61 protein-coding genes and 1 pseudogene (1 of these 62 only partly in view) are annotated in these 54,617 nt (G+C 63.5%); 32 read left to right on the top strand and 30 right to left on the bottom strand.

Translation table 11 applies throughout. The annotated features are described in order from the left end of the window. Nucleotides 1-1,561 carry the 3' portion of a TonB-dependent receptor gene (locus Q9K02_RS00570; RefSeq protein WP_305931125.1) on the top strand. 821 nt of this gene lie to the left of the window's left edge, so only the last 1,561 of its 2,382 coding nucleotides appear in the window; its start codon lies off the left edge, out of view; it ends in the stop codon at nt 1,559-1,561. A 54-nt stretch (nt 1,562-1,615) separates the two neighbouring features. Here Q9K02_RS00570 and Q9K02_RS00565 read toward each other — a convergent pair whose 3' ends face one another. The 3 genes from Q9K02_RS00565 to Q9K02_RS00555 are packed head-to-tail and all read right to left on the bottom strand — an operon-like array spanning nt 1,616 to nt 4,575. Then, complete coding sequence (locus Q9K02_RS00565) at nt 1,616-3,202, bottom strand: GMC family oxidoreductase (protein WP_305931124.1); 1,587 nt, start codon at nt 3,200-3,202, stop codon at nt 1,616-1,618. A gap of 24 nt (nt 3,203-3,226) precedes the next feature. After that, nucleotides 3,227-4,165 (bottom strand): sterol desaturase family protein, encoded by a 939-nt coding sequence (locus Q9K02_RS00560; RefSeq protein WP_305931123.1) that lies wholly within the window; start codon nt 4,163-4,165, stop codon nt 3,227-3,229. A 2-nt stretch (nt 4,166-4,167) separates the two neighbouring features. Next, nucleotides 4,168-4,575, bottom strand: coding sequence for a hypothetical protein (locus Q9K02_RS00555; RefSeq protein ID WP_305931122.1), 408 nt, complete (start codon nt 4,573-4,575; stop codon nt 4,168-4,170). 66 nt (nt 4,576-4,641) lie between these two features. Here Q9K02_RS00555 and Q9K02_RS00550 point away from each other — a divergent pair, with 66 nt between their 5' ends. After that, complete coding sequence (locus Q9K02_RS00550; protein ID WP_305931121.1) at nt 4,642-6,063, top strand: amidohydrolase; 1,422 nt, start codon at nt 4,642-4,644, stop codon at nt 6,061-6,063. Here the strand turns inward: Q9K02_RS00550 and Q9K02_RS00545 are convergent, their stop codons facing one another. Together Q9K02_RS00545 and Q9K02_RS00540 are read right to left on the bottom strand one after the other, a co-directional pair. Continuing rightward, complete coding sequence (locus Q9K02_RS00545; protein WP_305931120.1) at nt 6,064-6,504, bottom strand: protein tyrosine phosphatase family protein; 441 nt, start codon at nt 6,502-6,504, stop codon at nt 6,064-6,066. Continuing rightward, complete coding sequence (locus Q9K02_RS00540; protein ID WP_305931119.1) at nt 6,501-7,319, bottom strand: TerC family protein; 819 nt, start codon at nt 7,317-7,319, stop codon at nt 6,501-6,503. Before Q9K02_RS00540 ends, Q9K02_RS00545 begins: the two co-directional genes overlap by 4 nt. Nucleotides 7,320-7,573: 254 nt before the next feature. Between Q9K02_RS00540 and Q9K02_RS00535 the strand changes: the two genes are divergently transcribed. From Q9K02_RS00535 to Q9K02_RS00505, 7 genes are all read left to right on the top strand, one after another. Further along, nucleotides 7,574-8,329 carry a cold-shock protein gene (locus tag Q9K02_RS00535; RefSeq protein ID WP_305931118.1) on the top strand — a complete coding sequence of 252 codons (756 nt, stop codon included), beginning with the start codon at nt 7,574-7,576 and terminating at the stop codon, nt 8,327-8,329. Nucleotides 8,330-8,469: 140 nt separating this feature from the next. Further along, nucleotides 8,470-9,663: an aspartate aminotransferase family protein gene (locus Q9K02_RS00530; RefSeq protein WP_305931117.1), complete on the top strand. Its 1,194-nt coding sequence runs from the start codon at nt 8,470-8,472 to the stop codon at nt 9,661-9,663. After that, nucleotides 9,663-10,607, top strand: coding sequence for an ornithine carbamoyltransferase (gene argF / locus Q9K02_RS00525; RefSeq protein WP_305931116.1), 945 nt, complete (start codon nt 9,663-9,665; stop codon nt 10,605-10,607). Before Q9K02_RS00530 ends, argF begins: the two co-directional genes overlap by 1 nt. 42 nt (nt 10,608-10,649) lie before the next feature. Further along, nucleotides 10,650-11,555 carry an Hsp33 family molecular chaperone HslO gene (gene hslO, locus Q9K02_RS00520; RefSeq protein WP_305931115.1) on the top strand — a complete coding sequence of 302 codons (906 nt, stop codon included), beginning with the start codon at nt 10,650-10,652 and terminating at the stop codon, nt 11,553-11,555. A gap of 94 nt (nt 11,556-11,649) precedes the next feature. Then, nucleotides 11,650-12,048 carry a hypothetical protein gene (locus Q9K02_RS00515; RefSeq protein WP_305931114.1) on the top strand — a complete coding sequence of 133 codons (399 nt, stop codon included), beginning with the start codon at nt 11,650-11,652 and terminating at the stop codon, nt 12,046-12,048. Nucleotides 12,049-12,088: 40 nt separating this feature from the next. Then, a complete protein-coding gene (queC, locus tag Q9K02_RS00510) occupies nt 12,089-12,808 on the top strand; it encodes a 7-cyano-7-deazaguanine synthase QueC (protein WP_305931113.1) in 720 nt (239 codons plus the stop codon). Between the two features lie 4 nt (nt 12,809-12,812). Beyond that, entirely contained in the window at nt 12,813-14,399 is a 1,587-nt protein-coding gene (locus Q9K02_RS00505) for a spinster family MFS transporter (RefSeq protein WP_305931112.1), read from the top strand. 102 nt (nt 14,400-14,501) lie between these two features. Here Q9K02_RS00505 and Q9K02_RS00500 read toward each other — a convergent pair whose 3' ends face one another. From Q9K02_RS00500 to Q9K02_RS00480, 5 genes and pseudogenes are all read right to left on the bottom strand, one after another. Next, nucleotides 14,502-15,032: a superoxide dismutase family protein gene (locus tag Q9K02_RS00500; RefSeq protein ID WP_305931111.1), complete on the bottom strand. Its 531-nt coding sequence runs from the start codon at nt 15,030-15,032 to the stop codon at nt 14,502-14,504. Nucleotides 15,033-15,125: 93 nt separating this feature from the next. Next, on the bottom strand, nt 15,126-16,238 hold the full coding sequence (locus Q9K02_RS00495) for an OmpA family protein (RefSeq protein WP_305931110.1): 1,113 nt from the start codon (nt 16,236-16,238) through the stop codon (nt 15,126-15,128). A gap of 197 nt (nt 16,239-16,435) precedes the next feature. After that, the gene (locus Q9K02_RS00490) at nt 16,436-16,801 is read right to left on the bottom strand and encodes a DUF2793 domain-containing protein (protein WP_305931109.1); all 366 of its coding nucleotides are present in this window, start codon (nt 16,799-16,801) and stop codon (nt 16,436-16,438) included. Between the two features lie 43 nt (nt 16,802-16,844). Then, nucleotides 16,845-17,120, bottom strand: a pseudogene (locus tag Q9K02_RS14535) (terminase large subunit domain-containing protein); the annotation flags it as partial. A 170-nt stretch (nt 17,121-17,290) separates the two neighbouring features. Then, nucleotides 17,291-17,908, bottom strand: coding sequence for a hypothetical protein (locus Q9K02_RS00480; protein WP_305931108.1), 618 nt, complete (start codon nt 17,906-17,908; stop codon nt 17,291-17,293). Between the two features lie 255 nt (nt 17,909-18,163). Here Q9K02_RS00480 and Q9K02_RS00475 point away from each other — a divergent pair, with 255 nt between their 5' ends. Together Q9K02_RS00475 and Q9K02_RS00470 are read left to right on the top strand one after the other, a co-directional pair. Beyond that, the gene (locus Q9K02_RS00475; protein ID WP_305931107.1) at nt 18,164-18,817 is read left to right on the top strand and encodes a YqaA family protein; all 654 of its coding nucleotides are present in this window, start codon (nt 18,164-18,166) and stop codon (nt 18,815-18,817) included. A gap of 91 nt (nt 18,818-18,908) precedes the next feature. Beyond that, nucleotides 18,909-19,208: a hypothetical protein gene (locus tag Q9K02_RS00470; RefSeq protein ID WP_305931106.1), complete on the top strand. Its 300-nt coding sequence runs from the start codon at nt 18,909-18,911 to the stop codon at nt 19,206-19,208. A gap of 131 nt (nt 19,209-19,339) precedes the next feature. On the opposite strand, the gene Q9K02_RS00465 is transcribed toward Q9K02_RS00470, so the two are convergent. From Q9K02_RS00465 to Q9K02_RS00455, 3 genes are all read right to left on the bottom strand, one after another. Continuing rightward, complete coding sequence (locus Q9K02_RS00465) at nt 19,340-19,642, bottom strand: hypothetical protein (protein WP_305931105.1); 303 nt, start codon at nt 19,640-19,642, stop codon at nt 19,340-19,342. A gap of 185 nt (nt 19,643-19,827) precedes the next feature. Next, complete coding sequence (locus tag Q9K02_RS00460) at nt 19,828-20,847, bottom strand: amidohydrolase family protein (protein WP_305931104.1); 1,020 nt, start codon at nt 20,845-20,847, stop codon at nt 19,828-19,830. A 93-nt stretch (nt 20,848-20,940) separates the two neighbouring features. Further along, nucleotides 20,941-21,576, bottom strand: a complete 636-nt coding sequence (locus Q9K02_RS00455; protein ID WP_305931103.1) for a Crp/Fnr family transcriptional regulator — start codon at nt 21,574-21,576, stop codon at nt 20,941-20,943. Nucleotides 21,577-21,693: 117 nt separating this feature from the next. Between Q9K02_RS00455 and Q9K02_RS00450 the strand changes: the two genes are divergently transcribed. Continuing rightward, entirely contained in the window at nt 21,694-22,542 is an 849-nt protein-coding gene (locus tag Q9K02_RS00450; protein WP_305931102.1) for a sterol desaturase family protein, read from the top strand. A 45-nt stretch (nt 22,543-22,587) separates the two neighbouring features. On the opposite strand, the gene Q9K02_RS00445 is transcribed toward Q9K02_RS00450, so the two are convergent. From Q9K02_RS00445 to Q9K02_RS00425, 5 genes are all read right to left on the bottom strand, one after another. Beyond that, the gene (locus Q9K02_RS00445; RefSeq protein WP_305931101.1) at nt 22,588-23,019 is read right to left on the bottom strand and encodes an OsmC family protein; all 432 of its coding nucleotides are present in this window, start codon (nt 23,017-23,019) and stop codon (nt 22,588-22,590) included. 290 nt (nt 23,020-23,309) lie between these two features. Further along, a complete protein-coding gene (locus Q9K02_RS00440) occupies nt 23,310-24,005 on the bottom strand; it encodes a hypothetical protein (RefSeq protein ID WP_305931100.1) in 696 nt (231 codons plus the stop codon). Between the two features lie 97 nt (nt 24,006-24,102). After that, nucleotides 24,103-25,353, bottom strand: coding sequence for a serine palmitoyltransferase (gene spt / locus Q9K02_RS00435; RefSeq protein WP_305931099.1), 1,251 nt, complete (start codon nt 25,351-25,353; stop codon nt 24,103-24,105). Then, nucleotides 25,353-25,595 (bottom strand): acyl carrier protein, encoded by a 243-nt coding sequence (locus Q9K02_RS00430; RefSeq protein WP_305931098.1) that lies wholly within the window; start codon nt 25,593-25,595, stop codon nt 25,353-25,355. Before Q9K02_RS00430 ends, spt begins: the two co-directional genes overlap by 1 nt. Nucleotides 25,596-25,706: 111 nt before the next feature. After that, on the bottom strand, nt 25,707-26,075 hold the full coding sequence (locus Q9K02_RS00425) for a response regulator (protein WP_305931097.1): 369 nt from the start codon (nt 26,073-26,075) through the stop codon (nt 25,707-25,709). Between the two features lie 51 nt (nt 26,076-26,126). Between Q9K02_RS00425 and Q9K02_RS00420 the strand changes: the two genes are divergently transcribed. From Q9K02_RS00420 to Q9K02_RS00400, 5 genes are read left to right on the top strand one after another with little or no spacing between them, the layout of a single operon-like run. Continuing rightward, nucleotides 26,127-26,417 carry a DUF3572 domain-containing protein gene (locus Q9K02_RS00420; protein WP_305931096.1) on the top strand — a complete coding sequence of 97 codons (291 nt, stop codon included), beginning with the start codon at nt 26,127-26,129 and terminating at the stop codon, nt 26,415-26,417. Continuing rightward, a complete protein-coding gene (locus Q9K02_RS00415; protein ID WP_305931095.1) occupies nt 26,414-27,043 on the top strand; it encodes an HAD family hydrolase in 630 nt (209 codons plus the stop codon). Before Q9K02_RS00420 ends, Q9K02_RS00415 begins: the two co-directional genes overlap by 4 nt. After that, nucleotides 27,040-27,495 (top strand): RidA family protein, encoded by a 456-nt coding sequence (locus tag Q9K02_RS00410; protein WP_305931094.1) that lies wholly within the window; start codon nt 27,040-27,042, stop codon nt 27,493-27,495. The genes Q9K02_RS00415 and Q9K02_RS00410 overlap by 4 nt, the downstream gene beginning before the upstream one ends. After that, complete coding sequence (locus tag Q9K02_RS00405) at nt 27,479-28,240, top strand: glycerophosphodiester phosphodiesterase family protein (RefSeq protein WP_305931093.1); 762 nt, start codon at nt 27,479-27,481, stop codon at nt 28,238-28,240. The genes Q9K02_RS00410 and Q9K02_RS00405 overlap by 17 nt, the downstream gene beginning before the upstream one ends. Next, nucleotides 28,237-29,376, top strand: a complete 1,140-nt coding sequence (locus Q9K02_RS00400; RefSeq protein ID WP_305931092.1) for a GNAT family N-acetyltransferase — start codon at nt 28,237-28,239, stop codon at nt 29,374-29,376. The genes Q9K02_RS00405 and Q9K02_RS00400 overlap by 4 nt, the downstream gene beginning before the upstream one ends. Before the next feature lie 3 nt (nt 29,377-29,379). On the opposite strand, the gene Q9K02_RS00395 is transcribed toward Q9K02_RS00400, so the two are convergent. Beyond that, nucleotides 29,380-29,709 carry a hypothetical protein gene (locus Q9K02_RS00395; protein WP_305931091.1) on the bottom strand — a complete coding sequence of 110 codons (330 nt, stop codon included), beginning with the start codon at nt 29,707-29,709 and terminating at the stop codon, nt 29,380-29,382. A gap of 281 nt (nt 29,710-29,990) precedes the next feature. On the opposite strand from Q9K02_RS00395, the gene dksA reads away from it, so the two are divergent. From dksA to Q9K02_RS00355, 8 genes are all read left to right on the top strand, one after another. After that, nucleotides 29,991-30,452 carry an RNA polymerase-binding protein DksA gene (gene dksA / locus Q9K02_RS00390; protein ID WP_278329593.1) on the top strand — a complete coding sequence of 154 codons (462 nt, stop codon included), beginning with the start codon at nt 29,991-29,993 and terminating at the stop codon, nt 30,450-30,452. A gap of 108 nt (nt 30,453-30,560) precedes the next feature. Continuing rightward, nucleotides 30,561-30,932 carry a PilZ domain-containing protein gene (locus Q9K02_RS00385; protein WP_305931090.1) on the top strand — a complete coding sequence of 124 codons (372 nt, stop codon included), beginning with the start codon at nt 30,561-30,563 and terminating at the stop codon, nt 30,930-30,932. Nucleotides 30,933-31,008: 76 nt separating this feature from the next. Next, nucleotides 31,009-32,469, top strand: coding sequence for an ABC transporter substrate-binding protein (locus tag Q9K02_RS00380; RefSeq protein WP_305931089.1), 1,461 nt, complete (start codon nt 31,009-31,011; stop codon nt 32,467-32,469). Between the two features lie 5 nt (nt 32,470-32,474). Continuing rightward, nucleotides 32,475-32,894, top strand: coding sequence for a DUF4112 domain-containing protein (locus Q9K02_RS00375; RefSeq protein WP_278329596.1), 420 nt, complete (start codon nt 32,475-32,477; stop codon nt 32,892-32,894). Between the two features lie 63 nt (nt 32,895-32,957). Beyond that, nucleotides 32,958-33,749 (top strand): tryptophan 2,3-dioxygenase, encoded by a 792-nt coding sequence (locus Q9K02_RS00370; RefSeq protein ID WP_305931088.1) that lies wholly within the window; start codon nt 32,958-32,960, stop codon nt 33,747-33,749. Beyond that, nucleotides 33,746-34,393: an arylformamidase gene (gene kynB / locus Q9K02_RS00365; protein WP_305931087.1), complete on the top strand. Its 648-nt coding sequence runs from the start codon at nt 33,746-33,748 to the stop codon at nt 34,391-34,393. The genes Q9K02_RS00370 and kynB overlap by 4 nt, the downstream gene beginning before the upstream one ends. Beyond that, complete coding sequence (gene kynU, locus Q9K02_RS00360) at nt 34,390-35,607, top strand: kynureninase (RefSeq protein WP_305931086.1); 1,218 nt, start codon at nt 34,390-34,392, stop codon at nt 35,605-35,607. The genes kynB and kynU overlap by 4 nt, the downstream gene beginning before the upstream one ends. Nucleotides 35,608-35,716: 109 nt before the next feature. Beyond that, nucleotides 35,717-35,992 carry a hypothetical protein gene (locus Q9K02_RS00355; RefSeq protein WP_305931085.1) on the top strand — a complete coding sequence of 92 codons (276 nt, stop codon included), beginning with the start codon at nt 35,717-35,719 and terminating at the stop codon, nt 35,990-35,992. Between the two features lie 99 nt (nt 35,993-36,091). Here the strand turns inward: Q9K02_RS00355 and Q9K02_RS00350 are convergent, their stop codons facing one another. Both Q9K02_RS00350 and Q9K02_RS00345 read right to left on the bottom strand, forming a co-directional pair. Next, on the bottom strand, nt 36,092-36,367 hold the full coding sequence (locus Q9K02_RS00350) for a hypothetical protein (RefSeq protein WP_278329601.1): 276 nt from the start codon (nt 36,365-36,367) through the stop codon (nt 36,092-36,094). Nucleotides 36,368-36,483: 116 nt separating this feature from the next. Further along, nucleotides 36,484-37,092 carry an HNH endonuclease gene (locus Q9K02_RS00345; RefSeq protein WP_305931084.1) on the bottom strand — a complete coding sequence of 203 codons (609 nt, stop codon included), beginning with the start codon at nt 37,090-37,092 and terminating at the stop codon, nt 36,484-36,486. Between the two features lie 102 nt (nt 37,093-37,194). On the opposite strand from Q9K02_RS00345, the gene gluQRS reads away from it, so the two are divergent. The 5 genes from gluQRS to Q9K02_RS00320 all read left to right on the top strand — a co-directional run bounded on the left by gluQRS (nt 37,195) and on the right by Q9K02_RS00320 (nt 40,389). Then, complete coding sequence (gene gluQRS, locus Q9K02_RS00340; RefSeq protein ID WP_305931083.1) at nt 37,195-38,025, top strand: tRNA glutamyl-Q(34) synthetase GluQRS; 831 nt, start codon at nt 37,195-37,197, stop codon at nt 38,023-38,025. Between the two features lie 12 nt (nt 38,026-38,037). Beyond that, entirely contained in the window at nt 38,038-38,268 is a 231-nt protein-coding gene (locus Q9K02_RS00335; RefSeq protein WP_278329604.1) for a hypothetical protein, read from the top strand. Nucleotides 38,269-38,289: 21 nt separating this feature from the next. Next, complete coding sequence (locus tag Q9K02_RS00330; RefSeq protein ID WP_305931082.1) at nt 38,290-38,868, top strand: cob(I)yrinic acid a,c-diamide adenosyltransferase; 579 nt, start codon at nt 38,290-38,292, stop codon at nt 38,866-38,868. 70 nt (nt 38,869-38,938) lie between these two features. After that, nucleotides 38,939-39,811, top strand: coding sequence for a 3-hydroxyacyl-CoA dehydrogenase NAD-binding domain-containing protein (locus tag Q9K02_RS00325; protein WP_305931081.1), 873 nt, complete (start codon nt 38,939-38,941; stop codon nt 39,809-39,811). 215 nt (nt 39,812-40,026) lie between these two features. Continuing rightward, a complete protein-coding gene (locus Q9K02_RS00320; protein WP_305931080.1) occupies nt 40,027-40,389 on the top strand; it encodes a hypothetical protein in 363 nt (120 codons plus the stop codon). Here the strand turns inward: Q9K02_RS00320 and Q9K02_RS00315 are convergent. The 3 genes from Q9K02_RS00315 to mutS are packed head-to-tail and all read right to left on the bottom strand — an operon-like array spanning nt 40,386 to nt 43,869. Beyond that, nucleotides 40,386-40,787, bottom strand: a complete 402-nt coding sequence (locus tag Q9K02_RS00315; protein WP_305931079.1) for a YidH family protein — start codon at nt 40,785-40,787, stop codon at nt 40,386-40,388. The genes Q9K02_RS00320 and Q9K02_RS00315 overlap by 4 nt on opposite strands. A gap of 35 nt (nt 40,788-40,822) precedes the next feature. Next, nucleotides 40,823-41,218: a hypothetical protein gene (locus Q9K02_RS00310; protein ID WP_305931078.1), complete on the bottom strand. Its 396-nt coding sequence runs from the start codon at nt 41,216-41,218 to the stop codon at nt 40,823-40,825. A 26-nt stretch (nt 41,219-41,244) separates the two neighbouring features. Next, nucleotides 41,245-43,869, bottom strand: coding sequence for a DNA mismatch repair protein MutS (gene mutS / locus Q9K02_RS00305; RefSeq protein ID WP_305931077.1), 2,625 nt, complete (start codon nt 43,867-43,869; stop codon nt 41,245-41,247). A gap of 114 nt (nt 43,870-43,983) precedes the next feature. Here mutS and Q9K02_RS00300 point away from each other — a divergent pair, with 114 nt between their 5' ends. Both Q9K02_RS00300 and Q9K02_RS00295 read left to right on the top strand, forming a co-directional pair. Then, nucleotides 43,984-46,245, top strand: a complete 2,262-nt coding sequence (locus Q9K02_RS00300) for an NADP-dependent malic enzyme (protein ID WP_305931076.1) — start codon at nt 43,984-43,986, stop codon at nt 46,243-46,245. Between the two features lie 4 nt (nt 46,246-46,249). Further along, nucleotides 46,250-47,386 carry an aminotransferase class V-fold PLP-dependent enzyme gene (locus tag Q9K02_RS00295; RefSeq protein WP_305931075.1) on the top strand — a complete coding sequence of 379 codons (1,137 nt, stop codon included), beginning with the start codon at nt 46,250-46,252 and terminating at the stop codon, nt 47,384-47,386. Here the strand turns inward: Q9K02_RS00295 and Q9K02_RS00290 are convergent. The 6 genes from Q9K02_RS00290 to rpoN all read right to left on the bottom strand — a co-directional run bounded on the left by Q9K02_RS00290 (nt 47,383) and on the right by rpoN (nt 54,456). Further along, on the bottom strand, nt 47,383-48,036 hold the full coding sequence (locus tag Q9K02_RS00290; RefSeq protein WP_305931074.1) for an SDR family NAD(P)-dependent oxidoreductase: 654 nt from the start codon (nt 48,034-48,036) through the stop codon (nt 47,383-47,385). The genes Q9K02_RS00295 and Q9K02_RS00290 overlap by 4 nt on opposite strands. 10 nt (nt 48,037-48,046) lie before the next feature. After that, nucleotides 48,047-49,414, bottom strand: coding sequence for an NAD-dependent succinate-semialdehyde dehydrogenase (locus Q9K02_RS00285; RefSeq protein ID WP_305931073.1), 1,368 nt, complete (start codon nt 49,412-49,414; stop codon nt 48,047-48,049). 59 nt (nt 49,415-49,473) lie between these two features. Next, nucleotides 49,474-50,175, bottom strand: a complete 702-nt coding sequence (trmB, locus tag Q9K02_RS00280; protein WP_305931072.1) for a tRNA (guanine(46)-N(7))-methyltransferase TrmB — start codon at nt 50,173-50,175, stop codon at nt 49,474-49,476. Between the two features lie 44 nt (nt 50,176-50,219). Then, entirely contained in the window at nt 50,220-52,016 is a 1,797-nt protein-coding gene (locus tag Q9K02_RS00275) for an SLC13 family permease (protein ID WP_305931071.1), read from the bottom strand. Nucleotides 52,017-52,169: 153 nt separating this feature from the next. Continuing rightward, complete coding sequence (gene ctrA / locus Q9K02_RS00270) at nt 52,170-52,865, bottom strand: response regulator transcription factor CtrA (protein WP_050601718.1); 696 nt, start codon at nt 52,863-52,865, stop codon at nt 52,170-52,172. Nucleotides 52,866-53,004: 139 nt separating this feature from the next. Beyond that, entirely contained in the window at nt 53,005-54,456 is a 1,452-nt protein-coding gene (rpoN, locus tag Q9K02_RS00265) for an RNA polymerase factor sigma-54 (protein WP_305931070.1), read from the bottom strand. Nucleotides 54,457-54,617 lie beyond the last annotated feature (161 nt).

Raw genomic sequence — 54,617 nt, 5'->3', positions numbered from 1 at the left:
GCAGGAAATCTGGAACCTCTACGCCAATCCCGATCAGGCCGATCCGACCGTCTTCGACGAGCGCGAGCAGTATCTGAAACTGCGCGAGGCGTTCGAGGACGAGACACTGATCGCCGACCTCGTGGTCGAAGCTGAGCTCGGCGCAGTCACGCTGACCTCGGTCAGCTCCTACACCAACCGCGACATTTTGGTGAGTCGCGATGCCAGCGCGCTGAGCGGATCGGTTTCGGTCGATCTCGGCTATCCCACCGCCGCAATCAATTTGCCTTCGAACCTGCGCGATACGACCGACGTCAACGCGATCACGCAGGAATTACGGCTGTCGTCCAATGGCAGCGGCCCGTTACAGTGGGTCGTCGGCGGGTTCTATTCGAGCACCGATCGCTTCTACCGCCAGCGCCTGCCGACACCGGGCTACGCGGCGGCGACCGATGCGACGCTGGGCGCGGGAACTTCCGCGGCGGTCGCCAATGGTTTTCCCAACCTCGATTCGCCCTACAATGCGGATATCCCCTACGAGCTGGAGCAGATCGCCATTTTCGGCGAGGCAACTTACGCTATCACCGATGCTTTCGATGCGACGGTCGGTGCGCGGTATTACGATTTCGAGGAAAGCCGCCGCTTCGTCTCGGGCGGCCTGTTCGCCAATGGCGACAACGCGGCGGATACCACGAAGTCCGACGGCGTCAGCCCGCGCGTGCTGCTCAGCTACGATGTCAACGACACGCTGACATTGAACGCACAGGCATCGAAAGGCTTCCGCCTCGGCGGCGTCAACGATCCGCTCAACGTGACGCTCTGCTCGCCGGACGACGAAGCGCTGTTCGGCTCCTTCCAGAGCTATGACGACGAAAGCCTGTGGAACTACGAAGTAGGTGCGAAGGCGCAGGGGCGCGGCTTCTACGCCAATGTCGCAGGCTTCTATAACGACATCAGCGACCTCCAGGTCACGCTCGATGCGGGCAGCTGCTCGTCGCGCGTGGTGTTCAACGTGCCGGACGCCCATTCGATGGGTGTGGAGGCGGAAGTCGGCTTCTCGCCCACTCCGGGGCTGGACTTCGTCTTCTCAGGCAGCCTGATCGAAGCGGAATTCGATTCGACCCTGCCCGAGCCGCTGGCCACCGCCACCGGCATTCGGGAGGGCAATCGCCTGCCGTCGGTGCCGGAATTCCAGCTTTCGGTCTCGGGCAGCTACGAATTCCCGGTTTCGGCCACGGCGGACGCCTATGTGGCGGCGTCGTACAGCCATGTCGGCAATCGCTATACGCAGCCGGCGGACCAGGAGAACAATCCGCGCACCTTCGTGCATGGCTTGCCGTTCCGCGGGGCGCCGGCCGATGCGTCGACCACGGTCGACCTGCTGCTGCCCTCCTATGATCTGGTGAATCTCAACGCAGGCGTCGATTTCGACTCCGGCTTCTCGCTGGTTGTTTATGTGAACAACCTGCTCGACGAAAATGCGCTGCTCAGCTTCGACCGCGAGCGCGGCGGCCGGGCACGTCTCGGCTATCGGGTGAGCACGCCGCGGACATTTGGAATAACGGCGCGTCAGTCGTTTTAAGGGGCGCGAGAAAACTTGAAAGGGGCGGGCTTCGGTCCCGCCCCTTGTCCTTTGCTATGCAGCCAACGCGTCCTTCACGAAGTCGGCGCAGCGTTCGCCGATCATGATGCTCGGCGCATTGGTGTTGCCGCTGACGAGGCGCGGCATGATGCTGGCATCGGCGATGTACAGCCCATCGACCCCGCGCGCTTTCAGCGTCGGATCGACTACCGCATCCGCATCTGCGCCCATGCGGCAGGTGCCGACCGGGTGGTAGACGGTGTCGGCGCGGCTTCTGATCAACTCGTCGAGCTGCGCATCGTCGTCCAGGTCGATGGCGTAGCGGTCCTTCGGCTCGTAGCGCGAGAGGCTCGGCGAGGAAGCGATCCGGTGCGACAGCCGCACGCCTTCGCGCAAGGTGGCGATGTCGCGGTCGTCGTCGAGGAAGTTCGGATCGATGCGCGGAGCGTGGCTCGCCTCGCGGCTGTCGAGCCGCACGGTGCCCCGGCTCTCGGGCCGCAAGACGCAGGCGTGCAATGAGAAGCCGTGGCCCTTGACCTTCTCGCGCCCGTGATCCTCCAGCATGGCGGGTACGAAGTGCCACTGGATATCGGGCGCAGGTGCATCGGGCATGACCTTCCAGAACCCGCCGGCTTCGGCATAGGGCGTGGTCATGATGCCGGTCCGCTTGCGCCGGTGCTCGACGATGGCCTTGGCCATGCGCACGGTGCCCGCCAGGCTGTCGCCGATGAAGTCCTTGCTCTGCGTTTCCCAGCTGGAGACGTAGTCGATGTGGTCCTGCAGGTCCGATCCGACGGCGGGCTTGTCCAGCTTCACCTCGATCCCGTGCTCGCGCAGGTGCGCCGCCGGGCCGATACCGGACAGCATCAGGATTTGCGGCGAGTTGAACGCTCCCGCCGAGAGCACCACGGCTCCGCGCGCCGAGACGGTGCGCTCCTTCCCGCCTACCGAATAGGTGACGCCGGTGACGCGCCCGTCTGTGATCACCAGCCGCTGGACGGTAACGCCGATGCGGATGTCGAGGTTTTTCGATTTGCGCTTCGGCTCGACATAGGCGCGCGCAGCGGACCAGCGTTCGCCATCCTTTTGCGTTACCTGGTAGAGGCCGAAACCTGCCTGGGTGGCTCCGTTGAAGTCATTGTTGCGCGGCAATTGCAGCTGCGCTGCGGCCTCGACAAATGCGAGGCTGCCCGGGTTGGGCCATTTCTGGTCGCTGACCCACAGCGGGCCATCGTCGCCGTGAAATTCATCCTCGCCCCGCACATTGTGTTCGGCGCGTTTGAAATAGGGGAGCACGTCGTCATGGCTCCAGCCGGAGCAGCCGAGCGCCTCCCAATTGTCGTAATCCCAGCTGTTGCCGCGGATATAGACCATGGCGTTGATCGCCGAGGATCCGCCGAGCCCGCGTCCGCGTGGCTGGTAACCGGTGCGCCCGTTCAGCCCTTTCTGCGGCACCGTCTCGTAGCGATAATTCGACTTGTCATTGAGAAAGGGCATGAAGCCCGGCGTCTTGATCAGGGCGGTGTTGTTACGCCCCCCGGCCTCCAGCAGGCACACGCGCTTGCCGCCCTCTGCCAGCCGGCCCGCGACCGCGCTGCCTCCGCTACCGCCGCCGACGACGACTACGTCGAATTCATCCATGATATCTCCTCTCGATTCGAGAGGTTAGGCAGCCTCGGCCTCGCCCGCAATCGGGTTTTCGGATGAAACGGGTTTAGGGTCCGACGCCTGTCGTGCCAGCCATGCAGCGCGGATCTGGTCGCTGGTCTCGCGGGTGCCGTCATGCGTCCAGCCGGGTTCGCGCAGAAGATAGCCGAGCTTGCTGCCCCGCGGCGCGCGCCACATGTCCTGCGCGATGCCGATCCATTCGTGGAACACCGCCCATAGCAAATTGAAGCTGCCGAGCTGCTTGACGATACCGTAGCGGATCTTCTCGTCTTTCACTTCGGGCTCGAACGTGCCGAACAGCTTGTCCCAGACGATGAAGACTCCCGCGTAGTTGCGGTCGAGATAGCGCGGATTGGTTGCATGATGCACCCGGTGGTGGCTCGGCGTGTTCATAACCGCCTCGAACCAGCGCGGCATCTTGTCGATCGCCTCGGTGTGGATCCAGAACTGGTAGATCAGGTTGAACCCGCCTGCGAGCGCGATCATGCCCGGATGGAAGCCGAGCAGCACCAGCGGCAGGGCGAAGGCGAAGCCCAGCGTCATGAAGCCGGTCCAGGTCTGGCGGAGTGCGGTGCTGAGATTGTAATGCTGGCTGGAATGGTGGTTCACATGGCTCGCCCAGAACCAGCGCACGCGGTGGCCGAAGCGGTGGACCCAGTAGTATTTGAGATCGTCGAGCACGAAGCAGAGCGCGAAAGCCCACCAGCTCCAGCCGATGTCGAACAGGCGGAACTGCCACACCCACAGGAACAGCGCGAAGAACAACCCGCCGAAGATCAGTCCGCTGACCGTGCTGCCGAGGCCGAACGCCAAACTGGTCAACGTATCGCGCGGCTCATAGGCCTCGCGCCGCTTACGCCAAGCCCAGATCATTTCGATCAGGACCAGCGCGACGAAGCCGGGCACGGCGAGTTCGGTGGGCGAGAAATCGGGCATGATTAGCGGCTCTTTATCGCCTTGATCGCCTGCATCCAAGCTGAAGCGTCGGCAAGCGCGAGTCGGGCGGAGCCATAACGCTTCTCCGCCGTCTCGACAAAAAGCTCGCCATCCTCGATCCGCGCATCTGCCCGATCGCTCAGCAGGCGACCGGCGAAGTGGGAGCCATGTGGTCGCAACAGGAGGACTCGACCTCCGCTATCGCGCAACAGGGCGCCGCGACCCTCCCTGTCCAGCCCGATTGCGACGGGTTCGAAGCCGCTGACGGCTTCGTCGGCAGCCCTACGCGCGGCATTCTCATCGTCCAGCCGTGGCTCGGGGCCGAGCTTCAATCGCCAAGCAATCGCGGCCAACACGAGGATTGCGGCGAGCGAACCGAGAAACTGAAGGAGGGCAGGTGGCAGGGTCATGCAAATGCCGATTTGGCATGACGCGTATTTTGCGGCAAGCATGCGCCGACCAGGGAGATATTCTGCATGAAAGTCGCCGTCCTACTCGCCGCCACTGCCATGACGCTCGCGCTGCCCGCAGCCGCGCAAGAGGCCGATCCTATCGCCGCAGTCGAGGCCGAGAGCGAACGCACCAGCCGTGTCGCGCGCGAAATCTGGGAACTGGCGGAACTCGGCTACCTCGAAACCCAATCGAGCGGATTGCTGGTGGACGAATTGCAACGGGAAGGGTTCTCCATCCAGCCGGGCGTTGCCGGTATTCCGACGGCCTTCGTGGCCGAATGGGGCAGTGGCGGTCCGGTCATCGGACTGCTGGCGGAATTCGACGCGCTGCCGGGGATCAACCAGTCGACCTCGCCCAATCGCGATCCGGTCGAAGGCAAGCATGCGGGTCACGCCTGCGGGCATAATTTGTTCGGTGCAGGCTCGCTCACCGCGGCGATTGCGATCAGGAACTGGCTGGAGGCGACCGGCACGCCGGGCCGCGTCAGGCTCTACGGTACTCCGGCGGAAGAAGGCGGATCGGGCAAGGTCTATATGACCCGCGCCGGCCTGTTCGACGATGCCGATTTCGTGATCGACTGGCACCCGGCGGACCGCAATTCCGCCGCCTCGCGCATGAGCCTCGCCAACCGTTCGGGCAAGTTCCGTTTCCGCGGCGTGTCGGCCCACGCGGCGGGAGCGCCGGAGCGCGGACGCAGCGCGCTCGACGGTGTCGAGGCGATGAACATGATGGTCAACATGATGCGTGAGCACACTAGCATGGATACGCGCATCCATTACGTCATCACCGAAGGCGGGGCGGCCCCGAACGTGGTCCCCGATTTCGCCGAAGTGTTCTATTACGTGCGCCACTCCGACGCCGACGAGGTCCGCGCGCTGTGGCCCCGGCTCGAGGCTGCGGCGAAGGGCGCGGCGATGGGCACCGGTACGGATGTCGACTGGGAGATCATCCACGGCAACAATCCCACCCTGCCACTAGAGTCTCTCCAGCGCATGATGACCGAGAAGCTCAACCAGCTCGAACCGATCGAATACACCGCCGAGGAACTCGCCTGGGCGCGTGAAATCCGCGAATCCTTCGGCGAGGATGCCCCCGATCTGTCGCAGGCGCGCGAGGTGGAGGAATTCGAGGTGAAGACCGGTTATGGTTCCACCGACGTCGGCGACGTGTCGCGCGCCGTGCCGACGGTCAGCGTCCGCACTGCCACGTGGGTGCCTGGCACGGCGGCGCATAGCTGGCAGGCGGTTGCTGCCAGCGGGCATAGCTACGGTGCGAAAGGCACGCAGCAGGCGGCCAAGGCCATGATCCTTGCGGCGGTCGAGCTCTACACCAATCCGCAGCTGCGCGAGCAGGCGAAAGCGGAGTTCATCGCGGAGCGGGGCGAAGGGTATGAGTACCAGTCGCTGCTGGGCGATCGCGACCCGCCGCTCGATTATCGTCGCTGATCAGTCGCTGGATTTGCCCGCAAGCATGTCGACCGTCGGGCGGACGGGATCGATCGAATAGCCACCGGCTTCCGCCGCTGCGGCGATCTCGTCCGGATCTCGGCCTTGCTTTGCCTGGGCGAGCGACCAGAGCAGAGTCGAGCGCGTGCCCGAGCGGCAGAAGCCGAGCACGGGACGGTCGGCCTTGGCGAGAACTTCCGACATCGCGTCGACCTGCGGCATGCTGAAACCCGAGTGGCCGATCGGGATCGCGACATAGTTCAAGCCGGCTGCTTTCGTGGCTGATTCGATGTCGCTGCCTGCAGGCTGGTCGTCCGCCTCGCCTTCCGGACGGTTGTTCACGATCGTGCCGATCCCCATGGCCGCCGCTTGCGACACATCGGCCACGGAAATTTGCGGGCTGGCGAAGAAGCCATCGTCGATCTTACGGAAATCGGTCATGCGGCTTCTCCCTTGGCTGCGGCACGCTGCCCCGCACGGCGGCGGCGCTGGACGATATTGAGAATCTCGACGCCGACCGAGAAGCCCATGGCGGCGTAGATATAGCCCTTGGGCACATGGAAGCCGAAGCCGTCGGCGATCAGGACGAGGCCGATCATCACGAGGAAGGCCAAGGCCAGCATGACCAGCGTCGGATTGCTCTCGATGAATTTCGCCAGCGGATCGGCGGCAACCATCATGATACCGACCGTGATGACCACGGCAGCGACCATGATCGGAATGTCGTCGGTCATGCCGACCGCGGTCAGGATCGAATCGACCGAGAAGACCATGTCGATCGCGATGATTTGGACGATCACAGAGCCGAAAGTCGCCGTGGCGGCCGCCGCGACCCCCGGTGTCTTGTCCAGCAGATCGCCCGAGTCGTCCTCCGGCTCCATCGAATGATGGATTTCCTTGGTCGCCTTCCACAGGAGGAATAGGCCGCCTGCGAGGAGGATGAGATCGCGCCCGGAGAACGCCGTTTCGAAGCTGGCCTTGTTCGTGCCCTCGACCGGCGGCCCGACGATGCCGAGATCGAAGATAGGCGTCTGCAGCGTGACCAGCCAACCGATCAGCATCAGCATGCCGATCCGCAGGATCAGCGCGAGAGCGAGGCCGATGCGGCGTGCCTTCTGCTGCTGGTGCTCGGGCAGCTTGTTCGAGAGGATCGCGATGAAAATGAGATTGTCGATGCCCAGCACGACTTCCAGCGCAATCAGCGTCAGGAGCGCGAGCCATGCTGCGGGGTCGGACAAGAGGGCCATGATTTCCATGGCGTCGCAATGCCAAGCCGGCCGGGGACGCGCAAGCGAAACGACGTGGCGGAACCTCATGCGAAAATGTCACAATTTTGCGCGAGACGGCATCCGAACGCTAAATCATTCGCAACACGCGCGGATTCGCGCTATGCGTGTCGAAATGTGCGGTGGGCTGCCCTGCGGGCGCACCCTCCGCGGTCCGGCGTGGCAAGGCAGCCGACGCGCCGGGGATTGAGGAACACTGGCTGTACGAAGGTACTGTTCGGATTATGGGTTACGATAAAGGGCGCCGTCGCGGACGGGATAAGCGCGATGGTTTTGGGGAGGATAGCTTCGATCCGTTCGGCGGCCCGCCGGCGGACTTTGCTCCACACGATTCTTTCCGCGACAATCGCGGCGGTGGCGATCGCTTCGGCGGCGGCGGAGGCGGCGGTGACCGCTTCGGTGGCGGCAATCGCGGCGGCGGTGGCGGCGGCTTCGGCGGCGGCAACCGTGGCGGCGGCGGTGGTGGTGGCGGCGGTTTCAACCGCATGCCCGCCCAGGTCGTCGGCACCGGCAAAGGCACGGTGAAGTTCTTCAACAGCCAGAAGGGCTTCGGCTTCATCCAGCAGGAAACCGGCGGCGAAGACGTCTTCGTCCACATCAGCGCCGTCGAACGTGCCGGCCTCGAAGGCCTTGCCGAGGGGCAGGAGCTGGAATTCAACCTCGTCGATCGCGGCGGCAAGGTTTCGGCGCAAGACCTCCAGGTCGTCGGCGATGTGATCGCGGTCGAGCAGAAGAGCGCTGCTCCGCGGCGCGAGCTGACCGGCGAAAAGGCGACGGGCACGGTCAAGTTCTTCAACTCGATGAAGGGCTTCGGCTTCCTGACCCGCGACGATGGCCAGCCGGATGCCTTCGTGCATATCAGCGCTGTCGAGCGTTCGGGCCTGTCGGGTATCGACGAGGGCGAGCGCTACGAGTTCGACCTCGAAGTCGACCGACGCGGCAAATATTCGGCGGTCAATCTCGTCCCCGTCCAAGAGTAAGGGCAGGAGTGCGAAGGCTTGCCGCGATCCGGTTTGACCCGGACCGCGCGAGGCAATAGATCGCTGGCAAACACGCAGATGGCGGTTCCGCAAGGGCCGCCATTTGTCTTTCGATTTTAGCCATGCCCGCTGGAGGCCCCATGTCGATTACCCCGCTGATGCCCGTCTATCCCCGCTGCGGCGTTCGCCCCGTTCGCGGCGAGCATTGCCATTTGATCGACGAGGACGGCACGCGCTATCTCGACTTCGCGAGCGGGATTGCGGTCAATTTGCTGGGCCACAGCCACGAAGGGCTGATCGGCGCGATCCAGCAGCAGGCAGCTACGCTGATGCACGTCTCCAACCTCTACGGCAGCCCGCAAGGCGAAGCGCTGGCGCAGCGGCTCGTCGACAAGACCTTCGCCGATACGGTGTTCTTCACCAACTCGGGCGCCGAGGCTGTCGAGGCCGCGATCAAGACAGCGCGTGCCTATCACCAGCACGAGGATGGCGATGCTAACCGGACCGAGCTGATTACCTTCACCAACGCCTTCCATGGGCGCACGATGGCAACGATCAGCGCCTCCAACCAGGCGAAGATGCACAAAGGCTTCATGCCGCTCCTCGCCGGTTTCCAATATGCGGAATTCGACGATCTGGAGAGCGCGAAGGCGCTGGTTAGCGACAAGACGGCCGGCTTCCTAGTCGAACCGATTCAGGGCGAGGGCGGCATCCGTCCTGCCTCGCAGGAATTCATCAACGGCCTGCGCGCCCTGTGCGACGAGCACGATCTCATGCTGGTCTTCGACGAGGTGCAGTGCGGCGTCGCGCGCACCGGCAAGCTCTATGCCTACGAGCATTACGGCATCGAGCCCGACATCATGGCGACTGCCAAGGGCATCGGCGGCGGCTTCCCGCTCGGCGCCTGTCTGGCGACCGAGAAGGCCGCGCGCGGCATGGGCTTCGGCACTCACGGTTCGACCTATGGCGGCAATCCGCTCGCCATGGCGGCGGGCACGGCGGTGATGGACGCCGTCGCGAACGACGAATTTCTCGCCGAGGTAACCGAGAAGGGCGAGCGCCTGCGCGCGCGCCTCGAGCAGTTCATCGGCAATTATCCCGACCTGTTCGAACTGGTGCGCGGCAAGGGCCTGATGCTTGGCATCAAGATGAAGGTCGAGAGCCGGCCGTTCTTCGTCCACCTGCGCGATCATCACCAGCTGCTGACGGTGGCCGCGGGCGACAACACCCTGCGCGTGCTGCCGCCGCTGGTGGCGGGCGAAGCGGAATTCGATGAATTCCTCGACAAGCTCTCGGCCGGTGCGGCGAGCTATCAGGTGCCAGAGGCCGCCTGATGGCCGAGCCGACTGCAGCCCCGCGCAACTTTCTTGACCTGTCCGATGCAGGCGGTGATGCGATCGCCGCGATGCTGGCCGACGCCCAGGACCGCAAGGCTGCCCGGCGCGATTGGCCCAAGGGCAGGGCCGACGCGGACGCGCCGCTCGCAGGGCACGTGCTTGGCATGATCTTCGAGAAGAATTCGACGCGCACGCGAGTGAGTTTCGATATTGGAATGCGCCAGCTCGGCGGCACATCGCTGATACTGGACTCGGGCACTACCCAGCTTGGGCGCGGCGAAAGCATTGCCGACACAGCCCGGGTGCTCAGCCGTATGGTCGATGCGATCATGATTCGGACCGACGATCATGCGAAAGCTGAAGAACTCGCGCACCACGCCAGCGTGCCAGTGATCAACGGCCTCACCGACCGCTCGCACCCCTGCCAGATCGTTGCCGATCTGCTGACGATGGTGGAGCAGGGCAAAGCGCTACCCGGCCTTGAACTTGCATGGCTCGGCGATGGCAACAATGTCCTCCATTCTATCCTGGAGGCAGCGGCGCTGTTCAAGTTCAACGTCCGCGTCGGCACGCCGCAGGGCTACGAGCCCGAGATGGAATTCGTCGAGATGGCGCGCGCTGCCGGGTCGCAGGTGACGTTGACGCAGGATGCAGCCGAAGCGGCCAGCGGTGCGGATATCGTGGTCACCGATACGTGGGTCTCGATGGGTCAGGAGCACGTCCACAACAAGCTCGCTGCGATGGCGCCATTCCAGGTCGATGCAGACCTGATGGCGCATGCCAAGCCGGACGCCCGTTTCCTCCACTGCCTGCCCGCCCATGTCGGCGACGAGGTGAGCGAGGAGGTGTTCGAGGGCGAACAGTCCGTGGTCTTCGATGAGGCGGAAAACCGCATCCACGCGCAGAAATCCATTCTGCTTTGGTGTTTCGGACGCCTTTGACCCGCCTCTGTTAATCCTTGTCGCGCCACCCATATGGGCGCGATGGACCAGACCACCCCCCATTCCGACGAAACCTACGCCGGGCAACTGCTCGGCTTCACGATCCCGTCGCGCAACGCGCGGGGACGCGTCGTCCGCCTCGACTCGGTGCTCGACGAGATCCTGTCGGCGCACGACTACCCTGCGCCGATCACTCATCTTCTTGCGGAAGCACTAGTGCTCGCCAGCCTCATGGGTGGCCTGCTGAAGGACGATGGATCGCAGGTGACCATGCAGGCCCAGACCGAGGCGGGCGCGGTCAATCTCCTGGTATGCGATTTCAAGGACGGAAACCTGCGGGGATACGTCGATTACGACGAGGCTCGGCTTGCCGAACTCGGGGCGAACCCGTCGCTATTCGCGCTCTTCGGAAAGGGCTATCTCGCGATCACTTTCGACATGGCCGACGGACGCGGACGCTATCAGGGGATCGTACCACTCGAAGGCGACAGTCTCTCGCAGGCTTGCGAGAATTACTTCTTACAGTCGGAACAGGTGCCGACGATGATCCGCTGCGCTGTACGCGGCGATGGGGCCTCCTGCTCGGCAGCCGGACTTCTCATCCAGCATTTGCCCGATGGCGAGGAGGGGCGCGAGCGGTTGCACGCGCGTCTCGATCACCCCGAGTGGGAGCACGTCGCTGTCATGGCTGGCTCGATCCGGCACGATGAACTCCTCGACCCTGCGCTCTCGCTCGAAGCGATCGTGTGGCGCCTGTTTCACGAGGAAGAGGAAGTGCGCATCCAGCGCGGTGCGCAGATCGCGCGCGGCTGCCGTTGCTCGATCGAGCATTACAAGGAAGTGATTGCGCGTTTCCCGGAAGCAGACCGGGCGGACATGCGCGACGATCAGGGCATGATCCTCGTCGATTGCGCCTTTTGCTCGAAACAGTTCGCCATCGCGGCGTGACGTTTGTCGATACTATACAACGCTTGAGCGCAGTTTCGGTGTATATTGCGCGAATCACAGGCGTGTTCGTTTCCCGACACGCGAAAGGAATGTCATGGCAAAGGTGAATGCATTGGTTCTGGCGCTGGGCGCATCGCTCGCGGTCGTCGCGGCACCGGCGCTCGCACAGGCTTCGCTCGCCATGCTGGATTCGCTCGACAAGGGCGGCTGGGAATTGCGCTATCGCGACGGCAGCACGGCGCGGAAGGTCTGCCTTCGCAGCGGCCGCGAATTCATTCAGCTGCGTCACCGGGGGTCCGGCTGCAATCGCTTCGTTGTCGAGGACGGCGCCCGCGAGGTCACGATCCAATATACCTGTCGCGGCAACGGATATGGCCGGACGAGCATCCGCAAGGAAACCGGCAGCCTGGTGCAGATCGACAGCCAGGGTATCGCCGATGGCAAGCCCTTCGAATTCTCGGCAGAGGCGCGCCGCACGGGATCCTGTAACTGACGGTTGCCGCCACCGCTGAAGCGTCCTAGCGGCTTGGCGCATGACGACATTTGCAAGCGATCGCGGGAAGGGCCCCGCCGTGGTCCTGCTTTCGGGCGGGCTGGACTCCATGGTGACTGCGGCACTGGCCGCCGAAAGCGGGCATGAAGTCCATGCGCTGACGATCGACTACGGGCAGCGACATGTGCGCGAATTGCAGTCGGCCAAGGCGATCGCCGAGAAGCTGGACGTGGCACGCCATGTCCAGCTGCCCCTGGATTTGCGCAAATTCGGCGGCTCTGCGCTGACCGACGACATCGCAGTCCCGAAATCGGGCGTCGGGAACGACATTCCCGTGACCTACGTCCCCGCACGCAATCTTGTCTTTCTGGCACTGACGACGGCCTTCGCGGAGACATCGGCATCGCGTGACATTTTCATCGGCGTGAATGCGCTGGACTATTCGGGCTATCCCGACTGTCGCCCCGAATTCATCGCGAGCTTTGCCGAAACGGCGCGGCTCGGCACGAAGCAGGGGGTCGGAGGCGCTCCCTTCACCATCCATGCGCCGCTTCAGAATATGTCGAAAGCAGACATCGCGCGCGAGTGCGACAGGCTCGGCCTCGACCCGGCCTGGAGCTGGTCCTGCTACGATCCGACACCGACGGGCGAGGCCTGCGGTGCATGCGACTCGTGCCGTTTGCGCCGAAAGGGCTTTGCCGAAGCAGGGCTAGTCGATACCACCGTCTACGCAGAGGATGCCCCTCGCGTGACGGAGTAGGAATTTGACCGAGAATACCGCAGCTTCCGAAGACCAGACCCAGACAGTCAGCGAGGCGACCGGTAAGGTCCCCGCCTACAGCTGGTACGCGCTCGGCGTATTGGTGATCGTCTACGTCCTGAATTTCGTCGATCGGAACATCATCTCGATCCTCGCAGAAGACATCAAGGCCGACCTTGGTTTGCGGGACGACCAGATCGGCTTCCTCTACGGCACGGCGTTCGGCGTGTTCTATGCGCTCTTCGGCATCCCCTTGGGCAAGCTGGCCGATAGCTGGCATCGCGTAAGGCTCATGACGGCCGGCCTCGCGATCTGGTCCGCATTTACCGCTCTTTCGGGGTTCGCCAAAAACTTCACGACGCTCAGCATCGCACGGATCGGCGTGGGTGTCGGGGAGGCGACGGCCAGCCCGAGCGCCTACTCGCTAATCTCGGACTGGTTTCCGAAGAAGATGCGCGCCACCGCACTCGCGATCTATTCCTCCGGTCTTTACATCGGCGGTGGTATCTCGCTGCTGATCGGCGGCGCGATCGTCGAGAACTGGAACCAGGCGTATCCGGTCGATGCACCGCTCGGGCTCGCCGGTTGGCAAGCGGCCTTCATCATCGTGGGCCTGCCCGGACTGTTGCTCGCCCTTCTCGTCTTTACGTTGCGGGAGCCGGTGCGCGGGCAGAGCGAAGGGATCGTCACCCCGCCAGCAAAAGATCCCTTTCGTGGCTTCTTCAAAGAGCTCGTCGCGGTCATTCCGCCGTTCACGCTGATTGGCGCTGCACAAGGCGGCACCAAAGGCATAGTAGTCAATTTGCTTGGTGCCGCAATCATCGGCGGCATCGCCTTCGCCATGGCGGACTTCACCGGCAATGCGCAGCAATGGGGCGCAGTCGGGATCGGATATTACGCGATCTTCTCCTGGGCATCGACATTGAAGCGCCGGGACGAGCCGACCTTCTCGCTTATTTGGGGGACCCCGGCGTTCCTCACGACCATCCTCGGTTACGGCATGGTCGCCTTCATGTCCTATGCGGCGAGTTTCTGGGCGGCACCCTACGCGATCCGGATCTTGGGCGAGGCGCCCTCGACCGCCGGTTGGTGGATTGGTGGCCCTGGCGCGGTCGCAGGGTTCTTGGGCGTCATTCTCGGTGGCCGGCTGGCGGATTGGCTGAGGGAGCGCCTGCCTGCCGGAAGGCTCATCGTGGTCGCCTTCGGTCTCGCCGCAGCCTCGCCCTTCCTCTATCTGATGTTCACCACCCAGAACCCGACGCTGTTCTACATCGCGGCATTCATGCAATCGCTTTTCGGCAGCTCGGCTTTGGGCGGCGCAGCGGCGACGACGCAGGATCTCGTTCTGCCACGCATGCGCGGAACGGCGACCGCGACGTTCTTCCTGGCCACAACCCTGGTCGGGCTTGCTTTGGGCCCATACATGGCCGGGCAGGTGTCCAGCATGACGGGAAGCCTGTCGACCGGTGGGCTCAGCCTGCTTGTCGCGCTACCCATCGGCCTTGTCCTGCTTGCGATAGCCTACCGGACGGTGCCGACGGCAGAGCGAACGGTGCTCGAGCGTGCACGGGCGGCTGGCGAGCCGATTTAGGGTCCAATACCTTAGGGGGGCGCCTTTGTGCGAGCAGGCCGGAGCCTGCTCGCACTGCCAGGATGTCCTGATGCGCCGAGAGCGGCCTGCTTAGAGAATGGCTCAGGCCTGTTCGATCACGCCGCAGGCGACCCGCGATCCTGCATCGCCGGCCGGATCGGTAACGTAATCGTCGGGACCGGCATGGATCACTACGGCTGTCCCATCGGCGTCGAAGATGTCGGCAAGGACCTGCGTGGCGTTGCCCTCCAGATCGATTTGGGCGCTGGCCGTGCGATTGGCACCCACGACAAGGTTGGGAAGGTCGCCGAGGTGCTTGCCGCCGTCGGATAGCGAACCGTGCGTGTTGTTTCCCGGATTGAGGTGGCCGCCTGCGCTGGTAAAATCGGGAGCTGTGCAGCTACCTGTGGTGTGCAGGTGAAAGCCATGCTCGCCCGGTGCCAAGCCGACTGCGGCGATAGCGACCGAGACCGTGTTTCCGTTCCTGAGCAACTGCACCGTACCTGCCGGGACGCCCTGCGCGGTCTGCAAGGTCGCCGTTCCCACGCGTTCGTCGGGAATGGAATCGACCGTGCTGCACGCGCCGAGGAGCGCGGCGGTACCGATGGTAATCACTGTGTTACGTGCGATCATTGCTGTCCTCCAAAAATAAAGACTTCGATGACGCAACGAAAAAGGGGCCGGATTGCTCCGGCCCCTCGTTCATTTCCGCTTTGAAAGCGAACCTTACATGCCCGAACCCGGACCGTAGGTGATTTCCACGCGGCGGTTCTGCAGTTCGCGGACACCGTCGGCGGTCGGAACGCGGAGCTGGCTTTCGCCGAAGGCTTCGCTGGTGATCCGGCCACCCGGTACGCCGCGGCTGGTCAGGTAGTCGCGAACCGACGAGTTACGACGTTCGGCGAGGCCCATGTTGTAGGCGGTCGAACCCGAAGTATCGGTGTGACCTGCCAGCATGACTGCTGCCGTACCGCAGTTGGCATAAGCCGAAACTGCGTTGTCGAGGATCGTCGCTGCTTCCGGAGTGATGTCCGATTCGTCCCAGTTGAAGAAGACGATGTACGGACCCTGCTCGCAAACCGGAGCCGGCGGCGGCGGCGGCGGCGGCGGGGGAGGCGGCGGCGGGGGCGGCGGCGGCGGCGGCGGCGGAGGCGGCGGTGCCACGCCGAAGTTGTAGGTCAGCGTACCCATGAGCGAGTGAGTGCTAACCTTGTCGTCGAGGCTGTTTCCAGCCAGGTCGACGAGGTCGACGCCCGTCGCGTTGAAGTAACGATAGCGCAGGCCAACGTCCCAATTGTCGCTCAGCGGAGCGCGCACACCGGCCAGAGCCTGCCAGGCGAAGCCGCTGTCCGAATCGTCGAGAGCCGTAAGGCCCGAGCCGCCGACGTCGACGCTGGTGCGAGCCACACCGGCACCGCCACCGACATAGCCCTGAAGGCCGTCGTCGGGACCGAAGTCGATCAGGCCGTTGAGCATGAACGAAAGGATGCTGGTCGAACCAGGAGCTTCATACTGGCCAGCCGGGACAGTGAAGCCGTTGCTGAGCAGTCCGCCGAGTGCGCCGACAGTGATGGTGTCGAGATCGGCTTCGCGATAGCTGACTTCGGCTTCGGCACGGAACGCACCGAAATCGTAGCCAACGAAACCGCCGAAGTCGTAACCAGCGTCGTGATCGAGCGTGACGACATCGCTGTTTGCCGCGCCGTCGCGATCGAAATCGATATCCTGGACGATCATTGCGCCCCCTTCGAGGCCGACGTACCAGGCGTCGTCCTTGGCGAGGGCAGGCGATGCAAGGGCCGTAGAGGCCATCGCCATGCCTATGACGAATTTCCGCATTATAGTTTCCCCTTTTTGCGAATAAGAGCCACCGAGTGCAATATCTCTAACTTTTCACCCGAAAGGTGGCAAGCGGGCAATGCCCGCAAACTGTTGCATTTATGCCGCTCTTACGAACTGCGCCATGCAAATTTACAGAAGATGATCCCTCCATGCGCCCCGAAACGCCGAAAAGCGCATCGGGTTCCCGGCATAATTCAGACGATTAACCCGGCCTGCCGGACGGCTGTAAGCAATGAGTCGATAGCGGCGCGGGCTTCGCTGTCGATCACCGATCCGCCGGTGGGGGAAGCGAACGTCGGCGCGCTCGCCCAGCTTCCGGAAAAGTGGCGTTTCGCACCGGTCGAAAGATCATGGACGGCAAGCCCGTTCGCGGGGCTCGCGAAGGTCCATTGCGCGCCGTCCCAACCGGCGATCGCGTCGTCCTGCCCGGCCCATGCATCGACGGCCCCGGCCTCGACGATCCAGCACTCTCCTGCAGCAGGCGAGCTGGGCGGAGTTGCCGCCGCACCCGTCACCACCGGGTGCATCAGCATGTCGATGAGCGCGAGGCTCTCGTTCACGAACAGCTCTTTTTGTGCTTGCCCTGCAGGCATGGCTGTGCTGCGGGCCTCGCAGGCCCTCCGGCTCGGCTGCCGTGTACAGCGTGGCCTGCGCTCCGTTCGGCCAGGTCAGTCGCCTTAGCGAGGGTTCGAATACCGGCGCGCCGCCCGCCGCTTCGGCGCAACAGGCCAGCAGTCCGCTTTCGCCTTCGACCATGACGGCCCGGCCTTCGCCCAGATTGGCGGCCACCAGCGCGATGCGCGCTTCGGGGTTTTTCTCCGCGACGAAGCGGACCCACTCCGCCCCGGCGCGGGTCTTGCCGAACCCGCGCCCGGCCATGATCAGCCAGACGAACCATTGATCGTCACGCGGCAGCTGGCCTGCATGCGCATGATTGCGAAAGTCGCCGTGGAAGGCGTTGCGTTCTTCCTCGGTCATGCCGTGGATGAAAACCTCGCGCTCCACCGGGGTGAGGCGCGCCCATATGCCCGGGCGTGAAACGATATCGCTCATGCCGGTGCGATGTCCCGGCCAGCCACCTTCCTGCGCAATTCCTCGACCTTGCGATCAATGGTTTCGCGGACCTGCGCGGCGCTGACGTTGGCGCGCTGGGCCCGCTCCTTCGCGATGGTTTCCTTGTGCGCGGCAAGCAGGCGCAGCGCCACGGCGACGTCCATCTTCCGCTCGGGAGACGGATTGCGCAGGTACCCCAGCACTTCCATTTCCAGATTGGCATAGCCTTCGAACAGGGCCTCGCGCCACGCAGCGGCAAAACCGCGATCCGCGCGGCGGGTGCGATAGACCTCACCCGGCTTGACCCCGGCCACCGTGGCAGAGGCGGAGACATTGGAGGTGGCCGCCAGTTCTTCGAGAAACACGGTCTTCCACCGGTCTGCCATGCGCCGGGCCGCGCTGTGCGTGTTCGCCTTGCGCCCGCTGAGGGCGAAAATTTCCAGCGCCTCGTCCCAGGCCCGGCTGAAGCTGCTGCAAGACTTCTTGCGGGTATAGGGCCCGCGGGTGGTGATGCCGGCGGCCTGGGCGGCGGCGGTCACCTTGCCGAACTGCTTGAGCCCTTCGATGAAGCTATCCTCCCACCAAGGGCGCTCGCCCGCACTTTCGTTTGTCATCCGTCCCTCCCGGAATATGGCCGATTATCGATGGCGTGACGCAAAAGCGGCCCGCCGACCGATGGGGTCGGGGGCCGCATGCTCCGGCCGGGTGGCCGGTGAATCACACTATCGCGATGTTCCAGTTATGTACCCAAACAGCGTTACGATGTCAATGATAAAGTGCCAAATAGGTTCGTGCCGAGATCATTGCCAACAGCGCCGCGCTCGCCTAGTCCGGCGCGTGTCGGAAACGCCTGGGGTCCTGCCAACATCATGCTCATGAAACCGCTGCGCGGTCTGTACGAATGGACCATGGAAAAGGCCTCGCACCCCCATGCGGAATGGTGGCTGGCGTTCTTCTGCTTCGTCGAATCGAGCTTCTTCCCGATCCCGCCGCACCCGCTGCTCGGCCTGATGTGCCTGGCGGAGCCGAACAAGGCGATCCGCTTTTCGATCATCGCCACGCTGTCCTCGGTGGCGGGCGCGCTGCTCGGCTATGCGATCGGCTGGGGGCTCTACGATACGGTCGGCGTCTGGCTGATCGGCACGCTCGGCCTGACAGAGGCCTTCCCCGTCGCCGCCTGCCATTTGCGCGAATACGATTTCGAAGCGATCCTGATCGCCGGCGCGACGCCGGTGCCGTTCAAGCTGCTGACGATCACCGCCGGCTTCGTCGGCATGAACCTCGTGACCTTCGTGCTCTCCAGCCTGTTCGCCCGCGCGCTGATCTTCATGACCGTGGGCATATTGTTCCGCGTCTTCGGCGCCCCGATCAAGCGGGTGATCGACAAGTATCTCGGCACGGTGACCACGGTGTTCGTCCTGCTGGTCATCGGCGGCATCCTGGTGCTGACCCAGCTCGGCGGCAGCGAGGACGAGGACGGCGGGCCGTGCGCGAATGCGACCGAGGTCAATCCGAAGGCTTGATGCGCAAGGCGGAGCGGGGAGTGTCCGCTAACGACTTAAAGGGGCCTTACACGAATATTGAAATAAACCCCGTGTGTGATTAACGAGAAATATGGACGCGCACCTCGAACTCACCCAGATACTGGAAGACACAATGGAATGGGTCTTGGATACGAGGATGAATTTCGATCACGTTTATAGTAAATGGTCGTCGCAAGGCGATTTACTAGCGCAATTGAATGAACACATTTCGGATGCACATGAAAAGACCGCCGACTTTGGTAAGCTATTCATGCTGTTTGCCCCCACCGCAGGTTTGTGCGAAATCGTAACAACCGATAGCTCGATAAAACGCTACATGGTGTTAGCCGCTCGATTTGACGATTGGTATGCTTCCGTCCGCCCAGTATGAGCGACAGGTAACCACCCATTTCCGGACTTTCGATGAGCGTGTGGCGCGCACCACAACCGGACCGACCGCTAACCGCCCTACTGGCCAAGAACTGGACGGTCAGCGAGCGCCTCAATTGCGGACATCCAACATTAGCCCGGGTACGGCAGCCCTTCACCGCGGTGAAATAGGATTTCTTGTCGGGCAATAGGCGTAAACCCCGAAATGTCGGCTGTCATGAGGATGCCGCGATCTCTCCAAGCCCCTCCCAGAACCTCCGCGGCTCGCTGCTGCAGCATTTCGCTGGCACCCGGGTCGCTCGCTACCTTTGCAAGCTCGGGCAAAGCTACGTCGAGAGAATGGATCAAGAGAGCGGCATAGTCGCGCTCCCAATCATCCGCGTCGGGATTTCTGAAAATCTCCAAAGCCTCTAGAGGCGTTTTTGGAATGGGCATTCAAGCATCTCCAACAGCTAGACATGCAGTGCTTCGTGCAACCTTTGCACTAATTATCATGTAAATGGTACGGCAGCTAACCACCCATCTAAAGCCGCTTTCACCGAGTTAACGGTGAATTAGAAGCGGACCTTCGGCTAAACGACCCGATTGCGGTCAATCGTTTACTGTCCAGAATCGCAGTTTCAGTGTTGCTTGCCCTGCCGTCCAGAAGCTGCTTCGCCCAATCGCAAAAAACGAGCGGCATTGTCGTGCAGTATCATCCGCTTCTGCTCAGTGGAAAGGTAGGGCGCGCGATTGATCGCATCGATCCCTAACCCAATCGCGCCGGGCCAGTTCATCTGGTCAGAACCGAACATTATCCGATCAGCGAAACCTGCTTGAACCAACTCTTTCAAAAAAGAGGAATACTCCGCTTCTGGCAATGCGAACTGGAGCACACCCGTTTCGACCATCAGCTGCGGGTGGACGTAGAGCAGAGCCTTCATCTCGGCAACGAAAGGGTAACCGGCATGCATCACAAACAAGCGGAGATCGGGATAAGCGTTTAGAACCTCTTCGAGATGAGAGGGGTGCTGTACGCGAAATTCAGGATAGAGCTTGGCCGTGCCAGGAGGGCCAAGACCCACATGGATGCCAACCGGCATGCCGGTTCTTTCAGCCATTGCCCAGAACGCATCCATTCGCGGGTCATCTGCCATGATCCCTGCATACTGATTGGTTATTTCAGAGATAGCGACGATCTGTTTAGCGTCGAACTCTGCTTCAAGACTGTCGGGCGAAACTTCTTCGTCACGAGAGAGGTTGAGATGGCGAGCCGGCCAGAAAAGGTCGGGTGCGGCTGCCACCCAGTCATCTACTCGATCGGCTGGCCCTCCCAACAATCCCCGTACGTTACGCGCTCGCATCTCTGCGATGGTTTCGTCCCGCAGCGCTTCATCGGTAAGGGAGCCTTCGATAGCCTGATCACAAGGGCGACCGAGTATGTTGGTCATAAGGTGCTGCGCCCAAGGTACGCTGCCATCGTACCGAAATTCCGCTATGTTCGGGCAAAGTGGAGTTCCGGGAGGGCCATTCCCATCAGCAGGATAGGCATGAATATGCATATCGATGACAGGCCCTTCATATTCGGGCGTTTGCGCATTGGACACCGAAGCCAAATTCAATGCAGCGACCAGTGCAAAAAATAGCCTCAAACGCACCATTCGTCATCTCCCCGGACAATGCCGAATAGGCAACTTAGCAAGAAACCCGCCGGATGTCTGCTTCCCACCCAAAAGCAGCCTGACCCTTGTCGCTCACTCCAGCGCAAACAGCCCTAGCGCAGCGCGGTCCGGGATCGCGATGCTGCCGTAGCCGCGCGTCACCAGCTTGCGTTTCTGCAATTCGCCCAGCGCCGCATTGGCGGTGGCGCGGGTGATGCCGAGCAGCTCGGCGAGTTCCTGCTGGGTGATGGCGACGCTCGCAGGCCCGTCGCCCGGGCCGGCCATATTGGCGAGCAGCCCCGCCATGCGCGCCGGGTTGGTCCCGCGCCGCATACCGGCCAGCTGGCCGAGCGTGTCCTGCAACTGCTCCGACAGCGCGCCGAGCAGCGCGCGCATCGAGGCGGGGTAATTCCCCAGCGCATCGAGGAAGGCCTTCGCCCCGATCAGCCGCAAGCTACTTTCCCCGCGCGACACGGCGTCGACGATCCGCGGCCGCTGCGCGAAGACTGCCAGCTCGCCATAGGAATCGCCCGGGCCGAGCAGGGCGACTGCGCGGAAGTCGCCATCGCGCCCGAACTGGCCGACCATGACCGCGCCATCCTCGATCAGCCAGAAGCCATCGGCCACTTGCCCGCGCTGCTGGATGATCTGCCCGTCGGCGAATTGCCGCAGCCGCGCCCCACGCTTCAGATGCGCCTGCAGGCCTGTATCGAGGCTGGCGAACAGCATCGGCGCGGCCAGCGACCGCCGAGTCGCGGAAGATTGTAAAAATCCCGACATTCTTTCGCTTCGGTAAAGGCTATCCCGGGAATCGACAAGCACACGCAATTTTGTCGGAGACCCGCAATGCCCACCTCAACCCTGGCGATCGTCGCGATCTATTTCGGCTATGCCGCGCTCGAACTGTGGCGCTCGGACCTGTTCGGCAAGGCGGAGCAGACCCGCGATGACGGGATCGTCGAGGCGGTCAGCATGACCATGCTGTTGGCGGTCACCCAGCCCGCAGTATTGTTCTTGGCCGGCGCCATCGCCGACATGATCGCGCCGAGCTATGCGGGCGCGCTATCTGGGCTGAACGTGTTTGCGGCGATCGCGCTGTTTTTGGTCGCGGACGACATGCTCCAATACTGGTGGCACCGCGCGAGCCATTCGACGCATTGGCTCTACAACCTGCACCGCGCGCATCATAACGCGCGCTACATGAGCGTGCGCTTGGTGTACCGGAATAACGTGATCTATTATGCCCTGATGCCGAGCCTGTGGATGTCGGGGGTGCTGATCTGGCTGGGGCTGGGCTGGGTCTATGCGGGCTATATCGTGGTGAAGCTGCTGGTGATCACCGGCGCACATTCGGATGTCGCCTGGGACAAGCCGCTCTACCGGATCGGCTGGCTCTCCCCCGTCATGTGGGTGGTGGAGCGCACGATCTCGACCCCCGCCACGCACCACGCCCACCACGGTCGCCATGCGGACGATCCGGCGGTGCAGTACAAGGGGAACTACGGGAATTTGCTGTTTTTCTGGGACGTGCTGTTCGGCACCGCGAAGATCACGCGCACCTATCCGCAGAGCTACGGGGTGGAAAACCTCGCCCCGGCGACGCTCGGCCAACAGTTGCTGTGGCCGATCTTCCAGGAGAACAAGGGCGAGACCTGCGAACCGGTTGGAGAGGAGGCGGCACCCGAGGCCGCCTGACTAGCGGCCCGGCTGGACATCGCGCCCGGCCGGGCTGCACAGCAATCAGCCTTCGAACTCGGTCTCCAGCGTGATCTCGGCATTCAGCAGTTTCGAGATCGGGCAATTCGCCTTGGCATCGGCGGCCAGCTCCTCGAACTTCGCCTGGTCCATTCCGGGGACCTTGCCCTTGGTGGACAGCGCCGATTTGGTCACCGTGAAGCCGTCGCCGTCCTTCTCCAGGCTGACTTCGGCGCTGGTGGTGACGCTGCCGTCGGTATGGCCGGCTTCGGCCAGCTTGAACGAGAGGGCCATGGTGAAGCAGCTGGCATGGGCCGCTGCGATCAGCTCTTCCGGATTGGTCCCGGCCTTGTCCTCGAAGCGGGTCTGGAATCCGTAGGGCTGGGCGGCGAGCGCGCCGGAGCCGGTCGAGACGTGGCCCTTGCCGTCCTTGCCGAGGCCTTCGTAAGTGGCGCTGCCGTGTTTTGTGATGGTCATGATTGGGAAACTCCTTTCGCCCCCCTTAGCGAGCGGCAGGTGAGAGGGTTCCGCCTCTTCCTACATCATGTGCATGACCGCAGGCGCGAAGGAAATTGCGAGCGAAACGAAGGCTGCGAAGGTGCCGGAGGTTCCGGCAAGGGTCGTGAACGGGCTGCTGTTGGTAATGGCGAACATGGGACTTCTCCTTGATGTCTTTGCATCATGGTCTGCCGCGCCATGCCGCCGGGTTACAGTGACCATCCAAAAGAAAAGGGCGACCGCGATGGCCGCCCTCTTTCACTGTTCAATCAATCGTCGTCGCGGCGGCGATCCCGGCGCCTCTCGCGCCTCTCGCGACGCTGGTCCCTGCGTGCCTCCTGTCGGCGATCGCGCCGGGCTTCGCGCCTCGCGTCCTGTCGGCGTTCCTGCCGAGCCTCGCGCCGCGCTTCCTGACGGGCGCGCTGGCGGGCTTGTTGGCGTGCTTGCTGACGCTGCTGCTGTCTTGCTTGCTGGCGGACGCGTTGCCGCGCTTCCTGGCGTGCCTCGCGGCGGCGTTCCGCGCGTTGCTGCTGGCGATAATCGCGGCGCGCTTCCTGCCGGCGTTCGCGGCGGACTTCGCGGCGACGTTCGGCTCTGCGCTCCTGCCGGTAATCGCGCCTACGCTCCGCCCGACGTTCCGCGCGGCGTTCCCACCGGTCCCAATTGTTGCGCAGGCGACGCTGGTCGCGGACCGCGGCGCGGCGGGCGAGCCAGTAGCGTTGCTGGCGCGCATTCCAGCGATGGCGGCGGCGGTCGCGGTCGTAAACGTAATAGCCGGTGCCCGGATAATAGAAGTCGTCGTACCAGCCGTAATAGCCGTCGGTGTAATAGCGATCGTCGTAATAGCCGTTGCCGTAATATCCGGCGCTACCGACCGACAATCCGCCGTAGGATCCGACGCTGCAGGCACCGAGCAAGGTAGTGCCGGCGGCCACCGCCAGCGCTGTTCGTTTGGATAGTCCCATCCCGTAATCTCCTGAATTCGTTGGAGACGGTCTAGGGGGCGGGCATTGAACGCGTTGTGAACCCGCGGTCAGGCGCGGTTCATGCGGGCCGAACGGCTCAGATAATGCCGACCTGCTTGCCTGCTTTCTCGAAGATCGAGAGGATCTCTCCGACCTCCTCCTCGCTGTGTTCGGCGCAGAGCGAGCAGCGCAACAGCGTCATGTTGGCAGGCGTCGCCGGCGGCCTCGCGAGGTTCACGTAGAGCCCACCCTGGATCAGTGCCTCCCACATCGCCGCGCCCTGCTGAAGGTCGGGCATGATCACTGCGATGATGGCGCTTTGCGGTTCATCGGTTCCCAGATTGAAACCGAGGTCCTTGAGGCCCTTGTGGAGGTTCTTTGAATTCTCCCACAGATGCGCGCGCTTGTTCGATCCGTGCATGAGCTTGCGTATCGAGGTGCAGGCAGTCGCCACTACGCTGGGCGGCAGCGAGGCGGTGAAGACATAGGGGCGACAGACGAGGCGCATGATCTCGAACTTGGGATGGTTCGAAACGCAGAACCCGCCGACCGTGCCGACGCTCTTGGAGAAGGTGCCGATGATGAAATCGACATCGTCGATCACACCCGCATCCTCGACCACGCCGCGGCCGTTTTCGCCTATGAAACCCATCGAATGCGCTTCGTCGACCAGCACCATCGCGCCGTATTTCTTGGCGACCGCGACCATTTCCTTCAGCGGGGCGACGTCGCCGAGCATCGAGTAGACGCCCTCCAGGATCACCAGCTTGCCCGCGCCTTCGGGAATGCGCTTGAGGCGCTTTTCCATCGCCTCGATATCATTGTGCTTGAACGGCACGACTTCGGCCTGGCCCAACGCGCAGCCGTCCCAGATGCTGGCATGGCTGTCGATGTCGAGGACGATGTAGTCGCCCTTTCCGGCGATGGTGCTGATGATGCCCAGATTGGCCTGGTAGCCGGTCGAGAAGACCATCGCATGGTCCATCTCGTAGAAGTCCATCAGCGCCTGCTCGACTTCCTTGTGACCTTGATAGGTTCCGTTCAGCACGCGGCTGCCGGTGGTGCCGGTACCGAAATCGGACAGCGCCTGCTTACCCGCCTCGACCACGTCGGGGTCGAAGGTCATGCCCATGTAATTGTAAGTGCCGAGCAGGATGGTGTCGCGCCCGTTGCAGATCGCACGGGTGGGCGACAGGACCTTTTCCATGACCAGGTTGAAAGGGTCTTCCTGCCCGCTGGACAAAAGCCCTTCGCGCAGCGCGATTACGTCGTCGAACTTCGAGAGCAGGTCCTTGCCTTCGCCCTCGATTGCCTGCGGCTGGTCCGGCTGGCTGATACCCTCGCTCATCAGTCGGCCTGCAGCTTGGTCACGGCGTCGACCAGCTGACCGTAATTCTCGATCTCGGCCTGCTGATTCATCGAGATGATTATGTCGAACTCGTCCTCGATCTCGGCCACGAAATCCATCACCGTCAGGCTGTCGAATTCGAGATCGTTCTGGAAGGTCGTCTCGTCCTTGATCGTCACGCCCTTCTTGTTGAACGGCTCGATCAGCGAGCGGATTTTGGTGTCGACTTCGGCGCGGTCCATGCAGGTGGTCCAATTCTGTTGGTGGGCAGCGTCAATGCTGCACGATAGACGCGCGGCAAAGCGGTCTAAGGGGGTCTTTGTCAAGGTTTCGCGCGCGCCGGAAGACGCGGATCAATCCGCAATCAGGCCGCGCACCTTGGCCATGAACGGCGTGATCGAGACCGGTTTGGCCAGGTAATCCGCCGCCCCCGCTTCGCGAATTCGCTCTTCGTCGCCCTTGCCCGCATAGGCAGTGACGGCGAGCACCGGGACTTCCGCCATCGCGGCGTCGCGTTTCAGCTGGGCGATCAGGTCGACCCCGCTGATGTTCGGCAGCTGGATGTCCATGATGACGAGGTGGGGGGTGAATTTCTTCGCCGTCGCCACCACGTTGGAGCCGTCGGCGACGGGAACGACTTCATAGCCGTTGGCTTTGAGGACATCGCAGAACAACTTGCGATTGAGATCGTTGTCCTCGACAACCAGAATTCTCTTAGCCACGCGGCGATGCCTCCTTGCCTTGCGGCTGCGCCATATGGAAAACGACAGGACGTGACAATCATTCGCGAGACATCGAACAGACATGGCGAAACCCGCGCCCCCGAAGTGCTGGCGCTGGAGGCGCTCGGCTGGGCGCTGGCGGACGAAGCACGGGCGGAGAGACTGCTGTCGCTGACGGGTCTCACGCCGGAGCATCTGCGCCACGGGATCGAGGACCGCGCCGTGCAGGCCGCCGTGCTGGAATTCCTCGCCAATCACGAACCCGACCTCGTGCTGGCGGCGGACAATCTGCAGACCACCCCCGAAGCCCTCATCGCTGCACACAGGGAGCTGTCCGCATGAGCCGCCCGCTGATCATCTCCGACTGCGACGAAGTCCTGCTCTACATGGTCTCGCCCTTCCGCGACTGGCTTGCCGAAACGCAGGGCGTCGAATTCCGTATGGAGGGCAACGACTTCGGCAGCGCGCTACGCTGGCAGGACAGCGGCGAGGTGCTCCCGCAAGAAGAAATCTGGCGCAAGCTGGGCGGGTTCTTCGATACCGAGATGCACCGCCAGACCGCCATCCCCGGCGCGATCGAGGGCCTCAACGCACTGGCCGACCACGCCGATGTCGTGGTGCTCACTAATCTGGTCGACAAGCGGCAGGAGATGCGCCGCGAGCAGCTCGCCGATCACGGTCTGGAAGCGCGGGTGTTCACCAACCAGGGTCCGAAGGGGCCCGCGCTGCAGGCGATCTTGGACGAATACCGGCCGAGCAAGGCGATTTTCATCGACGATCTGGCGCAGCATCACCGCTCGGCGCGCGAGACGCTGGATGATATCACCACCCTCCATCTCTGCGGCGAGCCGATGATCGCCCCGCACATCGACTGCGCGCACAAGTCGGGCCATGCCGACGCGCGGATCGATACGTGGGACCATGCGCTGCCCTGGCTGATGGAACGACTGGAAAAGGAGCCTGCATGAGCATTGCCGAACGTCTCGAAGAATTGAAGATCGTACTGCCGGAAGCTGCCGCTCCAGTGGCCAGCTACAAGCCGCTCGTCGTTCATGGCGGGGTGGCATACGTCTCGGGCCAGCTGCCCTTCGTTTCGGGTGAGGTCGTAACCGGCAAGCTGGGCGCGGAAGTCGATCTTGAGAAGGGGCGCGAGGCGGCCCGCGCCTGTGGGCTGATGATCCTCGCCCAATTGAACGAAGCCGATTTGCTCGAGAAGGTGGAGCGGGTGGTGAAGCTCGGTGGGTTTGTCGCCAGCACGCCCGACTTCACCCAGCAGCCGCAGGTGGTGAACGGCGCCAGCGACCTGATGTACGAAGTCTTCGGCGATTGCGGTCGCCATGCCCGCGCCGCCGTCGGCGTGCCGGTTCTCCCGCTCGATGCCGCAGTCGAGGTCGATGCGATCATTGCTCTCAAGGCTTGATCAGCGCTTCGTTCCGCAGCTCGATCCGGGACGGGTCGGCTGGCTGGCCGAATGGACCTATGCCCATCGCGGGTTGCATGGCGCGGGCCGCATCGAAAATTCCGCCAGCGCCTTCCGCGCCGCAATCGCAGCAGGCTTCGGCATCGAATGCGACATCCAGCGCAGCGCCGACGATGTCGCCATGGTGTTCCATGACTGGGATTTCACGCGCCTGATCGGGCGGCCGGAAAAATCCGCCAGCCTGACTGCCGCAGAGTGGAAGACGCTGAGCTATCTGGAGGGCGAGGAGCCGCCGATCGCTTTGGCCGACCTGCTCGAACTGGTCGCCGGAAGCGTCCCGATCCTTGTCGAGATCAAGTCGAAGCGCGGCTACGATGTCGAGCGGAGCTGCGAGGCGGTCGCCGAATGCCTTGAGAACTATGACGGCCTGCATGCCGTGATGAGCTTCGACCCGCGTGTATCGCGCTGGTTTCGCAAGAACAGCCCGAAGACAGTGCAGGGGCTGGTGATGCGCGAGGATGACAAGGGCTACACGCAGAAAGCCTGGCAGCGGCGCTTGACGCTATGGGCGGCGCGGCCCGAGTTTCTCGCCTATCATGTCGAGGCGCTCCCCAATCCGATGGTGTCGGCCTTGCGGCAAGCGGGCCTACCGATAGCGACATGGACCGTGAGCACTCCGGCACTGGCAGAGCGCGCGCAGGCCAACGCCGATCTACTGATCGCGGAAGGCGAGGGCATCGGGTGAGCGAGGGAAATACAGAGCTTGCCGCCCGCGTTGCGGGCTCGGTCGGGGCATTCGACAAATCGGAATGGAACGCGCTGGCCGGCGACAATCCCTTCGTCCGTCACGAATTCCTGACCGCGCTGGAAGATTCGGGCAGCGTCGGTGCGAACACCGGCTGGCAGAGCGCGCCTATCGTCGTTTCGGCGGAAGGCGGTCCGCTGCTGGCTGCGATGCCGGCCTATCTCAAGAGCCACAGCCAGGGCGAGTATGTATTCGACCACAGCTGGGCCGATGCTTACGAGCGGGCAGGCGGAAGCTATTACCCCAAGCTCCAAATCGCCGCGCCATTCACGCCCGCAACTGGGCCCCGTCTGCTCTTGGCGGACGACGCGCTTACGGCGCCGCTACTGTCGGCCGCCGAGCAACTCTGCCTTCAGAACGGCTTTTCCTCCGCCCATGCGACCTTCGTCGAGCCGGACCAGCATGCTTTCTTCAAGGATGCCGGCTGGATGCTGCGATCGGATATCCAGTTCCACTGGCACAATCGCGGCTTCGCAGATTTCGACGACTTCCTCGCCAGCCTCGCCTCGCGCAAGCGCAAGGATCTGCGCAAGGAACGCGCAGCGGCGCAAAACGAGGTGGAGATCGTTCGCTTACTCGGCGAGGAGATCGCTCCCGAGCATTGGGACGCCTTCTGGTATTTCTATCAAGACACCGGCGCGCGCAAATGGGGACGGCCTTATCTGACACGCGCGGCCTTCGATCTTTTCTCCGAACGAATGGGGGACCGTCTCCTGCTGGTGCTGGCTCTGCAGGAGGGCCAGCCGGTCGCCGGTGCGCTGAATTTCATCGGGGGCAATGCGCTCTACGGTCGCTACTGGGGCTGCTCGCGCGATATCCGCTTCCTGCATTTCGAGCTGTGCTATTATCAGGCGATCGACGCGGCGATCGAGCTGGGCCTCTCGCGAGTGGAGGCCGGTGCACAGGGCGGTCACAAGCTGGCGCGCGGTTACGAACCGGTCGAGACGATTTCCGCCCACTGGATCGCCGATCGGGGATTTCGCGAGGCGGTCGCCGATTTCCTCGAGCGGGAGCGGGCGGGCGTCGCTGCGGACCGCAACTATCTCCAGAACCGCACGCCCTTCAAGAAAGGCTAAGTGTCAGGCGACTTTGCGCTGGCCGTCGGCGAGCCACTCGCGAGCGCGGCGCTGCGCTTCGGCGATTTCGCGTGCGGTCATTTCGTCCGAAACATCGGCGCGGCACCAGGCGGCCTCTTCATGACCCTTCGACGCGGCGATGTTGAACCATTTGTGCGCCTCGATCATGTCGCAGATGCAACCGTGGCTGCCGGTCGAAAAGGCCACCCCCAGCGCATAGAGCGCGTCGATATTGCCGTTGCTGTAGGCCTCGAGCGAGCGGGCAATCAGGCTCGTCGCCACTGCGCCCTGTTCGATCTTGCCAGCGCCACCTTCGATTCCGATCAGTGCCATCGTCATTCCCCCAATTTCTGTCCGGCCCCCTGCCGGTCTCCATGGGTTCGCGAATTATGGTCAATAAAAGGTTAACGGAGCCGCGAATAATTGCGCGCAGCCAGCCGTCGGGTGCGCTTTTGCACCGTCCGGAAGGTGAACGGCGGACAGGTCGGGATTGCCGCTTGTGTGCATAGGGGTGCTTGCCTATAGGCCGCGCCAATCGGGACGGCGAGGCACCGGAAACATCCGGGCCTGCAGGACGACGGCGATCCGAGTGCAGTATTTGGGTGAGAAAGCGAATGGCCTCACTGGCTAACAGCGACACGGAAAAAAGGCTTGCGGAAGCGAAGGCCGCGATCGGCGCAAACTATACGCCGAGCGAAGACGAAGAATACATGTCCGAGCGCCAACTCGATTATTTCCGTGTACTGCTGCTCGACTGGAAAAAATCGATCCACGATGCTGCGGGCCAGACCTTGCAGTCGCTGCAGGATGGTCCGATCCGCGAACCCGACCTCAACGATCGTGCCTCGTCGGAAACCGACTGGGGCATCGAGCTCAGGACTCGAGATCGCCAGCGCAAGCTGATCTCCAAGATTGACTCCGCCCTCCGGCTCATCGACGCAGGCGAATATGGCTATTGCGCGGTAACCGGCGATCCGATCGGACTGAAACGGCTGATTGCGCGTCCCGTGGCGACCATGACCGTCGAAGCGCAGGAAGCGCATGAACGACGGGAGAAGGTTTCTCGAGACGACTGACTTTTTTCGACGGCAATCCTTTGCCGACTGTTAACCGTTAGCGCCTATCCACCATCGACCGGCATCCGATGTCGGCAATCAAGCGCAGAAACGGAGTCGAAACCAGCAATGCATTCTGTGGAAACCAGAAATGTCGGCCGCGACAGCCTGTTTCTCTTTGCAGAGCTGGAATTCGAAGGCCAGACGGATCCGGTCCGGGTCAAAGTGCGTAATCTGTCTGCCGGTGGCATGATGGCAGAAGCCCCGATTTCGACTGCTCGCGGCGAACGGCTCACTATCAGATTGCGCAATCTCGAGGCGGTAAAGGGCACCATCGCTTGGGTGCAAGGAGACCGTTTCGGAATCTCTTTCGATACCAAAATCGATCCCCGCGTTGCCCGTGCTCCTGTCGGCAATACCGAAGGAGCCAGCAGTCCGCGGTTTACCCGATCGATTGCCGCCGCTCCTAGGCATGGCGATGGGCCGCTGCGGGTCGTCTGAGGGCGTCCGTTACTTACGATTGGGCCGCGCAAAACTCGCGGCTGACGCAATCATATCTCCCTGCTAGGCGAAAGCCATGCGCTCCGCTTTCGCTCTCCTTGCGACGATTCTCCTCGCGGCTTGTTCGAGCGGGATCGATGACGGTATCGTCGACGTCGCATTCATTTCGAGCGAGGAGGAATTGGACGCCGACGGGCTGCGTCTGGGACCTGCCGCGCAACATGTTCGCGCTGCGCAATCACAAGGCCTGGTCGCCCTGTCAGCCAACGGAGCGGTCGTTCCGGCGATCGCCGAACGCTGGATCGTCACCGACGACGGATCGAGCTATATTTTCCGCATTCGCGAATTCGACCTGCCCGACGGAACCCGCCTGACCGCTCAGGCGGTGCGCGACAATCTCGTTGCGGTTCTGAGCCGGCTCGAAGGCACCTCGCTCGGGCTAGACCTTGCAAAAATCCGCGAAGTGCGGGCGATGACGGGGCGGGTCATCGAAATCCGCCTCCGTGGTTCGATGCCGGACCTGTTGCAGCTCCTGGCCCAGCCGGAACTGGGCTTGGTGCTCGACGGGGCGCAGGCAGGGCCGATGACGGTGCGTGGCGAGGATGGCGGCGTGCTATTGGAGGCGATGCCGCCTGAAAGCCGCGGCCTGCCGAGCCAGCCGGATTGGGACGAAGGGCTTGCGGCGGTGAAGATTTCTGCCGTCGATGCTCGCGCGGCGACCCAGGGCTTCGCCGAGGGGCGTTACGAGCTGGTTCTGGGTGGGCACCTGGCCTCGCTGCCGCTGGCGGATGTCGGACCGCTCAGCCGCGGCACGATCCGGCTCGACGCGGCACTTGGCCTTTTCGGCCTCGACGTCCAGCGTCGCAATGGCTTTCTTGCCGAGGCCGAAAACCGCGAAGCGCTTGCCATGGCAATCGACCGATCGACCCTGATGAGCGCCTTCAATATCGGCGGCTGGATCCCGACGACGCGGATCGTATCGCCGGACCTGCCGGGCGATACGGGGACAGTGCCGGAACGTTGGGAGGGGCAGTCCATCGATGAGCGTCGCGGAACGGCGTCCGCCCGCGTCCAACAATGGCGCGCTGGCGAAGCAGATGTGCCGACAGTATCGATCTGGCTGCCAGAAGGCCCCGGCTCCGACCTGCTCTTCGAAGCCCTGGCGCGGGACTTTGCGACGATCGGAGTGGCCAGTTCGCGCAGCGCGAATCGGCGCGAGGCGGACCTTGCGCTGCGCGACCGGGTGGCTCGCTACGGCGCAGCGCGCTGGTTCCTCAACCAGTTCAACTGCCGGGTTTCCGCCGCGGTATGCCTCGAAGATGTCGATTATCTCGTCGGGCTGGGGGTCGATGCGCGCAATCTGGCCGAAGAAGAGTCCTATCTCGCCGAAGCCGAGACGGCATTGCTCGCGGCCAATACCTACATCCCGCTCGGTGCGCCGATCCGGTGGTCCCTTGTGCGCGGTGAGGTCGACGGGTTCCTAGAAAACCGCTGGAACGTCCATCCCTTGTTCCCGCTCACGCGCGCTCCCATCTAGAACGCATGGCCGATGGACCTGAACCCCTGCGCCCGATGGGCATCGAACTGCCGACGGGCAACGACCCCGTCTCGATCCGCAAGCGGATTGAAGCGATGGAACACCTGCTCGAACGCAGCTTTACCATCCCGGGCACGAAATACCCCGTCGGACTGGACTCCATCATCGGACTTGTCCCGGTCATCGGCGACGTGGTCACGGCTGCCATGGGGGCGTACATCGTCTGGGAAGCCCGCAACCTCGGCATTCCGAAGTGGAAGCTGTGGCGCATGGCCGGCAATATCGCGTTCGACAGCGCGGTGGGTGCCGTCCCCCTCGTCGGCGACGCCTTCGACCTCGCCTTCCGGTCGAACACACGGAACCTGCGAATCGTGAAGAAGCATCTCGACAAGCACCATCCGCACACCATGGTGATCGACCGGTAGTTTCGCCGCCATAGTTTCGCCCCCACAGTTTCGCACGCCGCGAATGCGCGCTAGGGCGAAGGGATGGCGCAAGACGTTACCTATTCCGGCTATCTCGATCTCGACCGCATTCTGGCGGCGCAGCATCCCGCTTCCGATGCGCATGACGAAATGCTGTTCATCATCGTCCATCAAGCCAGCGAATTATGGCTGAAACTTTGCCTGCACGAGCTGGAGGAAGCGCGTGCCTGCATCATCGCAGACCGGCTGCGCCCGGCTTTCAAGATGCTCGCCCGCGTGGCGCGCGCGCAGGGGCAGTTGATCCAGAGTTGGGAGGTGCTCAGCACCATGACCCCACATGATTATTCGACCATCCGCCCGCATCTTGGGAGCTCCAGCGGCTTCCAGAGCGCGCAGTACCGGATGATGGAATTCATGCTCGGCGGCCGGAAGCCCGACATGGTGACTATGCACGAGGCGACGCCGAAGGTCGCGGCGGAACTGCGCGAGGAACTGGCGCGCAAGAGTATCTATGCCGAAGCGGTAGCCCTGCTGGCGCGGCGAGGCTTCGAAATACCGCAGGACGTGCTCGACCGACCGGTCGACGAGGCTTGGGACCATTCTCGCGAGGTCGAAGCCGCGTGGGCGGAAATCTATCGCGATCCTCAGGAGCACTGGGATCTCTACGAACTGGCCGAGAAGCTCGTCGATCTCGAATACCACTTCCAGCGCTGGCGCTTCGGCCATCTGAAGACGGTCGAACGCATTATCGGCTTCAAGAAGGGCACCGGCGGGACGCCCGGCGTGCCTTATCTGGCAGGCGTGCTGAAGGCCGCCTTCTTCCCGGAGCTGCTCAGTGTGAGGACGGCGATATGAGCTCGTGGCGCAGCAAGCGGCGGATCTGGGACATCTCGCAAACCCTGCGGCCCGGCTTGCCGGTGTGGCCGGGTGACACCGACTTCGCCTTCGACCGGACCTGGAAAATGGAGGACGGCTCCCCGGTCAATGTCGGGCGGATGACGATGAGCACCCATTCGGGCACCCACGGCGATGCGCCGCTGCATTACTCTGCCGATGCGCCGGATATCGCGAGCGTGGAACTCGACCCCTATATCGGCGAGTGCCTGGTCGTGGACGCTACCGGCGTGACCGGCGGCGAGGTTAATGTCGGCGACCTGCCGCATATCGAAAGCGCTGACCGCGTACTGTTCCGCACCTTCGCGCGTTTCCCGCATGATGAGTGGGACAGCGGCTTCACGGCGATAGCCGCCGAAACGATCGAATGGCTTGCGCTGCAGGGCGTCAAGCTGATCGGGACCGACGCGCCGAGCGTCGATCCGCAGGACAGCAAGACGATGGCGGCGCACAAGGCGGTGCTGGACCACGACATGCGCATCCTCGAAGGGCTGGTGCTCGATGAAGTGCCGGAGGGGCGCTACGAGCTGGTGGCGCTGCCACTGAAAGTGGCGGGCGGCGATGCGGGCCTGTGCCGTGCGATCCTGCGGGAGCTGGCCGTATGATCGAGCGCGCGCGCATCCTCGACGCGGGCGATCCGCTCGCACAGTACCGCGATCGGTTCCACGTGCCCGAAGGCGTGATCTATCTCGACGGCAATTCGCTCGGCTGCCTGCCGAAGGCAACGCCCGACCGGCTGGTAGAAGTAGTGCAGGGCGAATGGGGCGAGGGGCTGATCCGCAGCTGGAACGCCGCCGGCTGGATCGACCTGCCGCAACGCGTCGGCGCGAAGATCGCCCCGCTGATCGGGGCGCAGCCGCATGAGGTGATCGTCGCCGACAGTGTCTCGGTGAACCTGTTCAAGCTGATCAGCGCGGCGCTGATGATGCGCCCCGGCCGCAAGGTCGTACTAAGCGAGCCGGGCAATTTCCCGACCGACATCTACATGATCGAAGGGCTTGAGGCGCAGGGTCTTGCCGAGCGGGGGCTGGCATCGCGCGAGAACCTGATCGACGCGCTGAACGACGACGTCGCGCTGCTGCTGCTGACCCATGCCCATTACAAGACCGGCGAACTGTTCGACATGGCCGCGCTGACCGAAGCCGCGCACCAGGCGGGCGCGCTGGTGCTGTGGGACCTGTCGCATTCTGGCGGCGCGCTCCCGATCGATCTGAACGCTTGCGGAGCGGATTTCGCAGTCGGCTGCGGCTACAAATACTTCAATGGCGGCCCCGGCGCGCCGGCCTACGCCTTTATCGCCGAGCGGCATCACGGCGATGTACGCCAGCCGCTGAGCGGATGGATGGGCCATGCCCGTCCGTTTGCCTTCAGCGACGATTACGAGCCCGCACCGGGGGTTGATCGCCTGCTGTGCGGCACACCCGGCATCCTCGGCCTTGCGGCGCTGGAGGTCGGGGTGGACCTGATTGCCGAGATCGGCATCGAGCGGCTTCATGCGAAGTCACAGGCCTTGTCCGAGTTTTTCCGGCAGTGTCTCGCCGAAGCGGACCTCGATATGGATCTCGTTAGCCCGAGCGATCCTGCGAAGCGCGGCAGCCAGCTATCGTTCCGCCATCCGGAAGCCTATGCGATCTGCCAGGCGCTGATCGCCCGGGGGGTGATCGGCGATTTTCGCGATCCCGACATCCTGCGCTTCGGCTTCGCGCCCGCCTATCTGCGTTTTGCCGACATGGCGGAAGCCGTGCGCCATTTGGCGGAAGTGCTCGAAACCGGCGAATGGCAACGTGCGGAATTTCGCGAACGGGCTGCTGTCACCTGAGTTGCAAGGCTCGCTTCGTCGCAATCGCACATTTCGGATTTGACCGACCTCCTTATTTTCGCCACAATTGCGCCACCTGCCACATTGGGCAGAATCAAGGGGATACCTCATGAAATTCAACCACGTAACTCTCGTCGCTTCGGCTTTCGCATTCGCAGCGCTCGGCGCCTGCGCCGAAAGCGAGCAGGAAGCTCAGGAAGATCTGGTCGAACAGCAGGCCGAATCGCAGGAAGACCTGCTTGAAGAGCAGGCCGACCTCGCCGAAGCACAGGGCGACGAAGCAGCTGAAGAAGCTCTCGACGCCGAAGCCGACGCCATGGGTGAAGCCGGCGACGCAGCGGAAGACGCTGTCGACGAAGGCGCAATGGACGAAACCGGCATGTAATCGGCTGGCCTGCTGGAATATTACCAGCGGGAATTCAGGCGGCGCCAGTCTTCGGACCGGCGCCGCTTTCTTTTCGAGAAAGGAGGACGAAGCGACGGTTCAGCTTGGTTTCTTGCCGATGCTGGCCCGGTACTCCTCGATCGTCATCGCATCCTCGTACCCCTCCTCGCCGGGTCCAATGCAATCGCCTGTGACTACGACATTGCCGAACATTCCGCCCTGTACTTCCGCAGTGGGAGCAGCAATGCGCGCATCTACGCCCTTCGCTTCACAAAGATCGGCCAGCTTGTTGCTTGCCTGATTGGTTGCCATCGACACGCAGCCGCACAAGGCCGCAATCGCCGGTACGAGACCGGCCATAAGCAATCGATTCATAGACACTGGTTTCCCGGCACCGGATTTGGTGCAGACCGTTAAATACTATCGCTGTTTGAGCCGGATAAGCCGGAATCGCACCGTGATCGCGAATCCACTGAACTGCGACCAAAAGATCACTCTTCCAGTTCGATGTCCCAATAGAGCCAGTCACGCCAGGTTTCGTGCAGGTAGTTCGGCGGGAATTGCTTGCCGTGCTGTTGCAGTTGCCAGTGCGTCGGCCGGATCGGTTTGGCGTAGAGTTGCATATTCGCTTGCTGCGGTGTGCGCCCGCCCTTCTTGAGGTTGCAGGGCGCGCAGGCGGTGGCGATGTTTTCCCACGTAGTCTTGCCGCCGAGACGCCGGGGGATCACGTGGTCGAAGGTGAGATTGCCCATATCGCCACAAAACTGGCAGCTGAAGCGATCGCGCAGGAACAAGTTGAAGCGCGTGAAGGCGGGAAACTCGCTCGGCTTCACATATTGCTTCAGCGCAATCACGCTGGGGATCTTCATGTCGAGATTGGGCGAATGGACCTCGCGCTCGTAGCTGGCGATCACGTCGACGCGGTCGAGGAAGATCGCCTTGATCGCGGTTTGCCAGGGCCACAGGCTGAGCGGGTAGTAGGAAAGGGGAGTGTAATCGGCATTCAAGACGAGGGACGGACACGACTGCAGATTGCGCGTCGGATCCTCGGCACTACTTCGAAACCTTGCGGCCCTCTCCAGCAGTTCGGCCCTGAACATGCGACACGCTCCTCCCGATGGATCTGAAAATGCACTTGCATCGGGAAGCGTCAAGACTGTTACAGACAGGCTATCCACAAACTTGTCCCGAGGATCGACAGCTTGGCCGTCACCCGCTTCGCCCCCAGTCCCAACGGTCCGCTGCATCTCGGCCATGCCTATTCGGCGATTGTCGCGCACGATCTGGCGAAGGAGCGGGGCGGGCAATTCCTGCTGAGGATAGAAGATATCGACGGCGCGCGATCGCGGCCGGAACTGGCCGACGAATTCCGCCGCGACCTCGAATGGCTCGGGCTCGAATGGGACGAAGTGCCAACGCAATCATCCCGGCTGGAGAGCTATGACGAGGCTGCGCGAGAGCTGCTGGAGAAAGGACTGCTTTATCCCTGCACCTGCACACGGGCGGAAATCGAAGCCTTGAAACCACGGCTGGGACCGGAAGGGTTGGTCTATCCAGGCACCTGCAAGGGCCGCCTGCTCGATCCCGCGAAACCAGCGGCTTTGCGCCTCGATGTCGATTGCGCGATGGCGCGCGCCGGCGATCTTGAGTGGGAAGACGAGCTTGCCGTATGCATGACAGCAGACCCGCGCGAAGCCGGTGATGTGGTGATCGTTCGCAAGGATGCGCCGGCCAGCTACCACCTCGCCGCGACGCTCGACGATGCAGCGGACGGCGTGACGCTGGTCACACGCGGCCAGGACCTGTTTCCCGCGACCCACGTCCATCGTCTGCTCCAGGCATTGCTCGGCTTGCCCGTACCAAGCTGGCATCATCATGGGCTGCTGATGGACGAGAGCGGCAAGAAGCTCGCCAAGCGCCGTGGCTCGCCGTCGCTGGCGGAACGCAGAAACAGTGGCGAGGATGGACTGTTGCTTGCCGAGCAACTGCGCTTGCACCGTTTTCCGGCTGGTATTTCGCTCGCCAGCACCTAAGTCATGGGCACCATGAACACATTCCTCGCCATCGTCCTCGTCGTCCTCATGATCCTCGTCGTCGTCAGCCTCGTGCGCGGCATCGTGGCGTTCCTGAAAAGCACGAAGGTCGATCTCGAAAGCGGCGAGCAGGTCGATGCGACCGAGATGCAGCTGGCGCAGAACCGCGCGATGTTCGCCCGCGTGAAATACCAGGCGCTGGCTATCGCGGTGGTCGCAATCATCCTCGCTATCGCCAACTGAGTGCGGCCAGGCCCGCGCGACATGGTCAAGCTAAACAAGATCTACACCCGCACCGGCGACGACGGCACGACCGGCCTTGTCGACGGATCGCGCCTGCCCAAGCACGATGCACGCATGGAAGCGATCGGTGTGGTGGACGAAGCCAACAGCGCACTCGGCCATGCAGCCGTAGCACTGGCGCAGAGCGGCTATGCCGACGATCTGTTCCGTATCCAGAACGACCTGTTCGACCTTGGGGCCGATCTGGCGACGCCTGCCGCGGATGGCGACGATTTCGCACCATCCGAGATGGTGCTGCGGATCGTCGCCAAGCAGGTTGCCTGGCTGGAGCAGGCGATCGATAGGGCCAACGATCGGCTGGAACCGCTGACGAGCTTTGTCCTTCCCGGCGGCAGCGAGGGCGCGGCGCGGCTGCATATCGCGCGAGCCGCCGTTCGGCGCGCCGAACGGGCGATGACGGCCATGGCCGCCGAAGTTCGCACCAATCCCCAGGGGCTCGCCTATATCAACCGCCTGTCGGACTATCTCTTCGTGCTCGCCCGCGTTGCCAATCGCGACGGAACGGACGACGTCAAATGGGTGCCAGGCCAGAACCGCTGAAACGCGGCTAGCCAGCCCCTGCCGCCTTCGCTAGTGCAAGCGCTTTGCTGCAAGTGCGAAGGAATTTTCGATGAGCAAGACAATCGGCATTATCGGCGCCGGACAGATGGGGTCGGGGATCGCCCAGACAGTGGCCGCGCATGGCATGCAAGTGCTGCTGGCTGACGTCGGCCTCGAAGTCGCCGAGAAGGCACACGCCGGGATCGACAAGGCACTCGGCAAGCTGGTCGGCAAGGGCAAGATCGAGATTGCCGATGCCGAAGCGACGCTGAAGCGGATCACTCCGGTGGGCGACTACGCGCCGATGTCCCATGCAGACATCATCATCGAGGCGGCGACCGAGAAGGAAGAAATCAAGCAGGCTATCTTCGAGAAGGCAGGCGAAGTGCTGGCGCCGGACGCGATCATGGCGTCGAACACCAGTTCCATCCCCATCACGCGCATGGCGAATTATTCGCCCGACCCGGCGCGCTTCATCGGCCTGCACTTCTTCAATCCCGTCCCGGTGATGGGCCTGATCGAGGTTATTCCCGGCCTCGCCACTGCGCAGACCACCACCGACCGTATCACCGCCTTCGCCGAAGGGCTGGGCAAGCAGGTGGTGCTGAGCCAAGACGAGCCCGGCTTCGTAGTCAACCGCATCCTGTTGCCGATGATCAATGAAGCGGTTTTCGTGCTCGGCCAGTCGACGGCGGGGATCGAAGACATCGACAAGGGCTGCCGGCTCGGCCTCAACCACCCGATGGGGCCGCTGCAACTGGCCGATTTCGTAGGGCTGGACACCTGCCTCGACATCATCATGGTGCTCTACAAGACCACCCGCGACGCTAAATACCGCCCCGCGCCGCTGCTTGTGAAATACGTCGAAGCCGGCTGGCTCGGCCGCAAGACCGGGCGCGGGTTTTACGACTACTCGGGCGACGAGCCTGTCGCGACGAGGTGATTTTGGTTTGCGTGCGGTCGGGACATCCGTCCCGACCTTGCAGCGGCTCCAGCCCACTCCCCCACCCGGCCACCCAATCAGTATAGTGCCGTGGGTGGCTGGGTGGGGGAGTGGGCTGGAGCCGCAAGCCTTAGACGGATGTCGAAGGCGCACCCAACAAAAGCGGAACCCCCGCCCCCGCCACGCCGTTGACCCTGCAAAGGAGATCACCCGCGATGAGCGATACCACCAAGACCAACACCCCCGTCGGCGAAAGCAAGGAGGCGCGCATGGCTAATCTGGCGCCCGAGATGCACAATGACGAGCAGGACGATCACCGCAACCAGGCGCAGGAAGTCGCCGAGGAAGCGCAGTCGACCACTACCGAGACCACCTCGCCGACCGAAAGTGTCAAGGGCGACAACAAGTCAGGCCTGATGGGCGATTCGACGCAGGACACGATCGATCACATGCGCGACATGGAAAGCTCGGGCCGGATCGACATGGATGCCTACAAGGGTGAGCCGAACCATGATGACAATGTCGATAAGTACGGCAAAGACAAGAAGCCGGATGGCCTGCAGGGAGACGGCACCTAACCGTTGTCGGTCATCACCCAGAGACCGATGCTAAGGACAACCGAGCCAGTTGCCACAGCATAGGCCATCGCGCGGAAGTTCATGGTCGAGATGGCCTCGAATTTATGCGTATCCAGGCGGGCCAGCGTTTTGCATGCCCGCCTTTCTGCTTTTACCGCAAGCCACCCACCACCGAGAATGAACACCGTCGCGATGAGCTTGGGCATCCATGACGGGTCCCATGCGCCGAACAGCGCCCTGAAGCCGAGGCCGATGCCGATCGCGGCGAACGCCGTCCGCATCCAGCCGGCAAATGTGCGCTCCATCGCCATGATGTTGCGATCTTCGGCAAGGTCCGTGCGGAACTCTGCCCACTCGGTGCTCTTGTCGGATTTTTTCGGGGGGTCGTCCTGCGCCATGCCGGTATAAGCGGTGGACGGCGAGCAAGGTTCCGCTAGCGGACTTCGGGAGCGGTAACGACCAGAGGCTGTGTGTCGTCGATCAGATGGCTTTCATCGACAGGGCGCGGCTCCACAACTTGCGGCGCTTGCGGTTCGGGCGGGGTACCCCAGTCGCTCCCCGCATCCGACGCGGCATACCATGCATCCAGCGCGGCATCGTCTTGCCTGCTGGGTCGGGGTGCCGCAGACGGGGCCTGCGTTACCTTCATGGCGTCTTGCGGAGCAGGTTCGTAAGCGGCGGCACTTGCAGGACCATTCCCCGAAGCGTCCACCTGCTGAGCAAGCAGACCCGGATCGTCCTCCCCGCCGATCATTACGGCGACGAACCAGAGGAACAAGCCGATCATCAGCAACTTCTTGCCGTGCGTCGTGAGTAGACCGTCTTCCATCGTGCGCAATATTACAGCGCCGGAAGTTAAGGCTTGGTTGAACCTCCCAGCGCCTTGAGTTCGTAGAGCTTGTCCAAGGCCTCGCGCGGACTGAGCGTGTCGATATCGAGCACTTCGAGCGCGTCGCGCAGCGCATCGTCCGGCTCGTTTTCGGCCTGCAAGCTTGCTGCGAACAGCGGTAATTCCCCCAGTCCTGCGGCGAGCCCGCCGGTCTCCGCGCGGCCCTTTTCCAGCTTAGCAAGAACCGCCTTGGCGCGCTTCAGCACGGGTTGGGGTACGCCCGCCAGACGTGCGACATCGAGGCCGTAGCTGCGATCGGCGGCGCCGCCGGTAAGTTCGTGCAACAGCACCAGGTCGCCTTTCCACTCGCGCGCCCGCACATGGTGCAGGCTGAGCGCGTCGCAGGTGTCGGCAAGGCGGCTGAGCTCGTGGTAATGCGTCGCGAAGAGGCAGCGGCAGCGCAATTGCTCGTGAACTGCCTCGACCACCGCCCATGCCAGCGCCATGCCGTCGTAAGTCGACGTGCCACGCCCGACTTCGTCGAGAATGACGAAACTGCGCTCCGTGGCCTGCGAAAGGATGGCAGCCGTCTCGACCATCTCCACCATGAAGGTGGAGCGCCCGCGCGCAAGGTTGTCGCTCGCACCGACGCGGCTGAACAACCGGTCCGCCAAACCAATGCGCGCGCTACTCGCCGGCACATAGCTGCCAGCCTGCGCCAGCAGCAGGATCAGCGCGTTCTGGCGCAGGAACGTCGATTTGCCGCCCATGTTCGGGCCGCCGATCAGCCAGAGCCGGTCGTCCTCACCCAGCGAGCAATCGTTGGCGACGAAGCGCTCGCCCGATTTCGCCAGTGCCTGCTCCACCACCGGGTGACGTCCACCGACGACTTCGAGACATGGCGCGTCGAGCATTTCGGGGCGCGCCCAGTCGCCCTCGACCGCGCGTTCCGCCAGCCCTGCGGCCACATCGATCCGGGCGAGCGCGGCGGCGGTGGCGGCGATCGCTTGCCGCGCGGTCACAACCTCACCGACCAGTTCCTCGAAATGCGCTTCCTCCGCCGCCAGCGCATGCGCGCCAGCCTCGGCAATGCGGGTCGCTTCCTCGTGCAGGCCGATGGAGTTGAACCGCACTGCGCCCGCCATGGTCTGGCGGTGCGTGAAGCCGCTGTCCGCCGCCATCAGCTTGTCGCCGTGCTTGGCAGGAACTTCGATGAAATAGCCGAGCACCTTGTTGTGCTTGATCTTGAGCGAGGCGGTATCGGTTTCCTCGCGATATCTGGCTTCCAGCGCGGCTATCGCCTTGCGCGCATTGCCGCTGGTCTCGCGCAGCGCATCGAGCGCGTGGTCGTAGCCGCTGGCGATGTAGCCGCCCTGCTGGCGCTCCGTCGGTGGCGAGGGAACGAGGGCGCGATCGAGATGGTCGATGAGCGCCGAATGGCCGCCCAAGGCCGTCAGCGCGTCCCGGAGGAGGGCAGGCAGGTCCGCGCTCGCTTCCAGCACCCCCCGCACGCGGCGCGCTTCGGACAGGCCATCGCGGATTTGGCCGAGATCGCGCGGGCTGCCGCGTCCTGCGACCAGCCGCCCCAGAGCGCGACCGATATCTGGAGCCTGCCTCAATAACGCTCGCAGATCGGCTCGCAGCAGAGGGTCGATATGAAAATGATGGATGGCGGCATGCCGCGCCTCGATCTGTCCGCGATCCGCCAGCGGCGCAGCCAGATCCTCCGCCAGCTGCCGCGCCCCCGCGCCGGTGACGCAGCGGTCGATGCAGGAGACGAGGCTTCCGGCGCGCCCGCCACCCTGAGCCTCGAGGATTTCGAGGCTCGCGCGGGTTGCTGCATCCATCGCCAGATGCGCGCCCGATCCGCGCGCCACGGGCGGAAGTAGGAAGGGTAGCTCGCCGCGACCCGCATGGTCGAGATAGGCGATGAGGCCCGCAGCGGCAGCCAGCATCGGACGCGTGAAGTCTCCGAGCCCGTCGAGCGTCGCGACGCCGTGGATGCTCTTGAGCCGCGCTTCGCCATCCTCGCTGCGAAAGTCGGCGCGTGGGCGGGCGATCACATCTTCGGTGCCGTCTTCCCAATCTTCCGGCGCCACAACTTCGCTCGCACCCAGCCGCGCCAGGGCAGCATCGAGCGCGCTCGCCTCGCACTCTTCCAGCTCCATGCGTCCGGTCGAGATGTCGCAGCTCGCCAGTCCGACGCCGTCGCGCACCGGAGCGACCGCGACCAGCAGGTTCGCGCGCCGCGGTTCGAGCAGTGCCTCCTCGGTCAGCGTACCCGCCGTCACGAAGCGCACGATGTCGCGCGCAACGAGCGCCTTGGACGTCGGCGTGCCGTCGCGTTTGGCGCGGGCCTTGGCCTCGTCGGGCGTTTCCGTCTGCTCGGCGATGGCGACGCGGCAGCCGCCCTTGATCAGCCGCGCGAGGTATCCTTCCGCCGAATGCACCGGCACGCCGCACATCGGCACCGGTTCTCCGCCATGCTCGCCGCGGCTGGTCAGCGCAATGTCGAGGATGCCTGCAGCCACCTTGGCATCCTCGAAGAATAGCTCGAAGAAATCGCCCATGCGATAGAACAGCAGCGCATCGCCGGCCTCGCGCTTGAGCGCGAGATATTGCTGCATCATCGGGGTCGGCTGGCCGGACATGCCCCATGCCGTAGCTTGTGCGCTTCCGATTCGGGAAGCGGCGGAGCGGCAGGTTTCCCCTACCGCTGGGCGGACAAGCAGGTTAGGGGCGGGGCAACTGGCAACGAGGTCTGCATGTCCGAAGACGATACGAGCGCATTCAAGCGGCGCGAAGCGCTGTTCTACCACGAGACGATCCGCCCCGGTAAGATCGAGATCATCGCCAGCAAGCCGATGGCGACGCAGCGCGACCTCTCCCTCGCCTATTCGCCGGGCGTCGCCGCGCCGGTGGAAGCGATCGCGGAAAATCCGAAGGACGCCGCGCGCTACACCGCCCGCTCCAACCTCGTCGCGGTCATTTCCAACGGCACCGCCATCCTCGGCCTCGGCAATCTCGGTGCGCTGGCATCGAAGCCGGTGATGGAAGGAAAGGCCGTGCTCTTCAAGCGCTTCGCCGATGTCGACTCCATCGATCTCGAACTCGATACCGAGGATCCGGAAAAGTTCATCGAAGCCGTCGCGCTGATGGAGCCGAGCTTCGGCGGCATCAATCTGGAAGACATCGCCGCGCCCGAATGCTTCATCATCGAGCAGGCGCTGCGCGAGCGGATGAATATTCCGGTCATGCATGATGACCAGCACGGCACCGCCATCATCTCCGCAGCCGGGCTGATCAATGCCTGCCACCTCACCGGGCGCAAGCTTGAGGATGTGAAAATGGTCGTGAATGGCGCGGGCGCTTCGGCACTCGCCTGCACCGCGCTGATCAAGTCGGTCGGGGTGCGGCCGGAGAACGTCATCGTCTGCGACCGGTCGGGCCCGATCTATCCGGGCCGCGAGGGCGTCGACCAGTGGAAGAGCGCCCACGCGACTGAGACCGAGGCGCGTAGCCTGGAAGAGGCGCTGGAGGGCGCGGATGTTTTCCTCGGCCTGTCGGCTGCCGGTGCGCTCAAGCCCGAGTGGGTCGGGAAGATGGCCGAGCGCCCGATCATCTTCGCCATGGCCAATCCGGTGCCCGAAATTATGCCGGAGGACGCCAAGGCCGTGCGCCCCGATGCGATCATTGCCACGGGCCGGTCCGACTATCCGAACCAGGTCAATAACGTGCTCGGCTTCCCCTTCATCTTCCGCGGCGCGCTCGACGTGCAGGCGACCGCCATCAACGAAGAAATGAAAGTTGCCGCCGCCCGCGCCATCGCCGAACTCGCCCGCGAGCGCGTGCCCGAGGAAGTCGCGGCGGCTTATGGCGTCACGCATCAGTTCGGCGAGGATTACATCATCCCCGCGCCCTTCGATCCGCGTCTGATGGAGGTCGTATCGAGTGCGGTCGCGAAGGCGGCGATGGACAGCGGGGTCGCGCAGGCGCCGATCGAGGATTTCGAGGCCTATCGGCACCAGTTGAAGGCGCGCCTCAATCCGACGACGGGCGCGCTCACCAATATCTACGCGCAGGCCAAGGCAAATCCGAAGCGCATGGTGTTTGCCGAAGCCGAGGAAGACGTCGCCCTGCGCGCGGCGATCCAGTATCGCGAATTCGGCTATGGCGAACCGATCCTCGTCGGGCGGACCGAGAAGGTGCTCGAAAAGCTGCGCGAACTGGCGGTGGACGATCCGGACGACTGGATCATCGAGAACTCGGCCGTGTCGGACAAGGTGCCCGCGATGGTCGACTTCCTCTACAAGCGCCTGCAGCGCCGCGGGTATACCGAGCGCGATGTCGGCCGCATGGTCAACCAAGAGCGTAACGTCTTCGCCGCGCTGCTGGTGGCTCTCGGCCATGGCGATGCGATGATCTCCGGCCTCACGCGCACCTTCGCGCAGACTGCGCGCGAGGTCGGCCGCGTGCTCGACCCCAAGCCGGGCGCGGTACCCTTCGGCATCCACATGATGATCGGCAAGAACTCGACCGTCTTCCTCGCCGATACGACGATCAACGAGCGCCCGACGTCGGAGCAGCTGGCGCATATCGCCAAGGAAACCGCGGCGGTGGCGCGGCGCATGGGGCACGAGCCGCGCGTTGCCTTCCTGTCCTATTCGACCTTCGGCAACCCGTCGGGCCAATGGCTCGACAATATCCGCGATGCGGTGGCGATCCTCGACGCCGAAGAACCGGGCTTCGAATACGAGGGCGAGATGGCGCCCGACGCCGCGCTCAACCCGACGGTGATGAAGCTCTATCCCTTCAGCCGCCTGTCCGGCCCCGCGAACGTGCTGATCATGCCCGGCCTGCAGTCTGCCAATCTCTCGGCAAAGCTGCTGCGCGAGCTGGCGGGCGAGACCACGGTCGGACCGATGATGATCGGGATGGAGAAGCCGGTCCAGATTGCGCCGATGACCTCCATCGCGCCCGACGTGCTGACGCTGGCCGTGCTGGCGAGCGCGGGCGTAGTCGGCTGATCCGTTGATCGCTTCGCAGCGCCATCGCTTCAGCATCCCCGACGAGGTTCATTACCTCAACTGCGCCTATATGGCGCCGCTCTCGCATGAAGTGAGCGAAGCGATGGTGGCAGCGGCGCGGCTGAAAGAGCAGCCGTGGAATTTCCGCCCGGCGGACTTCTTCAGCGTGGCGGAGGACTTTCGGTCCGCAGCAGCCGGGCTGGCGGGCGTGCCGCTAGATAGTATCGCAATCGTCCCTTCGGTCAGCTACGGTCTGGCCGTCGCCGCGAAAAATTTGTCGATTGCAAAAGGTCAGCAGATCGTCACTCTGGCCGATCAGTTCCCCTCCAATGTCTATGCATGGCAGGACCTCGCCAGCAGGACCGGCGCGGAGGTCATCGCCGTGCAGCGAGCATCGCAATCCTGCTGGAGCGATGCAGTTCTGGATGTAATCGGACCGGACACAGCTATCGTCACCGTGCCCAACTGCCACTGGGCCGACGGGCGCGTGGTCGACCTGGTCGCGGTCGGCGAGAAATGCCGCGAGCATGGCGCGGCGCTAGTACTCGATCTCACCCAGTCGCTGGGCGCGATGCCGCTAGATTTCGCCAAGGTGCAACCCGATTTCGCGGTCGCCGCCTGCTACAAATGGCTGATGGGGCCCTATGGGATCGGCATGCTGTATGTTGCTCCGAAGTATCATGGCGGGCAGCCGATCGAGCACAACTGGATCAATCGCGGCGGGTCGGAAGATTTCTCCCGGCTCCTCGATTACCGGTGCGATTTCCAGCCCGGCGCGCGGCGCTTCGACATGGGCGAGAAATCCAACCCACCGCTGCTTCGCGGTGCGCGCACCGGGATCGATTTCCTTATGGAATCCGGCGTCGACCGCATCGCCGAGGCGTTGGCGGAGCGAACAAGCGCAATCGCTGAAGACGCTGCGAAGCTCGGCCTCACCTCTGCCACTATCGGCACCCGCGCAGCGCATTTCCTCTCGCTCGAACTTCCGCACGGCGTACCCGGTGGCCTGACCGAGCGGTTGGCGGAGAACAACGTGCATGTGTCGCTACGCGGAGCATCGCTCCGGGTGACCCCGCATCTCTACAATACGCAAGCCGACCACGACGCACTGCTGGCGACGCTGGCGGAGTGCCTCGGCTAGAACGCCAGTTCTTTCCCGCTGTAATCGACGTAGCGGAAACCGCCGCTACCCGCGCCCTCGATCACATCGGCCAGGCCGCTGACGCTTTCATCTATCGTCAGCGTCGCATTGGGTCCGCCCATGTCGGTCTGGACCCAGCCGGGATGCAGCGCGAGCACTTCGATATTACGCGGCTCTGCATCCTGCTCCGCAATACCCTTCGCCAGCATGTTGAGCGCGGTCTTGCTGGTGCGGTACAGCTCGTAGCCGCCCGAACTGTCGTCGATCGAGCCCATCAGCGACGACATGAACGCCAGCGTTCCGCCCTCGGCGATCTTCGGCAGCAGCACCTTCGCCAGATGTGCAGGGCCGAAGGCATTGGTCATCATCACGTCCGCCACTTCGTCGCGGGTAGCCTGCGCGCTGTCCTGATGCTTTGCTCCGGTGATGCCGGCGTTGATGATCACTGCATCGAAGGACCCGTCGACATTATCGAAGGTGGCAGGATCGGTGACGTCCAGCGTGGCGATCTCGATGCCCTCTACGCCATGGAGCTCGTCGCTCTTCGATCGTTCGGTCGCCACCACGGTCCATCCGCGCGAGGTGAATTCCCTGACGAGGCCGAGGCCGATGCCGCGCGATGCGCCGACGATAAGGATGGTCTTGCTCATTTCGTATCTCCTAAGCCGGGTGGACCAGCGTCTTGAGGTTCATGAATTCGTGCAGGCCGAACTCGGCCAGCTCGCGCCCGTGGCCCGAGCGCTTGATACCGCCGAACGGCGCTTCGATCTTCGAGCCGTTCACTGCATTGAAGGTCGTCATGCCTGCTTCGATGGCATTCGCGAAATGCTCTTTCTCGTCATCGTCGTTCGTGAAAACCGCAGAGCCGAGGCCGTAGGGAATGGCGTTGGCGATGGTCGTCGCTTCGTCGATGTCTTTCGCCTTGTAGAGCTGGCCGACCGGGCCGAAGATTTCGTCGGTCCCGGTCTCGCTGGCGAGTGGCACGTCGGTCAGCAGGCCGGCGGTCATCCACGCACCGGGTCGGTCGAGCTTCTCCGCGCCGAACAGCAGGGTGCAGCCCTCTTGCTTCGCCTTGTCGACCTGCTTCAGCACCGTGTCGCGCTGACCCTCGCTCGACAGTGGGCCTAGATCGGTGTCCTCCTCCATCGGATCGCCAAGCTTCGCCTCTTTCAGCGCTGCGATGAAGCGGTCCGCGAAATCGTCATAGACGTTCGCATGGACGATGGTTCGCTTGCCGCAGATGCATGACTGGCCGTTGTTCTGGATGCGGGCAGTCACCGCGTCTTCAACCGCCTTGTCGATGTCGGCAGAGGGCATGACGATGAAGGGGTCGCTGCCGCCCAGTTCCAGCACCACTTTCTTCAGGTTCTTGCCTGCCCGCTCGGCCACGGCGCTACCAGCGCCTTCGCTCCCGGTCAGTGTCGCGGCGACGACGCGGTCGTCGTCGATGACCGAGCCGATCGGGTCGGAGGATACGCACAGGTTCTGGAACAGCCCCTCTGGGCCACCGGCTTCCAGGACCAGTTCCTCCATGCGTGCAGCAACGCCCTGCACAATGCTTGCATGTTTGAGCACGCCGACGTTGCCGGCGAGGATCGTCGGCGCGAGGAACCGGATGACCTGCCAGTAGGGGAAGTTCCACGGCATCACCGCGAGGACCGGACCCTGCGGCAGCCAGCGGCCTTCCGCCCGGCCGCCGTCCGACAGGTCCCAGAATTTCGACTCCAGCATCGGCGGGCCATGCTCGGCATAATAGTGCAAGAGGCTCGCGCATTTCTCGGCCTCGGCGCGCGCCTGCGTGATCGGCTTGCCCATCTCGGTGACGGCAAGCTTCGCCAGCTCTTCCGTGTTGCCCTGGTAGAGATTGCCGAGTTTCGAAAGCACTGCGGTTCGCTTGTCGAGCGGGCTTGTGCGCCAGTCGCGATATGTGCGGGCAGCGGCTTCGAGCTTCGCATCGATGCCGTTTTCATCGAGCGTTTCGTACTCGGCGATGGTCTCGCCGGTCGCGGGATTGGTGGTCGTTATCATGGGAGCGGCTCCGATTGGGTTTGCCCTATCAATCGCCGCCTACCCGGTGTCGTTCCGCGCTACCTTCGGCGAAAGCGGAAATACCAGACCTCGTGGCCGTAGACCGTGCGCGCCTTGTGCTCGTAGCGGGTTTCGGGCCAGCCGGAGGGGCGGTTCTGCCAGCTGCCGGGTCCTTCCACCAGCCATTCGAACTCATTTGTGAAGCGACGCATGACCATCAGGGCATGGCGCAGGTATACCGGATGATCGGTGCCGAAGCGGAACTCGCCGCCCGACTTCAGCTTGTCGGCGAACATGCGCACCGGACCGTCATTCATCATCCGGCGCTTGGCATGCTTGTTCTTGGGCCAGGGATCGGGGTGCAGCAGGTAAAGCATGGTGAGCGCGCCGTCGGGCACGCGACCCAGCACCTCCAGCGCGTCGCCGTGATGGATGCGGACATTGGCAAGCGTCCGCTCACGCACATGGGTCAGTGCCTGCGCCACGCCGTTGAGGAATGGCTCTGCACCGATGAAGCCATGATCGGGGAGCAGGTCGGCGCGCTCGGCCATGTGCTCGCCGCCGCCGAAGCCGATCTCGAAATGTAGCGGGCGGTCGAAGCCGAACAGCGCCTGGGACGTGACCGGGCCTTCCGCCAGGGGGCTGATCTGCGGCAGCAGCTTGTCGACCAGCTCTTGTTGGCTGGCGCGCAGGGGCTTGCCCTGGCTGCGGCCATACAGCCGGTTGAGCGTGGTCGGATCGCCTTCCTTGAATGCAGACATGGGCCGCGCGTTAGCGGTGTCCGCAAGGCCGGTCCAGATGTGCGCTAGGCGAAGAACACCCAGATCGCGAAGGATGTCGCTATGCCAACGCCGATGTTCATCGGCACACCTATTTTCAGGAAGTCTGCGAAACGGTAATTCGCCGCGCCATAGACCAGCGTGTTGGTCTGGTAACCGATCGGGGTCGCGAAGCTGGCGCTGGCGCCGAACATGACCGCCACGATCAAAGCGCGCGCGTCCACTCCGGCACTTTCCGCTAGACCGATCGCGATCGGCGTCATGATGACCGCAATCGCGTTGTTGGTCACCACTTCGGTCAGGATGCTGGTCAGCGCATAGACGATCAGGATGAGGACGAGGGGTGAACTCGCTCCGAGATAGGGCTCGATCGCGGCCACGATCAGCTCGATCGAACCGGCATTCTCCAGCCCTTTGCCGAAAGCCAGCATGGCGAAGATCAGGACCAGCGTATTCCCGTCCAGACTGCCCCACGCGTCGCTCGGTTCGACGCAGCGGGTGAGGAGGACGACGGCCACGCCGCACACGGCGAGCGCTTCGATCGGCAGGCCGAATACTGCCGCGCCGACAACCACGGCGGCGAGAGTGGCGATCGCGATGGGAGCTTTATCGCGCCGGAACGAGCGTGCGCTGGTGGCACCTACATGGGTCAGCTGCATATTGCCCTGCAGTGCTTGGGCGGCATCGCTGCCGGCAGCTATCAGGAGCCGGTCGCCGGCGCGCACCCTTGCTTCCGCCAGCGTCGGGCCGGGAATATGGCGAGGGCGCGACAGGCCGAGCACGCGTACGCGCAAGCGCGACAGGAGCGGGATATCCGCAAGCCGCTTGCCGACGATGGGATGCGAGGAAGAGATAACGGCCTCGACGATGCGGAGGTCGGCTGGGCGGTCGGTACGGGACGTCGCGACGCCGCCTCCTACCCCCACCAATCCGGTGCGGAAATCGGGGGCCTCGGCGAGGGAGTTGATTTCCTCCGGACTGGCGCTGACGATCAGATGGTCCTCGGCCTGCAGCACGTGTTCGTCGAGATTGTGGCGCCGCATTTCGGAGCCGCGCCGAATGCCGACGATCTTGACCTGGGGCCGACGGCCGATGTCGGTTTCTGCCAGTTGCCGTCCGACATAGCGGCTCTTGCCCTCAAGGATGAGGTGGGTGAGGTAGAGGTCGCTTTCCCGCTCGTCGTCCTCGATCCGCTTGCCGCGATTGGGCAGCAGGAAGGGGCCGAGTACCAGCAGAGTGGCAAGGCCGGAAACCAGCGCCACCGCACCGACTGCGGTGATCTCGAATATGCCGAAGGGGCGCTGACCGGCCTCCTGCGCGACGCCGTCGACCAGCAGGTTGGTCGAGGTGCCGATCAGCGTCATCGTGCCGCCGAGAATGGTGATGTAGGACAGCGGGATCAGCAGGCGGGTGGCGGCCACCTTCAGGACCTGCGCCAGCTTGCGCACGACGGGGATCATTACGATGACGACCGGGGTGTTGTTCATGAAGGCCGAGGCGAGCACGGTGCCCGCGCCGATCTCCGCCACTGCCGTCTTTGGGCTGCGCGATGTGCGGCGGATAACCCAGCCGGAGACCCACTCGAGGGTTCCGGTCCGCAGCAGCGCGCCCGAGAGAATAAACATCGCTGCAATCGTGATCGGCGCGGAATTGGCGAATGTGCCGAGCATGTCTTTCGCCGGCAGATAGCCCAGCGCAATCATCAGCGCGGCCGAGGCGATGGCGATCACGACGGGCGGCTGACGCTCCAGCAGGAAGGCGATAAAGGTAGCGGCCAGCAGCAAGCAGCCGATCTGGGCCGAGTAATCCGAGAGAATCGCCATAGGGGCCCGATGCACCTTCGCATGTTGACGGTGCCAAATCGCAGAGAACATCAGGGCTGCCAAGATAGATTGCGCAGCATGCAAGATACGAAAACGCCCGGCGGCCAGTGGCTGCCGGGCGTCCTCGCTATTCCCGTCCAGGGGTATTTCGTGTCAGGCGGCTTCCGCCTCTTCGTTCGGATCGCGCAGAACATAGCCGCGGCCCCATACGGTCTCGATATAGTTCTCGCCGCCGCATGCATGGCTCAATTTCTTGCGCAGTTTGCAGATGAAGACGTCGATGATCTTGAGCTCGGGTTCGTCCATGCCGCCATAGAGGTGGTTGAGGAACATTTCCTTGGTCAGCGTGGTGCCCTTACGGAGCGAAAGCAGCTCCAGCATCGCATATTCCTTGCCGGTCAGGTGGACCCGGGCGCCGTCGACTTCGACGGTCTTGGCATCGAGGTTCACCGCCAGCTTGCCGGTGCGGATGACCGACTGGCTGTGGCCCTTCGAGCGGCGCACCACGGCATGGATGCGGGCAACCAGCTCTTCGCGGTGGAAGGGCTTGGTCACGTAATCGTCGGCACCGAAGCCGAAGCTGCGGATCTTGCTGTCCATTTCGGCAATGCCGGACAGGATCAGGACCGGGGTCTGCACCTTGGCGACACGCAGTTTCTTGAGCACGTCGTAACCATGCATGTCGGGCAGGTTCAAATCGAGCAGGATGATATCGTAATCATACAGCTTGCCCAGATCGAGGCCTTCTTCGCCAAGATCGGTCGAATAGACATTGAAGCCTTCGGTCGTGAGCATGAGCTCGATCGCCTTGGCAGTGGTCGGTTCGTCTTCGATCAGCAGTACACGCATGGGAAATCCCCCGTTGGTCCCTAGTGTCCGGTAACCCCTCGCTAAGAGGTGTTGACCTGTATTAACCACACAAGGTCTGAAGGGAAAAGGTTAACAGCGGGTAAAGCGCGTTAACTTTTTTGGCTGTGGCATTAACGCGTCACAGATTCTTAAGCCTTTTTTCCCGACGTCGTTGAGCGCTCGAGCCGATACCGATCGCTTCTCGATACTTGGCGACCGTGCGCCGGGCGAGATCGAAGCCTTCCTCGTTGAGCGTGTCGGCGAGCTTCTGGTCGGACAGGACCTTCTTCGGGTCTTCGCTGTCGCACAGCGCCTTGATGCGCGCCTTGATCGCTTCGCTGCTGGCGCCTTCGCCATCGGCCGCCGCCACCCCGCTCGAGAAGAAATACTTCAGCTCGAACGTCCCGCGAGGGCAGGCGAGGTACTTGTTGCTGGTCACGCGGCTGACCGTGCTTTCGTGCATCTCGATTTCTTCGGCGACCTCGCGCAAGGTCAGCGGGCGCATGGCGGTGACGCCTTCGCGGAAGAAGCCTTCCTGTCGTTTCACTATTTCGGCGGCGGTCTTCAGGATCGTCCGCTGACGCTGGTCGAGGGCGCGGATCAGCCAGTCGGCTTCGCCCAATTGCTCGTTGAGCCATGCGGTCGAGGCCTTGTCGCGCGCACCGGCCTTGAGCTCGAAATAATATTCGCGGTTCACGACGAGGCGCGGCAGACTCGCTTCGTTGAGCCTGATGTCCCAGCCTTCGCCTTTCGGATTAAGCAGCACATCCGGGACAATCGCAGCCTCGCGCCCACCGCCATAGCGGCAGCCGGGCTTGGGATCGTAGGATCGCAGTTCGGCCAGCATATCGGCGAAATCCTCGTCGTCGACACCGCATAGGCGTTTGAGCCGCGCAACATCGCCCGCGGCGAGGCGATCGAGATTCTCGATTAGCGCAGCCATGCAGGGGTCGTAGCGATCGGCTTCCTTCGCCTGCAGCGTCAGGCATTCTGCCAGGCTGCGCGCGCCGACGCCTGTCGGGTCGAGCGACTGGACGAGCAGTAGCGCATCCTCGACTTCCTCTTCGCTTGCGCCGAGTTCCTGCGCGATCTTGCCCAGGTCGGTGTGGAGGTATCCTGCCTCGTCGAGCTCGCCGATGATCCGCAGGGCGGTCAGTGCTTCGGCCTGCGAATAGGACGCCGCACCGACCTGGTCAGAAAGGTGCTCGGCCAGCGTCGGGCCGTCGGAAGAGCGGTTTTCGAGGTCCGGCAGCTCGTCGCCGGACAACGCTCCGGCGCTGGCGGCGCGGCCCCAGTCCCCTCCATCGCCGGGGGCGGCCTCGGGGTCGAGCGCGCGGTCGGAGACGTCGAGCGCCTCGGTTCCACCCATGTCCGGCTCGCTGTCGTGCTCGTCCGGACGTTGCGGAGCGTCATCGCCCGCCTCGCGCCGCACTTCGCCCATTTCGAGCAGGGGATTGGATTCCAGCGCCTCGCCGACGAAGGTTTCGATTTCGAGGTTCGAGAGCGCGAGCAGCTTGATCGCCTGCTGCAATTGCGGCGTCATCACCAGCGACTGGGTTTGCCGGAGGTCGAGGCGAGGGGTCAGCGCCATATTGAGTTTTCTGTTGAGTGCGGAAAGCGCATACGCGATTTCCTTGCGGCACCGGCCCTCGCCCCCCCCCCCCCCCCCCCCCCCCCCCAAACGGTTTGGGGGGGGGGGGGGGGGGGGGGGCCCGGCCCCGCCCCCGGGCCGCCGGGGGGGGGGCGCCCCCC

The sequence above is a fragment of the Qipengyuania profundimaris genome, from assembly GCF_030717945.1.
Lineage (GTDB): Bacteria > Pseudomonadota > Alphaproteobacteria > Sphingomonadales > Sphingomonadaceae > Qipengyuania > Qipengyuania profundimaris.
The sequence above is the reverse complement of the archived record's forward strand: the minus strand, read 5'-3'. Positions and strand labels throughout refer to the sequence as shown.

Coding starts and splice junctions, on each gene's coding strand:
- Q9K02_RS00565 (WP_305931124.1), bottom strand. CDS start 3,202: ATGGATGAATTCGACGTAGTCGTCGTCGGCGGCGGTAGCGGAGGCAGC.
- Q9K02_RS00560 (WP_305931123.1), bottom strand. CDS start 4,165: ATGCCCGATTTCTCGCCCACCGAACTCGCCGTGCCCGGCTTCGTCGCG.
- Q9K02_RS00555 (WP_305931122.1), bottom strand. CDS start 4,575: ATGACCCTGCCACCTGCCCTCCTTCAGTTTCTCGGTTCGCTCGCCGCA.
- Q9K02_RS00550 (WP_305931121.1), top strand. CDS start 4,642: ATGAAAGTCGCCGTCCTACTCGCCGCCACTGCCATGACGCTCGCGCTG.
- Q9K02_RS00545 (WP_305931120.1), bottom strand. CDS start 6,504: ATGACCGATTTCCGTAAGATCGACGATGGCTTCTTCGCCAGCCCGCAA.
- Q9K02_RS00540 (WP_305931119.1), bottom strand. CDS start 7,319: ATGGAAATCATGGCCCTCTTGTCCGACCCCGCAGCATGGCTCGCGCTC.
- Q9K02_RS00535 (WP_305931118.1), top strand. CDS start 7,574: ATGGGTTACGATAAAGGGCGCCGTCGCGGACGGGATAAGCGCGATGGT.
- Q9K02_RS00530 (WP_305931117.1), top strand. CDS start 8,470: ATGTCGATTACCCCGCTGATGCCCGTCTATCCCCGCTGCGGCGTTCGC.
- argF (WP_305931116.1), top strand. CDS start 9,663: ATGGCCGAGCCGACTGCAGCCCCGCGCAACTTTCTTGACCTGTCCGAT.
- hslO (WP_305931115.1), top strand. CDS start 10,650: ATGGACCAGACCACCCCCCATTCCGACGAAACCTACGCCGGGCAACTG.
- Q9K02_RS00515 (WP_305931114.1), top strand. CDS start 11,650: ATGGCAAAGGTGAATGCATTGGTTCTGGCGCTGGGCGCATCGCTCGCG.
- queC (WP_305931113.1), top strand. CDS start 12,089: ATGACGACATTTGCAAGCGATCGCGGGAAGGGCCCCGCCGTGGTCCTG.
- Q9K02_RS00500 (WP_305931111.1), bottom strand. CDS start 15,032: ATGATCGCACGTAACACAGTGATTACCATCGGTACCGCCGCGCTCCTC.
- Q9K02_RS00495 (WP_305931110.1), bottom strand. CDS start 16,238: ATGCGGAAATTCGTCATAGGCATGGCGATGGCCTCTACGGCCCTTGCA.
- Q9K02_RS00480 (WP_305931108.1), bottom strand. CDS start 17,908: ATGACAAACGAAAGTGCGGGCGAGCGCCCTTGGTGGGAGGATAGCTTC.
- Q9K02_RS00475 (WP_305931107.1), top strand. CDS start 18,164: ATGCTCATGAAACCGCTGCGCGGTCTGTACGAATGGACCATGGAAAAG.
- Q9K02_RS00470 (WP_305931106.1), top strand. CDS start 18,909: ATGGACGCGCACCTCGAACTCACCCAGATACTGGAAGACACAATGGAA.
- Q9K02_RS00465 (WP_305931105.1), bottom strand. CDS start 19,642: ATGCCCATTCCAAAAACGCCTCTAGAGGCTTTGGAGATTTTCAGAAAT.
- Q9K02_RS00460 (WP_305931104.1), bottom strand. CDS start 20,847: ATGGTGCGTTTGAGGCTATTTTTTGCACTGGTCGCTGCATTGAATTTG.
- Q9K02_RS00455 (WP_305931103.1), bottom strand. CDS start 21,576: ATGCTGTTCGCCAGCCTCGATACAGGCCTGCAGGCGCATCTGAAGCGT.
- Q9K02_RS00450 (WP_305931102.1), top strand. CDS start 21,694: ATGCCCACCTCAACCCTGGCGATCGTCGCGATCTATTTCGGCTATGCC.
- Q9K02_RS00445 (WP_305931101.1), bottom strand. CDS start 23,019: ATGACCATCACAAAACACGGCAGCGCCACTTACGAAGGCCTCGGCAAG.
- Q9K02_RS00440 (WP_305931100.1), bottom strand. CDS start 24,005: ATGGGACTATCCAAACGAACAGCGCTGGCGGTGGCCGCCGGCACTACC.
- spt (WP_305931099.1), bottom strand. CDS start 25,353: ATGAGCGAGGGTATCAGCCAGCCGGACCAGCCGCAGGCAATCGAGGGC.
- Q9K02_RS00430 (WP_305931098.1), bottom strand. CDS start 25,595: ATGGACCGCGCCGAAGTCGACACCAAAATCCGCTCGCTGATCGAGCCG.
- Q9K02_RS00415 (WP_305931095.1), top strand. CDS start 26,414: ATGAGCCGCCCGCTGATCATCTCCGACTGCGACGAAGTCCTGCTCTAC.
- Q9K02_RS00410 (WP_305931094.1), top strand. CDS start 27,040: ATGAGCATTGCCGAACGTCTCGAAGAATTGAAGATCGTACTGCCGGAA.
- Q9K02_RS00395 (WP_305931091.1), bottom strand. CDS start 29,709: ATGGCACTGATCGGAATCGAAGGTGGCGCTGGCAAGATCGAACAGGGC.
- dksA (WP_278329593.1), top strand. CDS start 29,991: ATGGCCTCACTGGCTAACAGCGACACGGAAAAAAGGCTTGCGGAAGCG.
- Q9K02_RS00385 (WP_305931090.1), top strand. CDS start 30,561: ATGCATTCTGTGGAAACCAGAAATGTCGGCCGCGACAGCCTGTTTCTC.
- Q9K02_RS00380 (WP_305931089.1), top strand. CDS start 31,009: ATGCGCTCCGCTTTCGCTCTCCTTGCGACGATTCTCCTCGCGGCTTGT.
- Q9K02_RS00375 (WP_278329596.1), top strand. CDS start 32,475: ATGGCCGATGGACCTGAACCCCTGCGCCCGATGGGCATCGAACTGCCG.
- Q9K02_RS00370 (WP_305931088.1), top strand. CDS start 32,958: ATGGCGCAAGACGTTACCTATTCCGGCTATCTCGATCTCGACCGCATT.
- kynB (WP_305931087.1), top strand. CDS start 33,746: ATGAGCTCGTGGCGCAGCAAGCGGCGGATCTGGGACATCTCGCAAACC.
- kynU (WP_305931086.1), top strand. CDS start 34,390: ATGATCGAGCGCGCGCGCATCCTCGACGCGGGCGATCCGCTCGCACAG.
- Q9K02_RS00355 (WP_305931085.1), top strand. CDS start 35,717: ATGAAATTCAACCACGTAACTCTCGTCGCTTCGGCTTTCGCATTCGCA.
- Q9K02_RS00350 (WP_278329601.1), bottom strand. CDS start 36,367: ATGAATCGATTGCTTATGGCCGGTCTCGTACCGGCGATTGCGGCCTTG.
- Q9K02_RS00345 (WP_305931084.1), bottom strand. CDS start 37,092: ATGTTCAGGGCCGAACTGCTGGAGAGGGCCGCAAGGTTTCGAAGTAGT.
- Q9K02_RS00335 (WP_278329604.1), top strand. CDS start 38,038: ATGAACACATTCCTCGCCATCGTCCTCGTCGTCCTCATGATCCTCGTC.
- Q9K02_RS00330 (WP_305931082.1), top strand. CDS start 38,290: ATGGTCAAGCTAAACAAGATCTACACCCGCACCGGCGACGACGGCACG.
- Q9K02_RS00325 (WP_305931081.1), top strand. CDS start 38,939: ATGAGCAAGACAATCGGCATTATCGGCGCCGGACAGATGGGGTCGGGG.
- Q9K02_RS00320 (WP_305931080.1), top strand. CDS start 40,027: ATGAGCGATACCACCAAGACCAACACCCCCGTCGGCGAAAGCAAGGAG.
- Q9K02_RS00315 (WP_305931079.1), bottom strand. CDS start 40,787: ATGGCGCAGGACGACCCCCCGAAAAAATCCGACAAGAGCACCGAGTGG.
- Q9K02_RS00310 (WP_305931078.1), bottom strand. CDS start 41,218: ATGGAAGACGGTCTACTCACGACGCACGGCAAGAAGTTGCTGATGATC.
- mutS (WP_305931077.1), bottom strand. CDS start 43,869: ATGTCCGGCCAGCCGACCCCGATGATGCAGCAATATCTCGCGCTCAAG.
- Q9K02_RS00300 (WP_305931076.1), top strand. CDS start 43,984: ATGTCCGAAGACGATACGAGCGCATTCAAGCGGCGCGAAGCGCTGTTC.
- Q9K02_RS00290 (WP_305931074.1), bottom strand. CDS start 48,036: ATGAGCAAGACCATCCTTATCGTCGGCGCATCGCGCGGCATCGGCCTC.
- Q9K02_RS00285 (WP_305931073.1), bottom strand. CDS start 49,414: ATGATAACGACCACCAATCCCGCGACCGGCGAGACCATCGCCGAGTAC.
- trmB (WP_305931072.1), bottom strand. CDS start 50,175: ATGTCTGCATTCAAGGAAGGCGATCCGACCACGCTCAACCGGCTGTAT.
- Q9K02_RS00275 (WP_305931071.1), bottom strand. CDS start 52,016: ATGGCGATTCTCTCGGATTACTCGGCCCAGATCGGCTGCTTGCTGCTG.
- ctrA (WP_050601718.1), bottom strand. CDS start 52,865: ATGCGTGTACTGCTGATCGAAGACGAACCGACCACTGCCAAGGCGATC.
- rpoN (WP_305931070.1), bottom strand. CDS start 54,456: ATGGCGCTGACCCCTCGCCTCGACCTCCGGCAAACCCAGTCGCTGGTG.